This window comes from Serratia sp. JUb9 (assembly GCF_014298095.1).
Classification (GTDB): domain Bacteria; phylum Pseudomonadota; class Gammaproteobacteria; order Enterobacterales; family Enterobacteriaceae; genus Serratia_B; species Serratia_B rhizosphaerae.
The window spans coordinates 4,360,513-4,418,183 of the sequence record NZ_CP060416.1 but is presented as its reverse complement, the minus strand read 5'-3'; the positions used below and the strand labels follow the sequence as shown (position 1 = coordinate 4,418,183).

Genomic DNA, 57,671 nt, shown 5'->3' with positions numbered 1-57,671 from the left:
GGCTGTCTCGCCGAGATAAGATGAGATCAACTTATCTAACTTAACTATAAACATAGGAAGACCTAGTGTAGAGGAAAAAACCTCAGCGCTTAGTGTCTTACCACAGCCCGGAGGACCACAAAAAAGGAGCTTGGTGCGTAACGATAGCCCATTTTTTCGTATTGCTTCTGCATGTCTATACTCCTCAATTAATCCTTTAAGTATTCTGACATTTTCGAAAGATAGAACTAATTCTTTGTGGGAATTACTTGGCTCAACTCTTTCGACAAAGTCATTTTTACCTTCAAGAGTCGGGGCGAACTTTTCCAGACCTTTTAAAGAATAATTCGAACCTATAGCTTGGCTGTTTTCGAGAGTTCGTCTCAAACTATTAGCTAATACTTTATTATTCTTTTTTTCTTCTTCACTAATAATTCTTTCAGCTACCGAGCGAAATTCTGAGTCATTGCCGTAGCTAGCCAAAAGTTTTTTCATTAACTCGCCTCTGGCCATCTTTAATCCTTTTTGAAATTACTTAATTATCAATTTGTTAAACAAGCATTTCTAAGCCTGAGAAACATCATAAAGAGTATACTACCAAGTCGAAGTAAGGAACGATAGCCTACCCACATACTTACATTTTTTGCCTAAAACATAATTTGTTTTCTCTATGGCGCGCAATACTTCCCCCGCCTCGCCTGCGCGCTTCATGTGTCGCTTTTCATGCAGTTGCATGAACGGCCGCAGGCCGCGCCAGTACTGGTGCGGTAGGGGATGAAAAGTGCATTTTCTTGCATGCAAAATCATGCACCCTATGCATGCACGCGCAATTTGAGGCTGGCTAGCCAGGAAAAAGGCTGTTTTGGGCGAGGCGGAAGGGGAATGCCCCGCGATGCTGTCGAGAGCGGCGGGGCTGAGGAGGGCGCTTAGTGCAGGGTTGGATTGCTGTTGTAGCGGCGATAGCGGTTCAATGTCCGTTCCTTTGGCGGCGGCGGGGCGTTCTCGTCGGCCGGTTGCGCCTGTATCGGCTGACACAGGATTTTATCGACGCTTTCCACCGTCTTGAATGTGCAAGAACAGGTCAGGCTCTGACATTGGTAATACGCCTCTTTTGTCCTCTCCGTGATATAGCGACTGGTGCGAGTATAGGACGCATGGGTGCACAGCGGGCAGCGCATCATGATTGGGCCCCTTTCTCTTGCAGCAGACGGCGTTTTTCCGCCAGTTCTCTTGCCACTTGCGTCCGGCGAATTGGGCTGCTTTGCAGTTCCGGCAATACGCCGGTTTCTTGCGGTATCGTCAGGCCAATCTCATTCAGCACCGGGTGGTCGATATTTTGCGTAGCCATGGTAGCGCGAATGCGGCCTTGTAGCGTGCCCAGTACCTGTAGCTCAATCATTTTCATCGGATTGTCCGCATAGACGCCGTAAGCCCGTGAAGCCAGTGCGCAAGCCTTGATAACGTCGGGGCTGATAAGCGCCTTGCTCAGCGCATCCACGGCCTGATGCATCGCATGAGCCGCAAAGGTCGTGAGGGCGTCTTTGTGCGCGCTCACCACCTTCGGGGCCGTGCCGCCGCAGCTGAGGTGAAGCTGCATTTTGTCCAGCTCCATCTCCTCAATCAGGCCGTCGAACTCTTTCGCCAGCTCCCGCTTGGAAATCCGACTGTGGTGCTGCGCTTGCAGTTCCGGCGTCATTTCTCCGCGCAGTTTGCGAAACAGGGTGCGCCACTGGCTTTCTGCCTCCTGGCTCTGCACTTCGGTGTCTTTCTTCTGTTGGTGGCAGCGAGCAATGCCCGTCACGACATCGGTCAACGCCCGGTAGTTTTTGTCGTGGGCGGCGCGAGCGTCACGCAGGGCTTGCAGTTTATCGGTGATGTATTTCGGTAAGGCGGTGGTGCTCATGGTCGTGTCTCCGGTGTCAGTCAATGTGAAGCTATTCTGCTGACCGCCGTACAACATCGCCATTCATCCCGGTTGGACTGTCCCCAGGACAACAGCCCTGAGTGCTGATGACAAAACCATCAAGCCGTTTTTAGTTTTACCTAAAACTATTCACTACTGTTCACCCAAATAAAAAACATAGATAAATCAGTAGATAAGTGAGTGAACAGTTCTCGCTAAACTCTTCACCCGGTGTTCACCACTGTTCACCCGGCCCAAAACGCCCTTTTCCCTGGCTAGCGGTGGTTAGTCTGTTTTTACCTATTTATTAGCAGTGAATTCATTGTTGAAAACGATGGGGCAATGTTGAGGAAGGGTGAGGAGTAGTGAGGATTGCTGAGCTATTATAATTTTTTGTTTTTATGAACATTTCTTGACGGGCCACACAACAACGCCTTGTTGCCACCCCGGTAAATATTCACATAATAGGGCGCTACCGAAGTTCACACAGTCCCGGCCAGCGTTGGCCGGACGCAAAGAGGTAGCGTTTTATGTTGACCGTTTCCACTCCCACGCCATCCACCCCATTGCCGGTTATTCCTGGCGGTTACACCCCGCGCGAGCGCTTTATTCGCTTGCCGGAAGTGCTCTACACCACCGGCCTGTCCCGCTCCACCGTGTACGAGATGATGAGCCGTAAGCAGTTCCCGGCCCAGGTCTCCCTCGGCGGTAAAAACGTCGCCTGGCTGGCCTCCGAGGTCGAGCAGTGGATGGACGAACGTATCGCTAACCGTCACCAGGGGGCCGCCGCATGATGCAGCTAACCTTTGGTCGCCAGCATTTCACCCTTGATGAGCGCGACGCGCTGTTTGTGGCGGAAGCTATTCTGTTGCAGCGTAAAGAGCCTGGCGTCGTCTTGCCGGAGCACCGCAGTGAAAAACACGGCGTTATTCGTCTGGCGAGTCGCCAGGCCGAGCCGCGCCTGTTCCGTGCCGGGCCGGTGCCGCTGACCTGCGCGGCTGCCGATACTCGCAACGACCAGCTTACCGACTGTTGATCACTATGCGATCGATTGAACGTCCGGGGGCGTCTTACGGCTTGCCCCCACGTCCGGCCCTGCGCTATAGTCCCCTCGCTGCCGCAAAATCGGCAGCCGGGCGTAGGAACCCGTGTTTAACTATGGCGACACAACACGCGCCAGGCGTGTTTTTTTTCGTCGCAGCCTTTGTACGCTCATTTTTTGCGCGGTGGATGTTATGCTACCGCAGCAGTCAATCAATGGTGGCTCAGGCGGGGCAGCCTTCGGGCTGGCCGGTTTACATAGTTACCGGTGTAAGTACCCCGCATAATCGAACCATTCACATTTAGAGATCTTCCGGCATACTCACTCTGTCAACGAAGGAGATCGCTATGCGTAAAGCCCGTTTTACTGAGCATCAGATCATCGCCGTGATTAAGTCCGTTGAAGCCGGACGAACTGTTAAGGATGTTTGCCGCGAGGCAGGTATCTCTGAAGCGACTTACTACAATTGGAAGTCTAAATACGGTGGCATGGAAGCTTCTGATATTAAAAAAATAAAAGATCTTGAGGACGAGAACCGACGTCTCAAGCAGATGTTTGCCGACATCAGCCTTGAGAACCGGGCATTGAAAGACGTTATCGAAAAAAAACTTTGAAACCAGCCTTTAAGCGTGAGCTGGTCACACATCTGATAACGACGTTTGGACTGAGTATCCGTCAGGCCTGCCGGAGCCTAAACCTGAGCAGAACGGTTTACCATTACCGCCCGAATACTACGCGTGACGAGCCTGTTATTTCCGCCTTACAGGCTGCCGCCGAACGGTATCCACGCTATGGTTTTCCAAAGTTGTTTCAGGTCCTGCGACGGCAGGGATATCCGTGGAATCACAAAAGGGTCCACCGTATTTACTGTCTACTGAAGCTGAATTTTCGTCGCAAAGGCAAGCAGCGTCTGCCGGTACGTAATCCATCACCGCTCGCTACGCCTGAAGCGTTGAACCAGAGCTGGTCTGTTGACTTCATGCATGACGCCCTGATCTGCGGTCGTCGTTTTCGCACGTTCAATGTCGTCGATGACTTTAATCGAGAGGCACTGACGATTGAAATAGACCTGAACCTACCCGCCCAGCGAGTGGTTCGTGTTCTCGACAGGATAGCGGCAAACCGTGGCTATCCGATAATGCTTCGCATGGATAATGGCCCGGAATTTATCTCTCTGACACTGGCTGAATGGGCAGAAAGGCATGCAGTAAAGCTGGAATTTATCAAGCCAGGGAAACCAACACAGAATGCTTTTATTGAACGTTTTAACCGGACATACCGTACAGAAGTACTCGATTTTTATCTGTTCCGAACACTGAATGAAGTGCGTGAGCTCACGGAGAAATGGTTGTCAGAATATAACTGTGAACGCCCGCATGAATCGCTGAATAATATGACACCGGAGGAGTATCGCCAACAGCATTACCAGGCCGAGATCTCAAAAAGTGCATGGAACTAAAGTGGGTCTATTTACAGTTCCATTTCTGGTCGCAGCGGGCAGCGCTACCAATGTTAGTGCTGATGGCGATACTATCAGTATTAAGTACAGTGGCCGGGTGTTTTCTTTTAGTAATTCTGTGGTTTATGAGGGGAATGGGAAAACACAGATGCCGCATCTTCGGTTTGAGATAGAAAACTAAATAAGAACTATAAATATTCATATGGATGTAAAGTGAAACTATCTATATAACTAAAGATAAAATTTAAATATTCGGTTAATTATTTTGGTAATTACTATTATCAATATAACTTATGAATCGTTTTTTTAAATTGTCAACTCTGGCGGAATAATGAATTGACAGTGGATTATATAATTAATTACCGTCAATTCACTATTAGGCAGGTATAATTAAAAATTAACCCCTGATTGTATTTCTTTAACTAGTTCCCCTACAGTGAAAACTTGCCATCCTTCTACTTCTACGGCTGTTAGGTTTATTGCGATCTTTATAGACGGCCATGCAGCAGCTACAGTGGTTATAGCTTCACCCTTTGAATTATTTAGGACTAAACCTATAATGGGTTGTGGATATCCTTTATTCTGCATGATGTGAATGTCGCCATGAATAGATGGGTCGGTGATATCATAAACATCTTTCCATGATTCTGTTTTTAATAACCCTTGCTGGGAACGTAACCGTTGGATTATTTCCATATCTGATTGAGCAATAAATATCCATGCATGCATAGGTTGCTTTCGGTGGCAATCTTTACACAAAACAATTAGATTTTCTGCTGAGTTGTCATATTTGACTCCATTTTTATGATGAACATCGCACAGTTTTTTAGATGAAATTAAGTTTACGCCACAATCACTACATATGTAATTAGCATTGTCTCGAGTACTTTTTGATATTTCCTTCCAATTCTTCACATAGCCGCTATTCGACTTGTCATGAATCCCTTTCGGAATATGGCGGAAACAGGTACTATAATTTAAAAAAAACTCATCCAAAGAGAATGAGTTAAATATTGATTTTTTCTGTTGTTTATCAATACTTCCTTTATAGTTAAGTCGTTCCAGACAGTTCATACAAACTCTCAGTGTTGCATCTTGACTACGACCTAACCCATCATCAATTTCGAATAAACCATCAACACGATTTGTTGCATGGTACCGTTCAAATCGATTTTTTTGACGCATGCTATCTAATGTTTTACACCAGGCAATATGGAATCGCTTCCCTTTTTTACCATCTTCAATGGCTGCATCATAACTATTGGTGTGATCTCTAATATATAAAAGAACCTGGCGTCCCTGGTAGGATATTAGGCTACTACCAGGATCAAGATCGGAAATACTAATTTCTTTTCCTGCTGATAGTTCAATATCTATAGGATCAAAGATAATAGGTGTTTCATCTAGGAAGAAGTCAACACCTTCAGGAAGCATTTTTTTTCCTAACTGAATCAATTCAGAAATATCTATAGATAATTTCATCTCTTACTCCTGAATGATCTTTCTGATCTGTAACTCGGCATTAGTCACAACTTTAAATGTTACGCGACGAGAACGGTTGGGATCTTCCTGACCAGATTTTTTGAGGATAGGGTGTGCAGAAGAATATCCAACGGCAGCAAATTTGCTTTTCACCCATTTCTTTTCAGCCGAATTATATTTTAATCCATAGACATATTGTAACACTGCTCGTGTACGCCCCTGAGAAAGCTCCATGTTATTAAAATAGGCAACATCAGGATTGGAGGTGCCGGTCCAGTCAGTACTAGTATGCCCTTCAATACGTACCTCTGTAATATGTTCTTGATATTTATCCAGAACATTTAGGTATCGGGGGAAGAAATCATCGAGGATCTGTTTAAATTTTGGTTTAAGTTCTGTGCTACCTAAACCAAATAAAACATCGGGTGATTTAAAACGAACCTCAAGAGTCTGCTTATCAATCTCAGCATCCCAGGCTGGTAAATCCTTCGCAAATTCAATATCTAAGGCATTGTAAAGTTGTAGCTGAGCATTTTCATAGGCTACAGCAACTTCTTTTATTTTTTCTTTTTCTATGCGTACATAGTGCATATAAGCAATGGAAATGAACATAAATACCATCATCAGGCCCGCCATTAAGTCTGACATAGAAACCCAATGTTCATTATCTTGATCTTTATTTGAGGCCTGTTTACCAATGATGTTATCCATTAGTGATTACCCACGATTCGGTTTTGTCGAAATTAATGATTGTAATTGCCCCATAACGGTCTGATACTCTTTGATTAGTCGCTCGTAGTTACCGACAAAACCTTTACTGATTGCGAGAAGAGCCTTACCCAATTCCTGCATCTCACGGTTCATCTCACGTTCTGTTGCCTGTTCGAAAGCATGTAATTGTTCGTTAATTGCACTACCAAATTTCTCAATAGATTCTTTTACCTGCGATGTTAGGCCAGTACTCGCTTTATCAAATGAGGTTTGCATGGTACCCAACATATTCTCGGCATTGCTGGATAATTGTTGATTAAATCTATCACCTGTTTTACTGAACATATCAATAATACTTTTCGTATTTTGTTCCATACTATGGTGCAATTCTTTGGAATGAACCTCTAGAGATTTAAGGAACTCATCACCACTTTGTTTCATCTCAGTAATAGTATCACCCAGTGTACTGGTAAGAGTTTCTGAAGAATTACTGACATCATGCGCCATTGATGCAAAAGCTTGCTGTGTCTGTGTCACTGATTGTCTGAAACCTTCTGTACCTTCATCAAGAGCTACGCGCATAGAATCAGCATTGGTCAGTATTTGTTGACTAGTTTGTTCAAGAGAAGTGCTGACACTTGCTGCTCCCAATTTTAGCATTTCCCCTACTTCAGTCATTTTTGTCTGAATCTCAGGTAAGACATCCGTTGCTTTATCACGTATTGCGGAAAATGCTTCCAGATGACGAGAAAGTTCACTAATCTGATGCTGATTTACCTGCAGAACATCACGTAGCTCAGACATCGCAAGTGGGATTTCTTTACATTCTTCCCAAATGCCAGCAACAGATTTTCTCGTTTCCACTAAAGATTCAACGCTTTGTTGATATTGTTCTCCCATTAACGCTATTTGATTTTTATAATTCTCCTGCCAGTCAACCAACTTTTTAACAGATGCGTCAAGTGCTTTGAAATTTTCGCCAAACTGTTCAGTTAAATTGTTATTGAAATCAACAATAACCTGCTTGAGAGCTTCGATAATTTGCTCTGTTGCACCTTTTGCCATTAGATCTGCAAATTTTTGTAATTGTTCCCAGAGTTTATTGCTGAAATCTGTATGGTAAGTGAGTTGAGAGCGAGAGTTATCATTTATCTCATTGCGTAATAATTTAATTTGAGTAATTAGAGAGCCTTCTTCATTACCACTCATACTCGATATTAATTTTGAAAAATTTTTGTTTTGTTCTTTTAGTTCTTGATGAATATGTTCAGGTGTGACTGATTCTGGAGTACTTTCCTCCAGTGAATTACGCTTGTTAGCAAAAAAGAAAGCATCGAGTCCATTAAAAAGTATTGCGAAAAACATCCCAACAATACTAGTAATAAATGCTGTCTTGAGACCACCTAATAATACAGGAATACTGGTGTCTATACTTTCTGTATTGAAATTAAGCAACCCAATAATAATTCCGGTAAAAGTACCCAATATACCTAATGCACCCATTAATGTAGGGGCATATTCTCTGAATTTACTATGTATGTTTTTCTTATCGCACCACCATGCTGTAAAAAATATAACAATAACAGCCCAGATAAAAATGTTTGTGATAAGGGTGGAGTCTATCGACTGAAAAAAGTTCTCAAAAATCTGCGCTAACATTCTGATTCCTGTGATAATCACGATTTGGTTTTTGGATAACTACTTTGTTACACTGTACAATTATGTGGGCTTTGACCATCAATCCTTTGATTATAATATCAAATACAGCTAGATATAAATGGTTTATTTCACATTTATTAGCACCATCTTGATCTTGCTAATTTTGATTAGCTTATAAATAATTTACTAGATTTATTAGTTCATGGAGTGGTTGCTTGTGTGGAATCCACGAACTCACATTGATGATGGTTTAACCTGGTTTTAGTTGCCACCTGTTATTACCTCAGTTAAGGCAGAGTTGGCACCAGATTTTTACTACGTATCAGCAGCGCCATTTTCAATGGGTTTTCCAACCAGGTGAGGCAGATTATTGGCGTTTAACGTTTATACCAAGCAACTTTATTCCACTATTTTAGTTGGACGAGCCATCGCTTACGTTAAATCACCTGATCCCATCAACCCAATCTCTTAAAGCGGACAAAACGACATCAACGGGAATAAACTCTTGTTCAAGCCGGCCGCGCTGTTGTGCGATTAAATAACGATAAAACTCGGCCTCCTCGTGCAGTAATCCTTCCGGCGGTGTTTCCTGCGCCGTTATTGGTTCATAAACTGCGCTATGCTCGGCATAGTGATCAAACAGTTCGCGGTTCATCAGTAGCGGGGATACAGTTGGGCGATACTGTCTGGCCTTGGCCAGCATCAATAGCCCCCAGCTATCCATATCTCCCCAGTAGGCGATGGATTTATCGTCAAAACTTGGGGCGGATAACCATTGTAAGTCGAGGCCCGCGCCTAAAATGGCGATCGTATCCGCTAACTCGGTAAGCTGGTGCAAGCATTTTTCGTTTTCAACAACCAATACGCGTGATGCCGGTAATGGCGTCGTTGCCAACTCTGCCGTGGTGATTTTGCTTCTTTTGAAGGGTAATAACCCCGCTGATAGCGGTGTTATAAGCACCCAATGGCTGTTTTCATCGTATGCATCCAGAAAGGTGGTTAACCCTTGTTCGCTAACTTCCCCGGCAAAGCGTTCGTCTAATAGCCGGGTTAGTAATGGCGTATTTTTTTCGATAAATTTGGTATCAACCCCTTGCCCTGAAATTAACCTCAATGGCCGTCCTTTCGCGCAGCCTGGCGTCAAGCGCAGGGCCAGTTTGGCGGCGGTAATAACCTCTTGTGGATCGCGATAGTGCCACAGTGAGCGCTGCCGGATTAATAGTGGATGAAAAACTGTGTCAACGTGTTCAATGATTTCCTCAAGCAGGCGAAACTCCTGACTGACGTTTGGGTCGGCCGCTGCCTTCACCCAATCGGAAGGCCCATTCAGGATCCAGCGTAGCGGCATCTCTATCGGCGCGGCGCTGGCCCGATAGCTGATTGCTCCCCATTCAACCTGTCCATTATCCACCTGTCGCCATAGCTGAATATGTTGTTGCACGCGCTGAGGACGTTCGGCTAATGCTTTAGGTGTGGGGGAACCGATAGACAGACGCAGTGGCCAGCAATGTGGAAAAAGTAATCGCTCGGATCGGACTTTGGCGTTATACCACTGCCGGGTCAGTTTTTTACGCAGATCGCCAGGCGCGTTCACGGCGTACTCTCCTCACGCCGTTGAGAGTGCTGTTCCAGTTCTTCCCAACTGAGCGAGGCCATGTTGGAATTTGCACCGCGCCGGTGGACGACGATGGCCGAACGTGTGTGCTGGCGTAACAGACGCATTTCTTTATTGGGGGTGATAAAGATGGCGTGCAGGCCAAATTCTTTAAGCGCGGCGATGATTCTGCCGGCAACGGCGTGTGAACTGCGGGAAAATGCCTCATCAAGTACGATGGTGCCGAACAGCGGGCGGCTGCTTCCTTTTGGGCATAGTGCGTAGCTAAGTGATGCGGTCAGCACGTAGGAGGCGATAATCTCTTTCTCGCCGCCGCTACCGCCTTGTGAACCCTTTTGCGATTGAATGACTTCACCAGTCTGGCGGTCTATCACTGACACGGCGAATTCAAGCCGAAAGCGCGGGTCCAAAAGCGCTTTTGCGCTCAAGGTCCGGTGTCTTTCACAGGCGTCGCGCAGTAAAGCGACCAATGTGCGTAGGGCTTTATAGTGGCTCTCGCCATTGTCATCGATAAAACGGTCGGCGTTGAGTTGACGCTGTGCTTTTTCAAGTGTGCGTAAACTTTCATGAATGACTTTTCTGGTTTCCAGGCGTAAATAGCGGTTAGGTTGGAAATCGACCCTGAACATGGTGGCGTTTAATTCGCTCAGGCGTTCCTCAACCATTAACACTTCATGTTCGATGTGGCTGAGCAGTTGTGTGACGCCCTCATCGGACGAGCGATTCAGGTAGTCGAGAAAGCGGTTGAGTTTTTCGGGCAGGGCTTCTTCCGTTAGTGCATCCAGACGTTGTAAATAAGCGGGAATATCTTCCAGATCGGTACCGACCTCGGAGAGTGCGCCGGTATCTACCTGTCTGGCGGCAGACATGCGCCGGATGAGTTCCCCTGTTAGGGAATTTAACTCATTGTTGACCTCATCGATTTCTTGTTGGAGCTTCAGTTCCTGTTGGCGTTCTAACCGAGCGATGTCCGGCAGTTGCGCTATCTCTAAGGTAGGAAAACGCTCGGCGCTTAATGCCCGATTATCGTCTGACAAACCTTGTTGGCTAACTTGCTGAGCTTGCTGCTTTGCCAACCGTGCGGCTTCAAGTTTCTTTTCCAGCCCGCCAATATCTTTGAGTAAGCTCCGCTGTTGCGTCTCGATCTTATCACGTTTATTTTCCGCTTGGTGCAAAGCCTGTTCGGCCGCTTTAGCATCGGAGTCAGGCCGGGTCAAATAGGCCAATCGCTCCTTGAGCAAGGCTAACTGTTGCTCTGCGCCGGGAAGGTCGATACGGTCGAATTCTAGTTGCTGAATGGATTCCAACAGTGCATTTTGGGCTTGTAGTTGCCCTTTTTCTCCTTCTGCGGTTTGTAATGCTTGTTTGGCAGCATTAACTTGTACTTGAATATGTTCTATTTCCCGGGTGAGAAACTCCATACGATCCCGGTTATCAAATCCGGTTAACCAGCCGCGGTCGAGATGCTGTTGGTCCTGCTTATCATAAAAGCGTTGCTTGCCGGACATTAGCCCTTGAACGGTCATCGCATGTGGCAAAGTGCGCAGCTGTTCCGGGTTATCGACGCAGTGACGGTCGATGTTCGCTAACAGCGCTTTTACCGCGTCTCGCCAGGGATGATCTTTCCATTGCAATTTGCGTGTAAAGCCATCATCGAAAAACGTGGTTGCCGTATGCGGTAATTTAACTTCCAGCAGGCGGACATGCAGGTTGTTATGGCGCTGGTTTACCCAACGTAAGGCCTGCGGCAAGGATTCCGGTGCAACCAGAATACGTAACCGTTGGCTACCTGTGGCCCGTTCAATCGCACCGCGCCAGGCGGCCTCTTCGGGTTTCACCTGGATCAGCTCGGCGACAAAAGGGAGCTGGGCTTCGTCAACATTTAGGGCCTCCGCCAACTCGCTACGAAACGTCTGGTAGTTTGCTGGCAGGTTGGAGTCCGGACGGCGAGCTATATCAGCTTTTTCTGCTGCCAGGTCCTGTAACTGTATCGTTAAAGAGCGGTGTATTACGCCTTTTTGAAATGCATCTTCCTGTTTTTCCTCTATCTCACCGGCGATTTCTTGGCTTTTAGCCGCAGCAGCAAGCTGGTTTTCAGCGAGTCGCTGTGCGCTTAGCTCAGCGTGTAGTCCAAGTTTTTTGGTTAATTGTTGGTATTGGTGCGCCTGGGATTTACGGCTGTGGAGAGTTTGTTGCCAGTCGTCAATGCGCTCATTTAACTCATTGATGTTTGCGCCACCGACTTGGAGAAAATGCTGCATACAGTCAGCCACTACGCGTTTCTGTGTCGCAATCTGTATTTGCAGCTGTTTTTCATCGGTTTCTGCAGCATCAAGCGCGTGTTCTAACCGCTCCGCCTCCTGTTGCCACAGCGCGTGTGCTTGCTCTGCGAACCAAATGGGCAGCAGTGACTCCAAGCGTTGCCGTTTGGCTAACTGTGTTTGTTGCTGCTGATACTTATTCCAGCTCGATGAGATGGGCTGTAAGGCGTGTTGCTGCTTGCGGGCGATCTCCAGCTCCTGGTGGATTTCACTCAGGTCATCGAAACTGTTGGCGACTTCCGCTGCGCGGTCAAAGGCCGCGTGATCGTCAAGCACCAGTTCGCGGAATAGGTCATCAATACTGTTTAATTGTTTTAATCCCGCTGCTCGGTTTAGCAGGGTAAAGGCGTTTTCCCCTACCTCGAAGTAGTCACGTAGACGTGCCAGATACTGTTTTTTATTCGACCATGTCCAGATGCCGGTTGATCCTTTTTCCATTTGCTTCAGTGACCGGGTGCCGCCGTCATGGTAGACATTCAGCCAGCGCTCCAGCGTATGCTCAGGAGCATCGCTAAATAGCCAGAGCCTTTTCATATCCGTTACGCTGGAACTGGCGCTGTCGAACCAGAACAGCCCCCCCAACTGAACCTGTTTCTCTCCGTTTTTCAGCGTTGCAGAGATACCGGTGACGGTTTTGCCCGGTCTGGCAATATGTGAGAGGCCTTCTTTTCCGTCCCCTGGGCCGGAAACGCCCCGAACGTAGGATAAAAGATCGCGGTCACTCTCATGGCCTCCGGTTGAAGCCAGGTTATATCTGGGGTTCGCGCAGAGAAGGGTCATCAGCGCGTCAACCAAGGTAGTTTTTCCGCTGCCGGTGGGGCCGATGACTGCGGTACCTGCGGGGTCCAGTGTTGCGTGGTGTAACCCTTGGAATCCTCCCCAATTGAACAATGCAATATCCGTGAGGATAAAGGTGTTGTTATTCGTCAGATGAATGTCCTGGTTCATGCTTCCTCTCCTCTTTTCTATCATCCTTGTTAGATTCGCCATCAGGGGATGCTTGAGCGTTAAGCTGTTCTTGTAACCAAGCGATCAGAGCTTGCAGATTTATCGGGTCGGCAAGGTGGGCGATAATTGGACGAATAGTGAATTGTTCATGGGCGTCAGGCGAAGTGACAAGACCATGACCTTTTAGTTGATCCAACAGAGTACTCAATCGGTTACGTTCTCTAGACTCGCTGCCTGGATCGCCAAGATAGATGCGTAACTGTGGAATAATATCGTCAATGGAGATAAGCGCCTGGCTGGCGCCGGTACCACTTTCTTGCTCCCAGGCAATAAAATGCTGGCGTAGGATGGCAATGAGTAAAGATTGCTCCAGGTTCAGCCGTTGCCGCCGAACTAACGGATGTGACCATTCATCGCTTTCTGCGGTTTCGTCAAGCCTGACTTTGACATACAGTAAACCGCGAATCTCATCGATGCCGATAGTCAGATCGAGCGGCTCCAGGATGTTGCGTACCTCGTCGGAATGAGCCAGAGCAATGTGGTAAAGGTTAGGTTTGCTGGCTTCTTCCAGCAGGCCATACTTAAGCAGTTCCTGTGTTGCTTCGCGCAGTTTTTTTTGTGTGTTACGTGTTTCACCACCGTTGTTTTCTTCGACTACTTGTTCGCTGGTGTTATCGCTCTGCTGTATCAATTCGCTGTCTGAGTTTACGTCATTATTTTGGCTAACGAGTCTGTCAAAAAAACCTGCCATGGCTATAACTCCCAATCAATATCTTTTAAAGACTGAATGTCCAGCCCGGTTAAAGGCAGATTAAACCGCCAGCGGTTCACGCCATCGTTAAGTTCAACGTATTCACGTTGCTCGTCCTGGACGTTAATGCCGGCTTCTCTCGCCATGCTAATCCAGATGGCGAATGTTTCTAGATCATGGAGTGGGGGCAGCAATGTTGCCAGTTCGGCAAGGCTGACCGGCCGTTGTTCTTGCGCCAATAGATGCAGGGTTTGTTGGATCAGCGCTTGACGATCTAAGCCATTAAACGCATCCCAGAAATCATTGCCAATCTGGGTCAGGTCGGTGGCATGGTTACTTAGATCTAGCGCTTGTTCCGCATCATTATCCGCTTCTTTAAAGCGCAAACGCTCAATAGCGGGGATCCCCGTTACAGGTACGCCCACTGCGGGGAGCGGCACTTCTTTTTTACGTATCGCCTGGCGCTGCCAGTCGATTTCAGTGGCCAGACCTAGCAGCGTATTGAGCAACTGTCCAACGCGATGGTGCTCAGCGGCAAGGCCAGTTTTCATAAAGCCGCGCACGTCTCGCTCACTGCGTGAACGTGCCTGGAGAACGCTTTGCGATTCATCCACCAACCGTTTTACCAACCAGCGCAAATCATGACGCTGTATACGGCTGAGAGCGCTTTCCGCTGCGGGATGGCTGAGGATAACGCGCAGTTGCTCGCTCATTGTGGTTAACGCTCCGGGTTGACGAAGCTGTTGTTGAAAACTGTCGAAGACTCTTCCTTCGGCAGTATTCAGCAGTGCTTCCTGATCGTTTAGCAAACGTTCTACGATCTCACCGCGATGATATTGCTCGCCGATGATCGATTGACGTAGCGCACGATCGGCTTCACGCCAGGAATCTTCTACACGACGAAAATCGGCCTTCAGGCCGCTGGCCAAGTTAAATACTTCGCGAATATGTTCAACCGCCTGATGGCGATCAAGGATCTCTATGTTTCCAGCTTCTGCCTGTTGCAGCTCGCGTTCCAACTCGGCAATACGGCGGCGCAGTGTGGAAATACGGTTGGCTGGGTTAGGGTTGAGTCGGGTTTCCAGGTTTTCGATTTCGCGCTGAACAGTGGATAAGCGTGATGCGGTAGAGGTCATAAAACGGTTATCCAATGTATCAACAAAGGTGAGTGCGACCTCCAGTGCATCGGTGGCGAACAGTCGTCCATCGCGCTCAATGATTAGGCGACGTTTAATCCATTCTCTTAATTCACGACTGGCCTGTAATGGCGTGTTTTCCGGCATGATTTCATACTGGCTTTGTCCTGCATGGGCGCTAAGAATGCCAGATAACGACTGGATAGCCTCTTCCAACAGAATGCCGTCGTGCGATTTTTCAAATAGCGTTTTGAGGCAGCTTAGTACCAGCGGTGCGCGATGGGCGGCAAGTAATACCCATGCAGGGTGCTGGTTCCTTGCTGAAATATAGCGACTGGTGCGCTGGTTGCTTTTCTCTTCCATGCTGTAAAGTTATTCCATAATGTGAACGGGTAACCTCATCAGTGGATGATGATTCGCTGTTGTATGTTTATGATCCAGTAGTTTCTTTATTTTTGTGATGCCCATCACTTAATATGAGCTAATTCCCATAAAATAAAGAATGCATAACAAGAAATTTAAATTTTTTTGTATAATAAACCGCTGGTTACACGAATAGTAAGATGTTGAATTTACATGCGCTCCGTCAGAATAGTGCTCGATTTACAAGAATATAATGGCAAGCCATATTATATCCTCACCGCATTCCCAACACCGTAGGCAACGTATGCAAAACTTTTATTATCTTGACCAGCTGATCCAAGGCTACTTCAACCAAGACGCCGACCTGATCAACGAGGGTGAAGACTCAATCGAAGGGATTATCGCCCTGTTCAAGCAGACGGCGTCTGACGAAGTACTGAAGGAACTGGCAGATGAGGTTGATGCCTTCCTGAATAGTTATCAGGATCGACTAGAGGAAGCGTTTACGCAGCGTTATGGCTTTGATTTTTCGCCGCAGCTGTGGGAGACCACGGCGCATGATTTCCTGCAGACGGTGCGCTCGATGGCTCTTGGCCAAACAGCAACACACTAAGCAACAGCACGCCAGCCGCCATCCATCGCGCGGCTTTATCTCAAGCCTTAAAAATCTGCTTTCGGTGCCAGCCGACGTACTGCTCCGCAGGCCATAGCGCCTTGTCTTGGGGCAATAACAGCCGCTGTTGGTTCTTCTGCCAGAACAGCTGATCTACCACCGGGCTGCGGCTTACGCCGCCGGAGATACGGATCGTCATATATTCATCCAGCCCAAATGCGCCCATATCAAAGGCGGAGTGATGCAGCGAGCACAGCGCTATTCCGTTGCTGATCACGCACGGGCCGCCGTACACCTTCCAATGAATATGCGCAGCCTCAATGCCGACCAGAGCGCCGTCCAGTCGCAGATCGTAACCGCAGAAGGCGCAGCGGGAGTGGTAGGCGCGCAGCACGATCTCCCGAAAGCGTGGATCGCGGTTGTTGGAACGGTCGATAAAATCAAAGCCCAGCTGATTGGCCAGAATGCGCTGGACGCTTTCAGGGAAGCGATCGGTCAGGATCTGTTGCGCCAGCTTATCGATCTCCTGCGGATGTTCCTGCAGTCGCCGGTAGTGCAACTCATCAAAGCCGCCGGCAACCTGATTATCAATCAGCTCCTTTTTGGTGGGCTGAGTGTTCCCCTTGCGCGGCTTACAGCTCTCCGCATTGGCGATCTCCCAGAACCCGTCGCTCCTCAGGCGCCAGAAGGGCATATTGGGGTAGTCGGTACGGCGCTTGGGGCCGAACTCTTTCAGCAGCCGGGTCAGCGGCTCATGGATCTCCCGGCCATAGTTAAACAGGCGCGGGTGGCCGGCTTTGTACTGCGACAGCACATACAGCAGCAATAAGGGTTTATGCGGCGCGCACACGTCGCCCTGACGCCATACCGAAACGTTAGAGATGGCCGATTGTAATGCTGCAAATGTTGTCATAGGGATGAACCGCTTAACGGGCTGATGTTATTGCGATCATGCTCGCAAAAACGGGGAAGTTCAATCGCTACGGCTGCGGTAAACAGACCGGGCAGGATGCGCGACGGCCCGTGTTACGCAACCTGTTTACAGGATGCGCGTAAGACCCCACCGATTGACGGTTCGGCTGAGAAAGTGCTCTTATCTCATCTGGCTCAGGATGGCAGGATTCTTATATGGAAAATGAACAGGGCAAGTCATGAACAAATGGATATTATCAGGGGCAATACTCCTGCTAACGGGATGCCCCGGCCCGATGGATCCGGTAACGCTTACGCTGCTGGCGCAGGCTGCGGTGGTGGATAACCGGGTCTGCATCACCGTTCCGGCCGAAGAGGGGGAGAAGGTGTTCTCCGTCCAGTTTGGCAGCGATGCGGGGCAGGAGATGTATAAAACCTTTGGTGATGCGGATAAGCAGTTCAAGGCGGTAAAGGGCGCATGCCTGCCCACCTTTGGTTTTGCATTCAAGCCTGATAATACCTATGCCGTTTACTACCGTCTGGAAAAGAACCCCACGGAAAAAGGGCGGCTGTTTGCGGCACGCTTCTCGCTGACGCAAGATAGCAACGGCTGGCTGCAAATAGTGCAGTACCAACGATGATTTTTAGCGATGCTCGGCACAGATACCCCATCTGACGCCCAACACAGACTGAGCCAGGCTCTCTCCCTGACTCAGTTCATGCTGCTTCCTGAAGCTGGCGTCATGCCGCCCTCAGCCGCGTTGATCTTGATCTTACCCGCGTAAGCGGGTCAGGCAGCGGTCAAGCGCGCTCACCAGCCAGTCGATATCTTCCTCCTGGAAGCATAACGGCGGACGCAGCTTAAGGACGTTGCCGTAAGGACCGGCGACGGAGGTCAGCACAAACTCCTCGCGCAGCGCTTCGATCAGATTCAGCGCCAAAGCTTTATCCGGCTGCTTGCTTTCCCGGTCGGTGACCAGCTCAAAGCCAATAAACAGCCCTGCGCCGCGCACGTCGCCGACGCATTCATGCTTATCCTGCAAGGTGCGCAGCGCCGCCAGCAACTGCTGGCCGGTATGCAGGCTGTGGGCCTGCAGTTCTTCCTGCTGAATCACGTTCAATACCGCCTGGGCCGCCGCCATGGCAACGGGGTTGCCGCCAAAGGTATTAAAATAGGGAAGCGCATCGCTGAACGCCGCCAGCACCTCCGCCTTAGCCATCAGTCCCGAGACCGGGAAACCGTTGCCCATCGGCTTGCCGGTGGTCACGACATCCGGCACTACATCGTGGCGGGCAAATCCCCAGAATGCTTCGCCGGTACGGGCAAAGCCGGGCTGGACCTCATCGGCAATAAAAATCCCGCCGTTTTTATGGACGACGTCGATCGCCGGCTGCAGAAAGCCGCGCGGGCCAGGCAACACGCCGTCGGAAGAGAAAATCGAGTCAGCCAGGAAACCGGCAAACTTAATGCCGTGGGCCGCCATATCATCAATCTGCTTTTGTATCTCTGCCGCAAACCAGGCTCCGGGGTCGGCGGTCTGGTTGCGGTAAAAATCCGGCGCGGCCACCAGGCGGGTTTCAGGGGGCAGAGGCTGGCCGCTGCCCAGCGCCGGCGATACGCCGGAGGTGAGCGAACTGGTGCCGTGGTAGGCCTCGCGGGAGACAATAATCCCGGTGCCGCCGCTCCAGGCGTGGGCAATGCGAATCGCCAGATCGTTGGCCTCCGAGCCGGTGCACATATACATCGCCCGATTGATTTCTGCGGGCAGGGTGGCAAGCAGCGACTCGCTGTAATCAAGAATATGTTCATGCAGATAGCGGGTATGGGTATTTAACTGCATCATCTGCTGGTGAACGGCGTCGATCACCGCCGGATGGCAGTGGCCGATACTGGCGACGTTGTTGTAAACATCCAGGTATTTATTCCCCTGTTTATCCCACAGATACTGGCCTTGGCCGCGCACCAGATGCACCGGATTACGGTAAAACAGCCGGTAGGACTCGCCGAGGATTTTGCTGCGTTTATCGGTTAAGCGGCGGATCTCCGGGGCCAGACTATCGGCATGCTCGGCACGAAAGCTATTGGTGTCCATGATGGTGGATTGTACGGTCATAATGACTCCTTGATTCAGGCGCAGAGGCAGATTTATTCGTTGGTTGCGGCAGCCGGAGTGCGGGCAAGCGCGTTTCTCCGGGCATGCGTGGTCAGAAAATAGAGATAACCCGCAACCATAAACGCCAGGAATAGCACGCCAATCTGCGGGTTAAACCACAGCATGGCGGCCAGACAAACGACGGCGCAGCACAGGGCAATAGCGGGGATTAACGGGTAGCCGGGGGCCATGTAGCTGCGGAGTAAGCCGGGTTCACTGCGGCGCAGCTTAAACAGGCTCAGCATGCTCATGATGTACATCACGATGGCGCCGAACACCGCCATGGTGATCATCGCGGCGGTCAGGCTCATACCCTGCAGGCTGATGCCATCGGAGAAGATGGCCGCAATGCCAATGACGCCGCCGGCAAGTATCGCCCGGTGAGGGGTCTGAAAGCGCGACAGTTTAGCCAGCGCAGGGGGCAGATAACCGGAGCGGGCCAGCGCATAGAACTGGCGGGAATAGCCCATGATAATGCCGTGGAAGCTGGCAATCAGGCCAAACAGGCCGATCCACACCAGCATGTGCATCCAGCGGGAGTCGTTGCCGACCAGCATTTTCATCGCCTGCGGCAGCGGGTCGTTAATATCAGACAGTGTGCGCCAGTCGCCGGCCCCGCCGGCCAGCACCATCACGCCGACCGCCAGAACAACCAGCGTGATGATGCCGCTGATATAGGCTCTGGGGATGGTCCGGCGCGGGTCCTTGGCCTCTTCGGCGGCCATTGCCGCCCCCTCGATCGCGAGGAAAAACCAGATAGCGTAAGGGATCGCGGCAAAAATACCGGATACTGACGCGGCAGAGAAACTGTCGCTGCCCGCCCAGCCGTGGGCGACAAAGTTAGCCAGGCTGAAGCCCGGCGCGACAACCCCCATAAAGACAAAGAGTTCGATGACGGCCAGCAACGTAACCAGCAGTTCGAAGGTGGCGGCGATACTGACGCCGACAATATTCAGCCCCATAAAGATCAGATAGGCGCAGACCGCGACCAGTTTGGGGTTCAGTTCCGGGTACTGGACATTCAGGTAAGCGCCAATCGCCATGGCGATGGCCGGCGGGGCGAAGACAAACTCAACCAGCGTGGCGATACCGGCAATCAGGCCGCCGGTATCACCAAATGCACGGCGGCTATAGGCAAAGGGGCCGCCGGCTTGCGGGATCGCGGTGGTCAGTTCGGTAAAGCTAAAAATAAAGCAGGTATACATCAGGGCAATAAATAAGGTGGTGACCAGAAAGCCCAGCGTGCCTGCCGTTCCCCAGCCATAACTCCAGCCGAAATACTCACCGGAAATCACCAGCCCGACGGCAATTCCCCACAGCTGCAGGGTGCCGAGAGTAGGTTTAAGTGTATTTTTCATCACTGCATTCCCCGTCGGTGTCATAGAAGAAATGTGATGCCATTAACGCTGGCATGTCGATAATGGCCCGCCGAACGGGGAAAAACTTGACCGCAGAAGACAGATGGCCGCCGGCTCATGTCAATTCAGGAGGTGAACGGGGGAAATGCGGGCTGTGGTCAACTTTCTCTGTCGCCGCGTCAAGCCAGCCCAAAAGGTTCAGCGCCATTCTGAAGCCACCTTCAGAAACAACGGAGCTGGACATGAGCGCGAAACAGTACGACACCCTGAGTAACGAGATGATCCTCCGGCTGGCCCATCAGGCGCTGGCCAATTATCCGCAATACGCGGGTGCCACGGTCCGGCTGCTGTGCCGTTCGGAAAATGCCACCCTGCAGGTGACCCATGCCGGCAGCCGGTTTGCGCTGCGCATTCATCGCGGCGATTATCACGATCGCCAGGATATTGAAAGCGAGCTGCTCTGGCTGGACGCCCTGCGCGAGGCCGGTATTGCGGTGCCGCAAGCGATCAGAGATGGCCGGGGAGAGCGGATTCAGCGGTTACCCCTGGCCGACGGCGGCCAGCGCTACAGCGTATTGTTTCACTGGATCGACGGGGAAATGCCGACGACCGGCATCGATCCGGCGGCCTTCCGTCAGCTGGGAAATATCACCGCGCGGCTACACCAGCACAGCCGCAGCTGGCAAAAGCCCGCGCATTTTCGCCGCATTATCTGGGATCACCAGAGCATGGTGTCGGCGGCCAGCCACTGGGGAGATTGGCGGGATGCGCCCGGCCTCGATCCGCAGGCACATCAACCGATCGAGGAGGCTATCCGGCACGTGGGGCGGCAGATGGCGGAGTTTGGTCAGTCGCCGCAGCACTATGGCCTGATTCATGCGGATCTGCGCTTAACCAATCTGCTGTTACATCATGGAGAAACCCGGGTGATTGATTTTGATGACTGCGGTATGGGCTGGTATCTGCATGATTTAGCCGCGGCCATCAGTTTTGTGGAGCACCATGCCAGCGCGCCGCAGTGGATCGAAAACTGGTTACGCGGATATGAGCAGGTTGCGCATATCAGCGATCGGGAACTGGCGATCGTTCCGGCGATGTTGATCCAGCGGCGTATCCAGCTTACCGCCTGGGTCGCTTCACACCGGGAAACGGAAATGGCGCAAAGCCTGGGAGCTGCCTGGAGCAGCGATACCGTGCGTTTGTGTCAACGCTATCTGGCCGGCGCGGCGTTACCGGTCGGCGTATGAACGCACACTCCTGGCGCATTCGGGGTAACCATGGTGCAAATCATCAGTGGGCGCTTTCATAATTGACTGATTATAAGAAAATTATGGTTGGTATATTTTTTGCTGGATAACTGCCTATACGTAGCCTTCAGTGGAATTAATCATGACCATGATGCAATCAGACAGTGCGTTGTCTGCGCTCTCCGGCGCAGTGGGTGGGCACCGCGGTGTGTTGTCGGCGGCCGCAACGGGGCTTAGTGATTTCATCGGTTCCCAGGGAGGGGACGTTGACCGAATTTTCGGTATCAGCGGTATTGATCCCGAGAACCTCTCCTGCCCAACCCTGAGTCTGGATCTGGTGAGCTATTGCCGGGTGATGGAGGAGGCGGCCCATCTGGCCGTTTGTGATAATTTTGGGCTTTATTACGGCCAGCAGTTCCGGCCGCAGTCATTAGGGCTTATCGGCTATATCGGCCTGTGTTCGGCCACTCTCGAGCAGGCGCTGCGCAATCTGGTCAGCGCCTTTCCGTTCCATCAGCACAACACGCTGATCCAACTGACCGAACGCCATGACAGCTGGCAGCTGGACTATCAGGTGCGCCACGGGGCGATCCTCTCCCGGCGCCAAGATGCTGAGCTTACGCTGGGCATGTTTCTGAACCTTATCCGCCGCGCGGCGGGCAAGCACTGGGCGCCCAGAGAAGTGCATTTTGAACATCCCCGCCCCGAGCAGTGGCACGAGCACTGTAAGGTATTTGACGCCCCGGTTTATTTTGAGCAGCCGTTTAACTCCATGATCATTAATAAAGCCGACGTTGCGCGCAAAATGCCCGACCACGATCCGATGCTGCTGCTGGTCATGCAGGATGCGATCCGGCGTCTGAGCGCGGATCCGGTTAGCCAGTGCTGCGTTCACCTGACCCGGACCGGCATCCAGCTGCAGCTGGTCAATGGTGAACCGTCGCTTGAGGCGGTTGCTGAAAGGCAGGGGCTTTCCGCCTGGTCTCTGCAGCGGCGCCTGCGTGAGGAAAATACCAGCTTCAGCGCGCAGGTTGACCAGGTGCGTAAAGAGATGGCGATCCACTACCTGAGGCAGCCGCATCTTTCCGTTTCGGAAATGGCGCTGTTGCTGGGGTATTCCGAGGTGAGCGCCTTTTCACGGGCATTTCGCCGCTGGTTTGGCTGTAGCCCCCGCCACTACCGTCAGTCCAGGGCGGGTTAGCGGTTTTAATGCGGCGCACACGTGTAGTTTTGAGGCCGGAACGAAACGTTAGAGGTGGTGGATTATAGCGCTGAAAATGGTTGTTATTAGGGAGAACCGTTCTACGGAATGATGTTATTTCTACTATTTTCAAAAGAATTAATAAATGCAATATAGATATGGGAGTTATATTTTTACATCACTTTTGATTATTCATTACATAGGTATTTAATGCGTTTGTATAACATGTTCAGCTATTGACTGGATATGTTAAAAATAGTTTTATTCTGTCTTTTCTGGATAAGGATTTCTGGATATGGAACGACAGGATAACTTCAAAGAAGGAATTACGCGTGTTTTAACTCGTGGTGAGGTTAGCATGGCACGTGATATATTTCTTAATTCAATAGATTACTCTGCAGTGACTGTCCACTGTGATAGTTATTTCCCGTTTGGTTTGCAAAATCCTGCTTATGCAATGGCGCCAAATGGTGAGTTATGGTTCAGAAAAGAGATGTATCAGGCTGATTTTTCAAAAGCTATTTTGACTTATCAATTGACATTTATTCATGAGATGACCCATGTTTGGCAGTTCCAACAAGGAATGTGGGTAAGGTTGAAAGGGTTGTTGAGTTGGGTTGCCGACTACAAGTATAGATTTGATGGTAGAAAGAAACTTAAGGACTACTCTATGGAGCAACAAGCATCTATTATTGCTGATTATTGGTTGTTAAAAAGATATGGTCACCGAACATGGTTAGACTATACAAATAGAGGTGTGAACTTTCAGGGAGTCAGTGACAAGCATATTTATTTAAAGTATGAGTATGTACTCTCTAACTTCTTGAGGCATAGATTATGATGAAAAGGGCCCTTTGTCTCACTGTGTTGATATTTCTACTCTCCGGTTGTTTTCATCTTGGCGATCCTCGTCCTCCCTTGATGCGGGCTAAAGTGCTGACGGTAGCAAATAAGGTGTGCATGATGGTGCATCCTGAGGGGGATGAGCAAATTGTGACGGTGCGTATCGATGAGGTAGGGAACGACCATAATGGATTGGTAAAATATAACCTGACCATCCCTGCTTCAGGGGATAAGTGTATCCCTGACTTTGGCTATCAATTTGCTGTTGGGAAGGCCTACGGTTTCTCGGTGATCCTTGAGTCGCCGGCCAAACTCAAACGAGGTGTTCAGCCTGCTGCGCGTATTTACGGCGTCAGCTTCAGCCTGTGGGAAAATAACGGCCAGTTGGAGGTCAACGAGTTGTAGCTCTAGAAAGGGTAAAACAAGGCGAATACTGGGTTCATGACCTGCAATGGCCTTGCCTTGTTTGGCAGAGATGCGGGGCAGAAGATGTATAAAACGTTTTGGTGATGTGGGCAAGCAGCTCAAGGCGGTAAAGGGTGAACGCCTTCTTACTCTTGGGTTTTGGGTTCAAGCCTGATAACACGGCAGGATAAAATTTATGGCAAGGAAAGCATTTTTACTGATACTGCCATTGCTCCTTTCCGGCTGCTGGATGGGGGATAAGTTCCCGCTGTATCCGGCGCAGGCCAGCGTGGTTAACAGCCGGGTGTGCGTCTTTGTTAACCCGGATGATATTGCCGCCAAAGGGGAAGATGTACGCAGGATTGCCATTTGGCACAACGCCAGCGGCGCCTATGTGTATGAGAAAGCCTATGGCGATAAGCTGAACAAACTCAGTTTAACGCCTGGCCAGTGCCTGCCGGGAATAGCGGAGTATAATTTTGTCCCGGAACAGGGGTATAGCGTGACGGTGAATACCGCGCACAACGCCTATATCGCTAACTTTGTGGTATCTAGGCAGGGCGAAGAGATAACGCTTAAGAAGAGATAAATTCCAGCTAAATGCCTTGTGGAAATGAGTAATTCATATAAATCATGGCTGCGATAATGAAAAAATTACTGGCTGTTAGCACATGCAGCATCTTCCTGACCGGTTGTATGCACCTGAACGATCCCAGACCAAAACATTTCCGGGCATCTGTCACCACCGTTGCTAATCAGGTTTGCATGATGGTGCAGCCGCAAGGGGATGAGAAGCTGATTAGCCTGACGATTAATGAGGTCGGCAATGATAAAAACCAGCTCAGCAAGGTTTACTATGACGATGCGATGACCATCCCGGCTGATGCGTGCGTGCCCACTTTTGGTTACCCGTTTAAGGCTGGGAAAGCCTATGCTTTCTCGGTGATTCTTGAGTCGCAGGCGAAAAGAAAACGGGGCATTCAGCCCGCTGCGCGCATCTACGGCGTCAGCTTTAGCCTGTGGGAAAACAACGGCCAACTGGAGGCAAATGTGCTGCAATAGCGGGCACGGGGCCAACCGATTACGTCGAGTGCAGGAAAGGGGAAGATGGCGGTGACATACTGGTGGAAAGATCTTCTGGATCGTAACAATACCTGGCAAGGGCTGGAGCTGATGGTCCGGAGCGCAGAGGGCGCCGGGCAGGCGATGGAGATGCTCAGCGGCCACCATGGACGCATGGCGCTGCAGGTGCGGGGAGATAACCTGTTCTGGGCTTCGATGCTGAAAGATCACTCCGGCGTCTGGCTGGTCATGAACGTTGAGCATCCTGGGCAGCAAGGGCTTCTGCCGCCGGTAACCTCGCACGACGTGGAGTCGGCCAAAAACAAGGGGCAGGCGCAATGGACGGGCGAGTGGTGCCGCTATTTCGCCCGTCGGCTGCTGGATGTGTCCACGCCGTTGTTAGCCCCGGGCCGCTGGCTGCTAAGGCCAATGTTCTCATCTCAGGCGCAGGGCACGCCTTTGGCAAGCTGGCGTTTTGATGCGCCGGCCAGCAGTATGGATATGGGGTGTGACTGGTGTCTGTACGGCGAAGATTTTCCCGATCTGGCTGAACCGGTGAAGGTGCGTCTGGTTGATTGGTGGTGGGGCGGTAATTTACTGCTTGGCCGTTATCCGGTGCAGGCAGAGGCCGGGCGACTGAAATGGTGGCGCAAAAAGTGCCGCGAAGGTACGTTGCCGCCGATACTGGTCTGGTACATCGCCGGTCTGGCGTCGTTTGTGGTTCTGGACGGTCACTACCGCCTGCAGGCGGCGATAGAAGAGGGAATACCGCCGCAGTTTTTGGTGCTCAGCGAGCTGAAGGAACAGACATTGGCTCCGGATCCGGAGCATCGGGCCCGGGTTGCCGGAGCGTTGGAGCAGCAGCTGCGTAAGAATCCCAAATGCAGCATAGACAGCGTCAACCAGTCATTAATCAATCTGTACGATACCCGTTATCTGTACGCCGCTACCCACAGCCGCGCCGTTCTTGGTAATGGTGAGCGATGGGAGCAGGAGGTCAGCGCCTATCTGCGGCGTCATCAGCTTGGCGCCTGTCTGGATAATATTCTTAACCGGGTTGACGATTAGGCGGTGGCTTCAGCACGTGAAGCAATATGTTTGTCGTGGGCGAGTTCTTTTATGCGGTGGTCTTAAATCAGCCAGCGTCGCATGTGATTATCGCCGGGTTTTCTGTGTCTTCTGACAGCACACTGCTCTGACAGGCCGATCAGGCGCAGCCCGCAGGCTGCGCTTATCATGATGACGTTAGCCCTTCAGCGTTCCGCCGTGGGTTTTAATCACCTGCTGATACCACCAGAAGCTGTCCTTGCGGCTGCGGTTCAGCGTGCCGGAACCGTCCTGGTTCAGGTCGACGTGGATAAAGCCATAGCGCTTGCCGACCTCCGCCTTGGAGGCGCTGATCAAATCTATCGGCCCCCATGAGGTATAGCCCATCAGCTCCACGCCGTCGTCGATCGCCTCGCGCACCTGCACCAGATGGTCGTTCAGGTAGCTGATGCGGTAGTCATCGTGAATCTGGCCGTCGGCGTCCGGCTGGTCATTGGCGCCCAGGCCGTTCTCCACGATAAACAGCGGCTTCTGGTAGCGATCCCACAGCGTATTAAGCAGCGTGCGCAGGCCGAGCGGGTCAATCTGCCAGCCCCACTCCGAGCTGGCCAGATGCGGGTTGGGCACCATATCCAGAATATTGCCGCGCAGCTTCTCCACCAGTGCCGGGTCGGCGGTGACGCAGCCGGTCATATAATAGCTGAAGGAGATAAAGTCGACGGTGTGGCGCAGCGCCGCCAGGTCTTCCGGCAGAATCTGCAGGCTGATGTCATGCTCGCGGAAGTAACGCTGCATATAGCCGGGATAGGCGCCGCGGCACTGCACATCGCCAAAGAACTGCCAGCTGCGGTTGTCCTGCAGCGTGGCGAACACGTCCTCCGGCTTACTGGAGAGCGGATAGGTCAGGCCGCCCAACAGCATATTGCCGATGCGCGCGTCCGGGATCAGTTCGTGGCAGGCCTTCACCGCCAGGCCGCTGGCCACCAGCTGGTGGTGTATTGCCTGATACACCGCCGTGCGGCTGCTGCCCTCCGGCAGGCCGACGCCGGTCATCGGCGCGTGCAGCGACATATTAATCTCATTAAAGGTTAGCCACAGTTTTACCTTGTCGCGGTAGCGGTTGAACACCGTGCGGGCGTAACGCTCAAAGAAGGCGATGACTTTACGGTTGCCCCAGCCGCCGTAGTTCTCCACCAGCGCCCAGGGCATCTCGTAGTGCGACAGCGTCACCAGCGGCTGAATATTGTGGCGCGCCAGCTCATCGAACAGCCTGTCGTACCAGGCCAGCCCGGCTTCGTTCGGCTCCTGCTCGTCGCCATGCGGGAAAATACGCGTCCAGGCGATGGACACCCGCAGGCAGCTGAAGCCCATCTCGGCGAACAGGGCGATATCCTCCGGGTAGCGGTGATAAAAGTCGATGGCGACGTCTTTAATGCTGAAGTCGCCGGGCGTGCGCTCACGCACCTGGCCGAACACGCCGTCCGGCATCACGTCCGAGGTCGACAGCCCTTTGCCGTCCGTCAGATAGGCGCCTTCAACCTGGTTGGCCGCCAGCGCGCCGCCCCATAAAAAACCGTCCGGGAATGTCTTATTCATGGTTATCTCCTTTGTTGTTGCGCTTAACCTGCAGGAACGACGCGCCTGCATGCACATCAGGGGTGGGATAGATGCTCTCCACGCCGGCGTAATCCTCGCTGTTGCTGATAATCACCGGGGTGCTGAGGTCGTAGCCGGCGCGCAGAATCGCCTCGCGATCGAACTCCACCAGCAGGTCGCCGGGGGCGATTTTGTCGCCCTCTTTGATATGGGCGGTAAAGTGCTCACCGTTCAGTTTTACCGTGTCGATGCCGACGTGGATCAGCACCTCGATGCCGCTGTCGCTCAGCAGGCCGAGGGCGTGCCTAGTGGAAAACAGCGATGCTACCTCGCCGTGAAACGGCGCCACCACTCGTCCTTCGGCGGGAATGATCGCTGCGCCTTGGCCCATCAGGCCGCTGGCGAAGGTCGGGTCCGGCACCGCATCCAGCGCGACGGCCACGCCGGTCAGCGGCGCCAGAATATCGTCGTCGCCGGCGGCGGCCGGCGCTGTAGCGGCGTCTTCAGCCGTTGCCGGCTGTTTCGGCAGCCCGGCGATCAGAGTCAGCAGCGCGGCCAGCACCAACGCCACCACGACGCCGATAATTGCGCCCCATACCGTGGTGTCGAAGCCGCTGGCGGGGATGACCTGCGCCAGCGTAAAAATGCTGGCCAGACCAAAGGAATAAACTTTGCTTTGGGCAAGGGCGATAATTGCGCCGCCAACCGCGCCGCCGACGCAGCCGAAAATAAACGGGCGGCGGTTGGGCAGCGTGACGCCGTACACCACGGGTTCGGTAATGCCGAACACGCCGGCGACGGCGCCGGAGCCGGCCAGCGTTTTCAGGCGCGGGTCACGGGTCTTCAGGAACACGCCGATCGCGGCGCCCACCTGGCCAAATACCGCCGGCAGCAGCAGCGGGATCATCGAGTCATGGCCCAGCACCGCCATGTTGTTCATCATCAGCGGCACCAGCCCCCAGTGCAGGCCGAAGATCACGCAAACCTGCCACAGCGCGCCGAGAATGCCGCCCGCCAGCCACGGCGCGAATTGATAAACTACCTGGAAACCGGCGGCCAGCAGTTCGCCCAGCCCGGTCGCCAACGGCCCGATGAGCAGAAAAGTCAGCGGTACGGTGACCAGCAGGCAAAGCAGCGGGGTGAAGAAGTTTTTTACCGCTGACGGCATTACTTTATTGCTCTGACGCTCCAGCCAGCAGCAGAACCAGGCGGAGGCGATAATCGGGATCACCGAGGAGACGTAATTAATCAGCACCACGGGGATACCGAAAAAGGTGATGGTTTCGCCCTCGCTGCTGGCCTGGAATGCCTCCAGCATCAGCGGGTGCACCAGCGCGCCGCCGATCACCATGGTCAGGAACGGGTTGCCGCCGAATTTTTTACCGGCGGTGTAGCCCAGCACGATCGGCAGGAAGTAGAACAGCGCGTCGCTGGCGGCAAACAGCATGCGGTAAGCGCCGCTGCTCTCGCTCAGCAAGCCGCCGACCAGGCTGAGGGCAAGGAAGCCTTTTAAGATACCCGATGCCGCCATCACGCCGAGGAACGGGGTGAAAATGCCGGAAACCACATCGATAAAGCGCGCCAGCAGGCTGGATTTCTCCCCCTGCTGCGGCGCGGCTGCCGGCGACTCGTCGTTCAGCCCTGCAGCGCGGCAGACCGCCTGATACACCTCATGCACATGGTTGCCGATCACCACCTGAAACTGCCCGCCGCTTTCGACCACCATAATCACGCCGGGGTTGTTCTTCAGCCCGGCGGCGTCCGCCTGCGCCGGGTCGTTGAGTTTAAAGCGCAGCCGGGTCGCGCAGTGGACCAGGCTGATGATGTTTTCCCGCCCGCCGACACCTTGCAGAATGTCGCCGGCCAACTCCTGATATTTCATAGTTATTCCTGTTACTTGGCCCTGGGCGTAGCGTCCGGGCATTTCCGTGGTGAGTGCTGGCTGAGGCTGAATAAAATGCAAAAAAAAACCTAAGAGACCTGCGCGCAATCAATATTGGCGACAGGTCTCTTAGGTTTTGCCTGAATCAGTAACAATCCCAGAATGATAAGAAAATACCCCCGACGGCGTCAGGCGTCCAGCGTGTAAACGACTATTCTGTGATGGGGATCAAGATATCATCGTGGCCGAATGCCGATAACCTATTTATTTATAGAAATGTCCGATATTTCTCTGAGTGTCAGCGATAAGGTTAATTACTTTATTTTCTCGGCTTGATGGCGCTGATAAATAACCATTCTTCTAATGCGTTATTTTTATGCGAGCCGTTAGTCAGGCGGAAATGATATGAGAACGATCACATTTCAGCAGGTATAAAATAAAAATGGCGTGTTATTTTATTCTGCTTGGTGTTAACGTTCCGCCTGTTGGATTGTTACTGTACCTTACAGGCAAAACCTACGCCGGATAGCCGAAATACCGTTGCTGTTATGCAAACGGCTTTCGTTATCCGGCGTAGGTTTTTTTGTTTCTGCTCTGCATCAGGGAAAACTTTCATCAGGAAGGAATTAAAAAATGAAAAAATGGTTAGCAGCACTAATATTATGCACCAGTACGGCGGTTGGCGCGGCGGAAAATACGCCGCCGCAGGCCGACGAGGCAATATCCATCTATTTCGCCCGCCATGGAAAAACGCTGTTTAATACCTTTGACCGCGTACAGGGATGGGCGGACTCACCGCTGACCGAGGACGGCATCCGCGTGGCGCGCTATCTGGGCGAAGGGCTGAAAGGCATCAAATTCGACAGTTATTACTCCAGCGACGCCGGCCGTCAGCGTGAAACCATGGCGGTTATTTTACGCCAGGCAGGGGTAAAAGATTACCAGCTAACCGAGCTGCCCGGCCTGCGCGAGGCCTTCTTCGGCGGCTTTGAGGGCGGCTGGAATAAAGATATGGCGGACGCCGGCGCGCGGCAGTTGGGGATGAAAGACGGCGGCGAGTTGTTCAGCAAAATGAAGGCGGGCGAGCTGACGCAGGATAAGAGCCAGAACGCGCTGGCGGCGGCAGACCCGAAAGGGATGGCGGAAAATTATCAGCAGGTGAAGCAGAGAACGCAGGCGGCGCTGCGCACTATTGTCGATAATGCCAAAGCACGCGGTGATAAAAACGTGCTGGCGATTTCCTCCGGCACCTCGATGCAGATTATGATTTCTGATTTGACCGAGGATCCGGCTAAGAATAAACCGTTGTCGAACGCCGCAGTGGTCAAAGTGGTGTATCAGAACGGCAAATATACGGTGCCGGAAATTGGCTCCATGAAATATGTTGAAGTCGGAAAACAGGCGCTCGATAAAAATAAATAACCATAAAACCTATTAAACATTACATGGACGAATAGGCCAGGGTAAATAACCCTGGCCGGGATCGCTACGATCATTTTCTGGGGATTAATGATGAAAATTAATTTATTAACCATCGCGTTAGCGACGTGGGTTATTCCCGCCTGCGCCTGGTCATCTTCAACCGATGTGCGTATTCAGGAAAAGGATGCTATTGACCAGGTACTGGCAGACCCCTTTTTTACCCAGTCACAGATGACGCTGTCGCTGAAAAATTACTGGAAATATCTGAAGGAAGACAATACCGAACCGAAAAAAGTGCATAACGCCTGGGGGCAGGGCGTGGCCGTGGACTATCAGTCCGGCTATTTTGCCGATGTGATTGGCGTGGATGTGGTGTATTACGGCGCGGTGAAACTGGGCGCCAGCGACTATTTTAATACGCGCGGCGTGCTGTACAACAACGGCAGTGGTAATGATAAAGGCAACGCCGAAGGGTATAGCAAATTTGGCCAGCGCAACCTCAAATTCAAGTACGTGCTCGGCGACGTAGGGTTACATGCCCGCTGGGGCTGGCAGGTGATGAAAAATGTCGGCGTGATCTCTACCTCCACGCGTCTGTCGCCGACCACCTATTCAGGCTGGCTGGGGGCCGTCGACTATGGCGGCTTAACCCTGAGCGGCGCGTATATCGAAAGCTCAATGGACCGCAATTCGCCGGATAAAAAACGCTTTCAGACCAACACCGGTAAATACATTAACCATATTGCCAGCGGCGACCTGTCATGGAAAAGCAAACGATGGGACCTGAAATACGGCTACGGGGAAAGCGAAAATTATCTGCAGCGCCACATCCTGCAGGCGCATGTTATGCCAGCAGAACGCTTAAAGCTCGGCGCGCAAATCTATGACACCCATGCGCTGGAGGAATATAAAGCGATGCCGGCCGGCAAGCGTGATTTCGATAATCACGCGCGCCATTATACGCTGGAAGCCGGCTGGCGGGCGGATAATTGGAGCACCCAATGGGGGCTGGGTTATACCGACGCTAAAAAAGAGCATCAGGTGGGGTTTTATCCGCGCCACATGAGTAAAAACTCCCGCGGTACTTTCGGCTCGATGGCGTATGCCGGCGATGACTACATGCGTGACGGCGAGGTGATGCTGGCGAATATCTCGGACTATAAGCTGACGCCAGATTTTGCGGTAGGCCTGGCGGGTAATATCGGCCAGTTTAATTATAAAGGCAACCACGTGCGCACCGGGGAAATCAGCGCCTTTACCCGCTGGACGCCTTCTCAGATGCCGCTGAAGAACCTGACCGTCTGGACCATGTTCGGGCCGGGCTGGTCGTATAAAGCCAGCGGTAAAACGCCGGTGCTGAATGATGACGGCCGCTATATGCGATCCCACACCCTCTCTTCCGAGGTGATTATCGAATACAAATTTAAACTGCTCTGATCCCGGTATGGCGACGCCGTCCCGCGTCGTTTTTATTCGCGATCCCGCTCACGTTTCTCCCGTTGCAAACGCCCCCGGGCGGGGGAAAATGGTAGATTGCAGACGTGGATTGTTACTGCTAAACGCAGGCAAAACCTGATTTCCCGGCCTTCGTCGGGGTCAGGTTTTTTTGTTTCCGGGGTTCAGATGAAAATCGCCAAAATACTTAATAATAATGTGGTGGTGGTTCTGGGTGAGCATCAGCGTGAACAGGTGGTGATGGGGCGCGGGCTGGCGTTCCAGAAGCGCGTAGGCGACCCGTTGGATGCCGCTCTGATTGAAAAAGTGTTCGCGCTGCAGAGCGATGAGCTGGTCAGCCGGCTGGGCGAGCTGCTCAGCCAGATTCCGCTGGAGGTGATGACCGCCTGCGACCGTATTATCGAGCTGGCGCGCGCGCGTCTGGGGAAGCTGCAGGAAAGCCTGTATATCACCCTGACCGACCACTGCCACTACGCCATTGAACGGCAAAAGAGCGGGCTGGCGATCAAGAACGCGCTGCTGTGGGAAACCAAACGCCTCTATCCCAGGGAGTTTGAGCTGGGCCAGGAAGCGCGGGCCATCATCGCCCGGCGGCTCGGCGTGGAGCTGGACGAGGACGAGGCCGGTTTTATCGCCCTGCATCTGGTCACCGCGCAGCTAAACAGCGCCATGCCGGAGGTGATGCACGTGACCCGGGTGATGCAGGAGATCCTGCAGCTGGTGAAGTACCAGCTGCGGCTGGAGTATGATGAAGAGTCGCTCAGCTACCAGCGCTTTGTCACCCACCTGAAGTTTTTCGCCCAGCGCATGCTGACGCGCACCGTGGTGCCGGACGACGACGTCACCCTGCACGGGGCGGTGAAGGACAACTACGCCAAAGCCTGGAAGTGCGCGGAGAAAATTGCGCAGCACCTGCGCAGCGGCTATCAGCGCGATCTGACGGCGGAAGAGATTATGTTCCTGACTATCCATATCGAGCGGGTACGCAAAGAGGGCAACAAGCGAACAGGGTGATTTACCTTGCCGATGCCGTTGTAGTTGTAAAACGCATAGCGGAATCATTTTGCACCGTTAATGATTAGAACTGCTCCTCATCATCTTGCGGCTGGGCATCCCGCATCTTCTTTTTGCCGTTTTATACGGCTTGCTGGCAACCAGGCTTAACCATCGTGTTTGCCGCCGTTTCAGAAAAACTCATCCAGCAGCCGGTAATAATCCAGGCGCGCTTCATCCGGCACGATGCCATACGCGCGGAAAAACGGCGCCACCCAGACGCTGCCCAGGTTGTAGTCGATGCTGCGCGACGCCAGGGCCAGATCCTGATAGCGGTCGGCATAGCCCAGATGGCCGCAGTCGATATAGCCGCTAAAGCGATCGCCGTCCGCCATCAGGTTAGGCAGGCACGGGTCACCGTGGGTCACCACTATATCTTCCGCCTCCGGCGCGGGGCGTCCGGCTAGCAACGTTGCGAACAGCTCGGCGGCGGATTTGCCCTGTCGGCTGGGGTCGAAGTCCGACTCGTCCACCAGGCCGCTCTGCAGGCGCTGCTGCGCCTGTGGGATCAGTACGCTCAGGCGTTGATCGAACGGACAGGCGTGATAAGGCAAGTCATGCAACTGTCGCAGCGCCTGCGCCATGATGGCGACCACCCGTTCAGGCGGCAGCAACGGCTCAGATGCCAGATCCCGCCCCGGCAGGGCGCTCATCAGCAGCCAGTGATGCTCGGCGTGGCGGGTAAATTCCACCACCGCAGGTACCGCCAGCCCCTGCTGGCCCATCCAGCTCAGCTTTTCCACCTCGGCCGGCAGCCCGCTAAACGCACCGACCCGTTCCGATTTTAAAAACAGGTCCTCGCCGTGCCGCCGCCGCAGGCGGAAGACGTCCGCATCAGAGCGGCCGATATGCTGCCGCTCAAGGTAGCCCTGTTCCAGCAGCGGCTGCCAGGCCGGGGGGAGGAGCGGGGTGTTATTGTTGATGCTCATGGGGGCCTCTAGTCATACTTTATTCCCAAGTTTTTTCTTTGATAGCGATTTTTTGCATGAGTTTTTTATTTACCTCCTCCCCATCTTCTCCACTATGTATTCTTCGGTGGCAAGTTGGGCAAATTGCACCTACCCATTTGGGGTGATCAGGCCCCTCATCGGCTAAGCGTTTGGTGTGATGTGGCTCTAAGTAAGGTGTCCCATTTTTCTTTTTAAAGGGGGCTGGCTGTTCGCAAGACTCACAGATACCGGCGGCACGTTTTAGCACGTATCTTTTGACATCTTCGCTGCGTTTGTACCAGGAGCGTTTGTTGTCACTATGCTGGTGAGTGCTTGTGGTCATTGATGCTTTCAACGCTTTGCCACGTAATTGCGCGATATTTTCTTTTTCCTGACTTGGCGTTGAGGAAAAATGAGAATCCTCAATGTCTATCTCTTGTTGAGAGTGAACGGGGAATAAATTAAAGCGAATACCTTTCCGTTGATTGCCATCTACATCCGGGCAGTCAATATATTCCCAGGTGTCGCACTCAAACATACCGGCATATCTAACGCCATTTTCCTTAGCTTTATCTTCAAATAAAAAGATATCTTTACCTTTCTCTTTATGCTCAAGAATGGCTTTATTGCCTCTTGTAAAGGCCATGTCGCCTTTTTGGCCTTCACCGGTGTAGATAAAACTACCATCTTTGGTCCAGCCATCCTGATAGCCGTACTCTTGACCGCTTTCACCGGTAAAAATAAAGATTACCGGAAAGTCTTTTGGCGTCCATATGCCACCTTGATATTGCCCACCATAAAGGTCACGTAGTGCTTTGCGCTGATACAGCGTGCCGCTAACTAAGTAACCCAAGGGATGTGGTGTTTCTAGTACCTCGAAACCTAGCTTTTGCAATACGGGAACTACCGTTTTTGCCCCGCCGCTAAAATCTTTACTTTTTAGTGGTTGGCCGAACTCATAGCCGCAAGCAACGGCAACAATGGCTTTGCTGTCATAGCGTTTACCATTGTGTTGGAGGTGGTATTTTCTTGAAGGTTTAAAACCATATATTTTTAAAAATTTGTCGCGACCGATTTGGTCAGACTCCTGCATTGCTTGGAGTACAGCTTCTCTAGAAGACAACATGGTTATCTTAATTGTCAAAATAGACCTCTGGTTTTCCTTGTTCGCTGCATGCATCCGTTGATGCATTCATAAGTAAGCGGGGCCATAAGCCGATACGCCCAAGGCAGGACCCCTTCGCGGATTCGCTGTAGATTGATGGCAGCGATGTAATCGAGTAAGGCGTTAACCTATCGAGTTATAGAATGCTTTAACTATGCCAATTTCTGCGAAGAATGGCTATGTCTGTGAATATGTTTGGTATCAAACTAAACCTGAGTCTATAGGTAGGTGGATTGGCAAATGAGCCCTATTCCCCAACTCCTACTATGTGGAAATTGCGAAAATATTTGCTCGGATTATTCTTCTGTTTTGATTGGTTTTGTAGCTTGAGTCTCGAAATTTACAGACGCTAGAAATGCATTATTAACCGGTTGTTTCTTACACAAACAATCAGAAAGCCTAACCAATATTTCCATCTGCGGCGGCTTATGTCATTCTTTGCCTCCTGTTGAGTAAAAGGACCTTGCGTAATGCCTGATTTCTCCCGTTGCGCCTTTACCGAAGGCAGCGTCAAGCTGCCTGAAGGCTACCGCGATCGCAGCGTTAACGTGCTGTTGGCCGGGGATGACATCTCCCCCTCTTTAAATATTTCCCGCGATGAACTGCTGGCGGACGAGACGCTGGCGGACTATGTGACGCGTCAGCTGGCGACGCTGGCCGACGGCCTGAAAGGCTGGGTGCAGAAAAGCCGTGAACCGGCGACGCTGGGTAATGGCGTCCTGAGCGGCGAGAGCGTGCATGCCAGCTATATGCGTGACGGCAAGCGCATCTGGCAGCGTCAGGCGGTGTTTGCCCTGCCGCAAGGGCAGGTATTGGTGTTCACGCTGGCGCAGCCGCGCAAGTTGACGGCGCAGGACGAGGCGTTGCTGCAACAGGTATTGGCGAGTTATCAGCCGGCGGCGGATGCCGCCTCACGGGCGTAAAAGGAGCAGGAACATGGGTGAAGCAGCGCGCGTCGGGGACAGCATCGGCCATTCCCACGCGCTGGCAGGGATGATTGGCGGCACGCTTATCGGCGGCCTGATTGCCGCCGCCGGGGCGGTGGCGGCGGGCGCCCTGTTTGTCGCCGGGCTGGCGGCCTCCTGCGTGGGCGTCGGCGTGCTGCTGATTGGCGCCAGCCTGGCGGTGGGCTACCTCTCCGGCGAGCTGGCGACCCAGGCGCGCGACGGCATTGCCGCCGCCGGCGCTGGCAGTCTGTCGCCCAAGGGCACGATACTGACCGGTTCCGGCAACGTGTTCATCAACGGCAAACCGGCGGCCATCGCCACCGTCAGCCGCGTCGCCTGCGAGGACGACGGCCCGAGCATGCAGATGGCGCAGGGCTCGGACAAGGTGTTTATCAACGGTTATCCGGCGGTGCGCAGCGGCGACAAGACCAACTGCGACGCGCAGGTGATGGCCGGCTCGCCCGATGTGCGCATCGGCGGCGGCACCGTCACCACGCTGCCCATCAAGCCGGAAGTGCCCGACTGGCTGTATAAAATCTCCGACCTGACGCTGCTGTTTGCCGGCCTGATAGGCGGCGTCGGCGGTGCGGCCAGCAAGCTGGGGGCGCTAGGACGCATGCTCAGCAAGGCGCCGGGCATCAACAAACTGGGCCGCGTCGCCTGCCGCGCCGGCGCGCTGATGACCGCCACCGCGGCGACGGGCATTATCGCCCGGCCGCTGGACGTGGTCAGCGGCCAGAAATTTCTCGACGGCGACGACGAGCTGGACTTTGTGCTGCCGTCGCGCCTGCCGGTGGCGTGGCAACGCTACTGGCGCAGCGGCAACCCGGCGGAAGGCATGCTGGGGCGCGGCTGGAGCCTGTTCTGGGAGAGCAGCCTGCAGACCTGGCAGGAAGGGCTGGTGTGGCGCGCGCCGTCCGGCGACTACGTCGCCTTCCCGAGGGTGCCGCGCGGCCACAAGACCTACTGCGAAGCGGAAAAATGCTGGCTGATGCACAACGCCGACGGCAGCTGGCAGGTGTTCGACGTCAGTGAACAGGCGTGGCACTATCCGCGTCTGGAGGCGCAGCAGCCGAGCCGGCTGAGCATGATGACCGATGCGGTCGGCAACGCCACCTCGCTGTTCTACAACGACGCGGGGCAGCTGAGCGAGCTGGTGGACAGTGCCGGGCTGCGTCTGGCCTGCCGCTACCTGACGACGGCCGGCGGCGCGGTGCGGCTGGCGGCGGTAGCGTGGCAAAACGGCCAGGACACACAGGTGCTGGCGAGCTACGAGTACGACGACGACGGGCAACTGGTCACCGTCCGCAACCGTGCTGGTGAGATGACGCGGCGCTTTGGCTGGCAGGACGGGCTGATGGTCAGCCATCAGGACCAGAACGGCCTGCTGAACGAATACCGCTGGCAGGAGATTGACGGCCTGCCGCGGGTGGTCGCCTACCGCAACAGCGCCGGCGAGCAGCTGGATATCCATTACGATGTTGCCAGCGGGACGCGCCGTGCGGTGCGTGACGACGGCAAACAGGCGCTGTGGCAGCTGGACGATGACGACAACGTCGCGCAGTTCACCGACTATGACGGCCGCCGCTACGGGCTTATCTACGACGCGCGCGGCGAACTGTGCAGCGTGGTGCTGCCGGGCGGCGCGCAGCGCCAGAGCGAGTGGGACGCGTACGGCCGCATGCTGAGCGAGACCGACCCGCTGGGCCGTACCACCACCTATCAGTATTCCCGCAACAGCGGCCGTCTGTTCTCGGTCACCTATCCCGACGGCAGCCAGGCGTTTCAGCACTGGGATGCGCAGGGGCGGCTCGGCAAACAGACGGACGCGCAGGGCCATGTCACGCGCTACCACTATCCCGACGATGAAGAGAGTCTGCCGGACTGCATCACCGACGCGCTGGGCGGCGAGGTGCGGCTGGCCTGGAACGCGCAGGGGCAGCTGACGCGCCATACCGACTGTTCCGGCAGCATCACCGCCTACAGCTATGACGCGCTGGGTCAGCTGACGCACCGCACCGATGCGGAAGGGCTGCTGACCCGCTACCGCTGGGACGCCGCCGGCCGGCTGCAACAGCTGCTCCACCCGGACGGCAGCGAAGAGCAGTTTGGCTGGAACGCGCAGGGCCAGCTGGCCGCACACCGGGACCCGCTCGGCAGCGAGACGCGCTGGCACTACAACCCGCTGGGCCAGCCGGTCAGCATCACCGACCGCATCAGCCGCACGCGGCGCTACCACTACGGGCCGCGCGGCTGGCTGACGCGGCTGGAGAACGGCAACGACGCCGACTACCAGTTCAGCTACGACGCGACGGGCCGCCTGCAGGTGGAGCAGCGGCCGGACGGGCTGCGGCGTTACTACCATTACGGCGCCGACGGGCTGCCGACGATGCTGCTGGAGACCGGCGCGCAGGCTGCCGATGGCACACAGGCGGAGCGCCGGCAGCACTTCCGCTTCGATGAGGCGGGGCAACTGACGGCGCGCACCACCGACAGCGCCGAATGGCGCTACGGCTATGACGCCGGCGGGCGGCTGACGACGCTGACGCGCACGCCGACCGCCGCCGGCGCAGCGCTGGGCATCGAGCCGGACAGCATCCGGCTGCGTTACGACAACGCCGGCAACCTGCTGAGCGAGCAGGGCGTCAACGGCGAACTGCAGTATCAGTGGGACGCGCTGGGCAACCTGCAGGCGCTGACGCTGCCGCAGGGCGACCGGTTGCAGTGGCTCTATTACGGCTCCGGCCACGCCAGCGCCATCAGGTTCAATCAGCAACTGGTGAGCGAGTTCAGCCGCGACCGGCTGCACCGGGAGACCGGGCGCACGCAGGGCGCGCTGCAACAGCGGCGGCAGTACGACGCGCTGGGGCGGCGCAGCTGGCAGAGCAGCGGCTTCAGCCACGGGCAGCTGACGAAGCCGGAGGACGGCGTGCTGTGGCGGGTATACCACTACAGCGGGCGCGGCGAGATAGCCGGCGTTGACGATGCGCTGCGCGGAGAAATCCGCTACGGCTACGATGCGGAAGGACGCCTGCTGCAGCATCGCGAGGCGCGGCAGGGCAAGCCGGGCCACCGGCTGCGGTACGACCTGGCGGATAACCTGCTGGGCGCGCAGAGCGCCAGCCGGGCCCTGGAAGAGCAACCGCCGCCGCTGAGCGACAACCGGCTGACGCACTGGCAGCAGCTGTTCTACCGGTATGACGCCTGGGGCAACCTGATCCGCCGGCGCAACGGGCTGTATGAGCAGCACTACGTCTACGATGCGGACAACCGGCTGACGGCGGCATATGGCCACGGCCCGCAGGGCGAGTTCCGGGCGCAGTATCACTACGATGCGCTGGGGCGGCGCACGCGCAAGCAGGTGAGCTACAAGGGCAAGGCGGCGCAGAGCACGCGTTTTCTGTGGCAGGGCTACCGATTGTTGCAGGAGCAGCGGGAAGACGGCACGCGCCGCAGCTGGAGCTACGAGCCGGACAGCCCGTGGACGCCGCTGGCGGCCATCGAGCAGGCGGGCGACAGCCGACAGGCGGATATCTTCTGGCTGCACAGCGAGCAGAACGGCGCGCCGCTGGAGGTGACGGACGCCGGGGGGCAGCTGTGCTGGTCGGGCAATTACGACACCTTCGGCAAACTGCAGGGGCAGACGGCGGCGGGCATCATGCAGCGCCGGGGCGCAGTTTATGAACAACCGCTGCGCTATGCCGGGCAATACCAGGATAATGAGAGCGGGCTGCACTATAATCTGTTCCGCTACTACGAGCCGGAAGTGGGGCGCTTCACCACCCAGGATCCGATAGGGTTGCAGGGCGGGCTGAACCTGTACCAGTATGCGCCTAATCCGTTAAATTGGAGCGATCCACTTGGATTAAGCTCTTGTCCATCTAATAAAGGATTTAATCATAGAGATAGAATTACCAGTCGTTGGACTGAGCGTTTGACGGGGAAAAAACCTGCGGATATTCATGATCATTTAACGTCGAAAGGATGGTCGAAGACATATCCTCAAGCCAATAAACCGGGGGCGATACAGCATGTTCAATATGTTAAGACAACAAAATCAGGCACTACGTATAAATTAGATTACCACCCAGGTGGTTCTTCGACTCAGCCTAATGTTCATGGAAATGATTACTGGAAGGTTTATCGTGACGTCAATGGTAAAGATGTCGTTTATGGCCGGATAGGCCATGGCGAGTTTAAAAACTATGATCTTATTAAAGATTCGCCAGTTTATATTGATGGCGTATTAATGAATGGTGGTCTATAAATGATAGATATAAATGCTGATATTATTTCTAATAAGTCGATTGGAAATGTTGTTTTAGGCGAAAATGTTGATAGATATCTCAATGATATGTATTCAAATCATACTGTTAGGTTTTTTGATTATTTTTTACCTGATGATGAAAAAAGAATGGCATATGTTGTTGATGAGATTATTACGATAGCTACATTGTCTAATGGTTTAATTATATCTGTAGGCTGCAATGAGAAATATAAGGGGCGTTACATGAACTCACTGTGTACTGGAATGAGGATGTCTGACGTAATTAAGTTAACTAATGAACAACGCATATTCAATGGCTGCATTATAGTTAATGATGACTTTGGCTTTTCGATTGAGCTTCCAACGCCATATGATGAAATTGCAGATGGTATAGAGCAAGTTCCTTTAGATCTTGTTTTAAAAGAAATGAGAGTCGCTGATTATCATTCATGGAAACCAAAAAAATAAATTAATCCGGGAGTGATCTTAATGATCACTTTTGGTTTTATCATCAGTTCCAGTTTCATGCCAAAAATATCGTAACCTACTACAGTTTATTTTCATAGTGAAAATTATTTAATGCACGGTTCACTAATATGTGATTGGAGTGATGATTATTGAAAAGTAAATTATGACCTGTAGTTTATGAAGATCCTGAGGAAATTGTTAACTATACCAATATAAAAATCATGAGGGATATAAAGTTGTAGTAGTAGAACATGCGAGCGATCCGAGAAACAAGATTGGTGATGCACATTTCCATGCCGGCAGAGCAAAAACATCACCGTACACTTATGATTTTAAGACCGAAAGATATGGTAAGGTTCCGGCGGATAGTTCAGGAGAACATCACATATATTATGACCAAAAATGAAGCTCTTAAGAAAAAGATTGCCTTACAGGAAACAAAGGTTTTTTTGAGAAAAATTAATGGTATCAGTAACGTTGAAGTCATTGACGTTGATGTGCTGGATTTAGTGGCGTATCGTGCTAAACAAAAAGAGATTTTCAGTTATGATAGTGACCTTGAGCCAATAGCTGATTTTTCTTTAGATAATTCTAATAATGCCATTGTTCAATGGCAATCAGATTGTCTAAAGTGTATTGCGGGCAAGAGCTTATTTTTTGAAGTTAATGATTTTTATTTTGTAAGGTTAATAGTATCAGATGTATGTGGCTTTTTGAAAAGCCTTTATCTTGAAAATGGAAATAGGGATCTAGTGTTGTTTATTGAATCGTCATCGCAGATGTTCGCTTTCAATGAAGGTGAGTATGTGATTTATTTTTATGATGAATTAATATAAATAACCACACCTAATACTGCTTTTTCTGGCTGCACAGCGACCAGAACGGCGCGCCGCTGGAGGTGACGGACGCCGGAGGGCAGCTGTGCTGGTCGGGCAATTACGACACCTTCGGCAAACTGCAGGGGCAGACGGCGGCGGGCATCATGCAGCGGCGAGGCGCAGTTTATGAACAACCGCTGCGCTATGCAGGGCAATACCAGGATAACGAGAGCGGGCTGCACTATAATCTGTTCCGCTACTACGAGCCGGAAGTGGGGCGCTTCACCACCCAGGATCCGATGGGGTTGCAGGGCGGGCTGAACCTGTACCAGTATGCGCCGAACCCGTATGGGTGGGTGGATCCGTTAGGACTTTCTAAAAACAACTGTGGCCTAGAGAAAGGCATTGAGCATGAGAAAACGTTCAAAACGCTCAATGAGGCTCGTGATCATGCTAGAAAAGCATCAGGTATAGGTGATAACGCAGTAGATTTTATTCAGGAAATAGGCCCTCAGAAAGGGAGAGTTACTGGGCGAATGTCACCGGATGGAAAACAAGGATGGCGTTTAGATTTCGATGATAAAAAAGGCTATCACGTAAACTGGTGGGATCAGCGTGGCGGGCCAAAAAGGAAAGACTGGCTGTTTGGTGCTAATAAAATAGAAAATGGTACACTAAATGACTATTATTCGATTATAGAACATTTCCCTTGAGGTATAACAAATGAATTTTATTGATGGTGGGATTATCAATGATTGGATCTCTCAGGATAATGCGGTGATTAGTAATTCATTGTCTGATGTTTTATTTGATAAATTATCTAATCTGCCTTGGGAAGCTGGTCATATAGACTACTCGAAAATAAAGCATCGGCTTGGTAATATACAGGACATGTTGAGTTATGAAGGTGATATACAATATGTTAAGTTAAAATATTGGCTAAGGGAAAGTGCATTTGAAAATGGTTCGCACGTGTTATTTTTTTATGGGAAGAATAACCCTTGTGTAGTATGTGAAGTCAATTTTGGATTGAGTAACATTGACTCTGCATATTGGGGGGTTCCTGGTTGGAATTACATCTTTAGTTGTGGATTTGAAAACGGTGAGCTTAAAGTGGCTTATGATAATATTTTATCCTTTGATGGTATGAGTAAATTGGTCTTATTAATGATTTGATATTAAGCTAATATGTTGCCTATTTAAAAAATAACAGGCTTTATAAAAAACGAGAGCACTTGTTAAACATCTTCAAGCAAAGGCTCCCAACTGCAGTACCGTGAGGTGCGGTATAGCAGGTCAGGCCACAGTCTGAGGTATGACATAGTAGCTGACGGCGGCGCAGAGCACGCGTTTTCTGTGGCAGGGCTACCGGTTGTTGCAGGAACAGCGGGAAGACGGTACGCGCCGAAGCTGGAGATACGAGCCGGACAGCCCGTGGACGCCGCTAGCGGCCATCGAGCAGGCGGGCGACAGCCGGCAGGCGGATATCTTCTGGCTGCACAGCGACCAGAACGGCGCGCCGCTGGAGGTGACGGACGCCGGGGGGCAGCTGTGCTGGTCGGGCAATTACGACACCTTCGGCAAACTGCAGGGGCAGACGGCGGCGGGCATCATGCAGCGCCGGGGCGCAGTTTATGAACAACCGCTGCGCTATGCAGGGCAATACCAGGATAACGAGAGCGGGCTGCACTATAATCTGTTCCGGTACTACGAGCCGGAAGTGGGGCGCTTCACCACCCAGGACCCGATAGGGCTGGCGGGGGGGATGAACCTGTATGCCTATGTCACAAACCCACTGACCTATGTTGATCCTCTTGGATTAACTGCTTGTAGTATAAGTGCGGGTAAAAACTTTAAAGATCACTTTATTCGGCATAAAGATATTCTTGAAAAATACCTCGGTAAGAAATATCCAAAATGGAAAACTAGTGAAGGTGCTGAGTTCCTTAAGGATATTGAAATGCTTCGAGATAGTGGGAAGCTAACTCATGTTGGACAGGGGACGATTAAAAAAGGCCAACCAGTTATGGAGATATATAGAGGTGAAGGTATGACTTATGTATCTAAAAAACTGCCTAATGGTACGGAAGAGTTTGTAACTCTTATCGAATCAGGTAAGGGAATGGACCTCGGAATTGTTTTATTACCGTAGAGGATTAATCATGGAAAGCTTTATTAATTACCTCACTCATGAAACGCTGAATGACGTTATTGTTACCGGCTATATTGATTCTGAGGAATTACCTGTTTTTCATCCTATGTATGAAAGATTGTTTTTTGTCTTTAGTGATCTAACTTATGAAGTGTATTTAGATGACGGATTGATTAAAGTAAATAGAGTCAATGAAATAAAAGTATGGTTTGATGTTGACGAAGATGATAAGTTTTCATTAATGTCAATATACTCTCAGTTATTTAAAACTGAAAATGAAATAAGAGTGTCAAAAGTTAGTTATGAACAAACACCTCTTTCGGGTATGTCTATTACATATCATGAGGGTGATATTGAAAGAGTGCTAACATTAGATCCTAATAACTTTTTTGGCTTTACTTTCTTATAAACCAAGCCCGGAATGATCCCATAAAGGTCCTTCCGGGCTTTTATCAATGGCTACGTCAGCATATTACTCTGTTGTACTTGAATAACCACCTTGCCAGGCATCACGCTGATCGCCAGCGGTTGCCCGGTAAGGCCGCACTGCGTCAGCCAGTCCCCCGCCAGATACAGTTCGCCGTTATCCCGTATCCAGCCCACGCCGATATGAGGGTGAACGTCTGTCTCCAATAATAACCGCTCAATCTCTCCCTCATCAGAAGCTAACGTTATTAAGAGGTTAACGGCTACGGCTACGGCTACGGCTACGACGCGGAAGGACGCCTGCTGCAGCATCGCGAGGCGCAGCAGGGCAAGCCGGGACACCGGCTGCGGTACGACCTGGCGGATAACCTGCTGGGCGCGCAGAGCGCCAGCCGGGCCCTGGAAGAGCAACCGCCGCCGCTGAGCGACAACCGGCTGACGCACTGGCAGCAGCTGTTCTACCGGTATGACGCCTGGGGCAACCTGACCCGCCGGCGCAATGGGCTGTACGAGCAGCACTACGTCTACGATGCGGACAACCGGCTGACGGCGGCATATGGCCACGGCCCGCAGGGCGAGTTCCGGGCGCAGTATCACTACGATGCGCTGGGGCGGCGCACGCGCAAGCAGGTGAGCTGCAAGGGCAAGGCGGCGCAGAGCACGCGTTTTCTGTGGCAGGGCTATCGGTTGTTACAGGAGCAGCGGGAAGACGGCACGCGCCGAAGCTGGAGCTACGAGCCGGACAGCCCGTGGACGCCGCTGGCGGCCATCGAGCAGGCGGGCGACAGCCGACAGGCGGATATCTTCTGGCTGCACAGCGACCAGAACGGCGCGCCGCTGGAGGTGACGGACGCCGGAGGGCAGCTGTTCTGGTCGGGCAATTACGACACCTTCGGCAAACTGCAGGGGCAGACGGCGGCGGGCATCATGCAGCGCCGGGGCGCAGTTTATGAACGCCCGCCGCTGAGCGACAACCGATTGAAGCACCGGCAGCAGCTGTTCTACCGTTACGACATCTGGAGCGAACTTGATATTCGCTCCACTGCTGGTTGGCACCAGCGGCGTAACCGCGCTTAGAACTGCCACTGCAGGGTGAAGCCGAGGTTGACCGGGCTGGTGTCGAATCCTTTGGGTTTGGCAAGCGGCGCGCCGACAAAGGCGTCGTAGCCGATCCGGCCGATCCTTCCCCTGAGGCCGAGCACGCCGCCCGCCAGGTGCCCGCGGGAAAAATCGTTGTTGCCACCGCTCACCCGGCCGTAATCCAGCCCCATATATAGCTGCTGGTTATAGTTGGGCAAGTTCAGGTTCAGGTCGTTGCGCAGCACGTAGCCCCGATTTGCGGAAAGATTATACTCGCCGTCAAAACCACGCACCGTCCAGCGGTTGCCGATGCTGAACTGATCCTGCGTCGCCAGGCGATCGCGGCTGTGCTGCTGCTGATAGCGCGGTTGGTAGCTCATTGACTGCCCGAGCAAAATAAACGGGACTGAGGCGCTGATATCCAGATTGACGGCGCGGCTGTGCGGGCTGGCGGCGGCCTGCGGTTTGGCGCCGAACCAGGAGGTATTACGCTGGTAGCTGACCATCGCGTCGACGATGGAACGGCCGATATAGTGGCGGTGATTCAGCCTGACGATCGCTTTGGTGACCTTGCGCTCCCGGATAGTCAGCCTAATGTCATTGATAAAATAACTGGCGTCATTTTTTAACAGCTGGATGCTGGCCGTCGTTTTCTGGCTGGCGTTGCGGTACAGCAGGCGGTTGACCTTCAGGCTCAGATTGCGGCTTTTGCCCTGGTACTGCAGGTCGGCCCAGGTGCCGTTGAGCCGCTGCAGATATTCACTGTGGCTGGCGTACATATCCAGTGACCAAAAGCCGTAGGGCACCGAGTAGTACAGCGAGCTGTTTTTGGAGTTGCGCCATTTCTGCCACGCCAGATCGCGGCCAAAGGAGACATAGAACAGATCGTTCAGTGAGGTCGGGTTATCCAGATAGAGCGCCAGGCCGCCCTGATAGCGTCCGGTATAGCGGCTGCCGGCGTCGTCGAACCAGCCGCCAACCCGCCAGAATGCAGGTTGGCTGCGTGCGATCTCAATATCGGTTTCCCCTGCGCGGTCCCCGGGGCGGAGGATCACGTTGGCGTCGGCGCCGGGAATGCGCTGGATATTCTCCAGCCCCTGTTCAATCGCGCGCAAATCCAGAATATCGCCTTGATGGCCGGGGAAGGTGGTGTACAGGTTGGCGTATTTATCGCTGTTTTCGCTGAAGGAAATGTTGCCAATCACGCCGGGTAAAATGGTCAGCGTCAGCACGCCGGCGTTGAGATCTTGCCGGGGCACCACCACGCGGGTGGTGATGTAGCCGTGGCGGATTAATTTGTTCTGGATGGCGTTGGCCAGCGTACGGACCCCCTGGATGCCGAGGCATTGTCCTTCAGCCTGAGCGGTGAGTTTGCGCAGCGGCAGCCAGTGCGGAATCTTGTCGTCTTTATTGAGAATAACCTGCGACACAGCGAAACAGTTGGCTTCGCGGGGAAACGTTATTTTCGCGCTTTTTTCTGCGCCGCTGTCGGCCGCGCGGACATCTTTCCCCTGCGTTTCCAGCTGGCTGTAGCGCGCCCTTTCTTGTTCTTGCTGGTGGCTGGCCTGTTGTTCAATCAACCGCCCGCTTTCTGCGCCTTGAACGAGGGGAATAAAAAATACCAATAGCAGGGAAGCGGAAAAGTGAACGCGCATGTTGGTTAATATCCTTATCGTGCTTTTTGGCATCCGTTAGCCGTTTATCGGGCTGTAGCCGGGAAAAATAGCGGCAGTGTTGGTTGATGACGCTCCTGAGACGGCCCCCGAAGAGGCCGCCTGCGTTGGCAGGGTTACTGCTTGTTGATGGTGATGGTGCCGTTAACGGTACCGTTGTTGGTGAAGGAACCAGGCTTGCCCAGCATCAGTTCAACGCCGGCCGGGCTGTCTACCTGCGCGTTTCTCTGGTTGGCGAAGCTGCGGCTGTTAATGATGGTTTTACCGTTGGCGGACGCCAGAGTGCCGTAGTTATAAACGGCGCCTTTCTCGGCGTTAATACGGATGTCTTCTTGCGCGCTCAGCGTGCCTTGGTGGCTATAGCCGCCGGCCAGCGTCAGCGTTGCCTCACCGCCGGCGTTGATCGTGCCTTTGGTGTTGCTGACGGAGCGGGCGTCAATCACCACGTCTTCAGCCGCGTTGATCGTGCCGTTGTTGTTATTGAGGCTTGAGGTGGTCACCAGGACGCTGCCATTGCTTTCGATCAGGCCGTTGGCGTTGATGTTCAGGTGGTTGTCGGCCATGATGCGCCCGGCATGGTTATTGACGCCGAGGCTGCTGATCGACACGTCGTTACCGCCGCGAATCACGCCGGACTGGTTGGTCAGCGAACGCCGGTTGGTGTTAATGGTGACGTTCTCGGTGGATTGAATTAAGCCGGCGTTATTCGTCAGCGTACCGACATCCAGATTCAGTTCACAACAGGATTCGATGGTGCCGCGGGTATTGGTCAGCGTGTAACCGGCGGTGTGAATATCAACGCCGCCCATATCACTCTTGATAAGCCCTTCGGTATTGTTCAGACCGCGCGAGGAAATAGCCACGCCGTTGAAGCCGTGGATGACGCCGCCGGCGTTGTTTAACGTTCTGCTGAAGCCGTAATGGTAAGGGTCATTGCGCATATTGACGGCACCCTGACTGTGTATATTGCCGTATCTGTTGTCGATATCACCGCTGACGATATTGATATCACCGTCTGCCAGCAGTTCGCCGCCGCTGTTGCTCAGTTTGCTTTTGGCCAGATCGATGTTGATATTTTTGCCGGCGCTGATCACGCCGTTAGCGGTGTTGTTTAATGTACGACCGTGCGCATAGTAATAACCGCCGTTGCGGTTGCGCCCCTGCGTCGTGTCAATATTGACGTCGTGGTGTGCGGAGATGGTGCCTTTATTTTCCAGCACGCCGTCGGTGGTGATATTGACGTCGCTTGCCATGGCGCCGATGGTGCCGGCGTTACGCACCCCGACGCCGTAATCGGTGCTGACCAGGGTGATTTTATTGGCGTACATTCCGCCTAACTTGGCGACGTCGATGGCGATTGACGGCCTGCTGCCGCCCGCCGTCAGTTCGTTAATCTGCGTGTTGTCCGCATTGACGTTGTTGCGGCCGGCGGTGATCTTCAGATCTTTGGCGACGATATTGGCGTTAATCTGCACGGCGCGCGCGATGATATCGGTGTAGTCGGCATCGCCGGTATTCAGGCCGTCGCCGTTGATGATGACGCTGCCTTTCTCCACGGTATAGCCCAGCAGCGTGCCGTTGGCGACCTGTGCTTTACCGGTGGTCAGGGTGGCGCGGTCGGCGTTGATAAAGCCGCAGCCGCTGCAGCTGATGCCCGATGGGTTGGCGACAATCACCTGCGCTTTGTCGCCGGCGACTTCGATCAGGCCGTTCAGCTGGCTGGCGCGGGTGGAGTTGACTTCGTTCAGGATAATGGATGCGGAACCGCCGGCCAGATTGGCGTTACCGGCGATATTGCCGGCCAGGTGCGAGGTTGAGCCGGTGGCGCTGTTATTGAGCACTACGCCGCCCCGGTCTACGTCGAATTCCGAGTAGATGTTGTGGGAAACGCCGCCTTTGCCTGCGGTATTGATGTCGATAACGGTACTGCCGTTGGCGCCGGCGCTGACGGAAGGGCCACCGTTCATCGGTGCCGACGGGGTGATGGCCGCGTGGGCGACCGCGCCCCAGGAGAGCAGGCTCAGAAAACAAATGGGAGAGAGTTTGGCGATCAGCTGGTTTTTTTCTTTTCTGTTCATTTAAAGTATTCCTTTCCTTAATTGGGCGCTAGATATCCATATACAATCAAAATAAATTGATTGATATATTTTAATGAAATTGATTTTTGATTTATTTTGCCTGTTCGACTTAGGCATGAATATTGTATCAGCGGACACTGAGGGTGTAACTGAGCGGTAAATAAACAGGATTTTTCTGTTGTTTAATTGAGGGGGGAGGGAGTTTATTCTGGTGTGCGAAATGATTTTTATTATTAATAAATATATATAGGTAATTTATTTTTATTATTTTTTATTTTAGTTTTGGTTATTAATTGATATAGCCAAGATAAATTTTGGCAGTCGCGTGCCGGGATATTCACGATTCCCGCATGGCCATATAGGCGCGCGGCGGGCTGCCGGTCATATTCCTGAAGAAGGTGGCAAAGGCGCTGTCGCTGGTGAAGGCCAGCCGGGCGGCGACGTCGCACTGGCGATGGCCTGCGGCCAGCAGTTCGATCGCGGTAATCAGCCGCCATTGCTGCCGCCACTGCTGGTAACTCAGCCCGGTCTCCCGCCGGAAAATGCGGCTGATGGTCTTTTCCGAGGCGCCGCTGTAACGCGCCAGTTCGTGCAGCGGCGGCAGGGTTTCCAGGCCGGCCAGATGGCGCAGACGCCGGTCGGCGGGCAGCGGCAGCAGCGTCAGTTCCCGCGGCGCCTGCGCGATCTCATCCAGACAGACCGCCAGAATATTGGCGGTGGGGCCATGTCGCCAGTCGGTGTCGAAAGCGGCGAGGGCGATGCGCTCCAGTGCCGCGCGCAGCAGCGGCGTGGCCGTCAGCACCGTCAGTCCTTCCGGCAGGCCGGGATAAGGCGCAGTGTCGAGGTATACCGAGCGGTAGCCGACGACGCCGCTGACCTGTACGCGGTGCACCACCCGCGGCGGGATCCAGGCAATGCGCGCCGGCGGTAGCATACAGATGCTGTTATTCAGCGTAATGCGCATGCAGCCCTGTTGGCTGAACAGCAATTGTCCCATGGCGTGTTGGTGTGGGCCGGAATCGTGCCGTGCCAGCTCGGCGGCAATGCCCAGTACGCTATTATCGAGCTCGTCGGGATCGAAATGATCCTGGGCGCTGAGCCATGTCATCATCTTGTCCGATTTTATCAATTTTTTGTCTTTTATATTGTAATGGCCGCCGGTGCGAAGATGCTAGTTTGTCCCCCTGTTTTGAGGGAAGGGATAGAGACGATGCAACGCAAACTGACGTTGACACTGGCAACCGTGATGATGATGTTCCCCCAACTGGCGGAGACGATTTACAGCCCGGCGCTGACGCACATCGCCACCGGGTTTCAGGTGAGCGCGGAAATCGCAGCGCAAACCCTGTCGTGTTATTTCTTCGCTTTTGCATTCGGGGTGGTGGTGTGGGGGCGCCTGTGCGACCTGATCGGGCGTCGGCCCACCCTGCTGGCCGGGCTGGCGTTATACCTGTTGGCTTCGCTGGCGGCGCTGTGCAGCGGCAGTTTCAGTATGCTGCTGGCGGCGCGGATAGTGGCGGCTTTTGGCGCGGCGGTCGGGTCGGTTGGTACCCAGACCGCCATCCGCGATCGTTTCGACGGCGAGCAACTGGCGCGAGTATTTTCGCTGATGGGGATCGCAATGGCGCTCAGCCCGGCGCTCGGCGTGTTGAGCGGTTCGCTGTTGAGCCATTACTGGGGTTATCAGGGGGTGTTCGTTGGCCTGGCGCTGCTGGCGGCGCTGCTGCTGGCCTATGCCGCCTGGCGGCTGCCGGAAACCCGGTCGCAACGGCTGGCGCCGCCGGCCTTCTGCGCCACGCTGGGGCGCATGGTGCAAGACGCCGACATCTGGCGCAGCGCGCTGCTGGTGGCGCTGTTTAATATCTGCATGTTCAGCTACTACCAGCTGGCGCCGTTCCGCTTTGCGGCGCTGGGGATCCCCGCGCCGTGGTTCGGCTACAGCGGTCTGCTGCTGGCGGCTGGGGTGGGCATCGGTGCGGCGATCAACAAGCGGCTGCTTACCGCTGGCTGGCGTTTTGGCGCGCTGCTGACGCTGGCGTGCGCGCTATCGCTGGGCGGCGGCGTGCTGGTGTGGCTGCTGGAAGAGACGCGCGGGTTCGCGCTGCCGATGCTGCTGGTGGTGATGGCGTACGGTATCGCCATTCCCAATATTCTGGCGCGCGCGCTGCGCAACTATAAGGCATGTATGGGGACTGCCGGTGCGCTTCTCGGCCTGATGTACTACCTGATGCTGGGGGCGGGGCTGACGCTGGCCGGGCTGGCGCAGCGGCCGGGCGTGGTGCTGACGCTCGGCAGCCTGTGTGCGCTGGGGCTGGCGTGGCGCGTTTGTTCGGCGAACGGCAAACAGGGCGAGGGAGCGCCTCGCCCTGAACGGTGCGATTAATTCAGCTTCGCTTTGGAGAAATCACTGCCGTTGACGTCCACCACGTAGCCGCTGAGGTTGTTGCGGGTGGCGTAAAACACCTTGCCGTTCGCCAGCGGCAGCCATGGCGCCTGTTTGGCAAACACTTCCTGCGCCTGCTGGTAGAGCTTGCCGCGCTCTGCCGGGGTGTTGACCGCAATGGCCTGCTTGATCAGCGAGTCATACGACTTGTCGCACCAGCGGGCGACGTTGGCGCCGCTCTGCACGCCGTCGCAGCCCAGCAGGGTGGCGAAGTTGTCCGGGTCGCCGTTATCCGATACCCAGCCGTACAGCGCGCTGTGCTGCTCGCCTTTGCGCAGCCCGGCCAGATACTGGCCCCATTCCCAGGTGACGATTTTGGCTTTGACGCCCACCTGCGCCCAGTCGCTCTGAATCATCTCGGCGATGCGGCGCGAGTTGGGGTTATAGGGGCGGGCGACCGGCATTGACCAGATATCGGTGGTGAAACCTTTCTCCAGCCCGGCCTGCTTCAGCAGTTCGCGCGCTTTTTGCGGGTTGTATTCATAGCCCGGCAGCTTATCGTTGTAGCCCAGCATGCCCGGCGGCAACAGCGAACTGGCCGGTGAGCCGCTCTCTTTAAATACCGCAGCGACGATGGCTTTTTTATCCACCGCATAGCTCAGCGCCTGGCGCACCAGCAGGTTATCAAACGGCTTTTTGGCGGTGTTGAACGCCAGATAGCCGACGTTCAGCCCGTCGATGCTGTGCAACTGCAGGTTCTTGTCGCGTTTAATCGCGTCGAACTGCTCGGGCAGCGGCGCCGGGATAATCTGGCATTCGTTGGTTTTCAGCTTCGACAGCCGGGTTTGCGCGTCCGGGGTGATGGAGAAAATCAGGTGCTTGCTGGCTACCTCGCCCTGCCAGTAGTGCGGGTTGGCGATGTAGCGGATCAGTGAGTCCTGTTTGTACTGCTGCAGCGCGTAAGGGCCGGTGCCGATCGGCCAGTTGTCGACATTCTCCGGCGTGCCTTTCTTCATCATCGCATCGGCGTATTCCGCCGACAGGATCGAGGCGAAGTCCATCGTCCAGTCGGCGAGGAACGCCGCGTTAGGCTGAGTCAGGGTAAAGCGCACGTGATAGTCGTCCAGCGCCTCGACCTTGGCGATCAGCTTATCCAGCCCCAGATCGGTGAAGTACTCGTAGTTACCGCCAGACACCTTGTGGTATGGGTGGTTGGGGTCTTTCTGGCGCATCACCGTAAACACCACGTCTTCGGCGTTAAAGTCGCGGCTGGGGGTAAAGAATTTATTGCGGTTGAACTTCACCCCTTTGCGCAGGGTGAAGGTGTAGGTCTTGCCGTCCGGGCTGATGGTCCAGTCGGTGGCCAGCGAGGGGGCAGGCGTTTTGTCACTGCCGCGCAGCGTCACCAGGCGGTTGTACAGCATCTGCGAGGTGGCGATAAAGGTCGGCCCGGAGGTGGACAGCTGCGGGTTGAATGATTCCGGCGAGGCTACGGTGCAGTAAATCAGCGTATCAGAGGCGGCCAGCGCGTTATTGGCCGACAGCAGGCCGGCGCCCGCCAGCAACAGGCCCAGGGTTGTTCGTTTTAATGGCATACAGGTGATGATCCTCTGAGTGATGACTGCCGGTGCGCATCGGCACACGGCTGCAAAATAAGTGCGGCGCGTCAGCGCGCCACTCCATGATTAAAGTACTCAGATCGAGGATTCGTCAAAGCCTGTTTGCGGCGACGGCGGTTTTATTGCTCAGCTCAGGGCGGCAAAGCGTGCGCGGATCTCCGCTTCCGGCAGGTCGATGCCGATAAACACCAGCGTGCTCTGGCGCGGCTCATCCGGCTGCCAGTCGCGGTCCCAGTCGGCGTTGTACAGCCGCTGCACGCCCTGGAACAGCAGGCGGCGCGGCTCGTCTTTGATCGACAAAATGCCTTTGTAGCGCAGCAGGTTGTCGGCAAACTGCAGCAGCAGTTCCTCCATCACCGTGGAGATCTGCGCCAGCTCCAGCGGCGGCTGGTGGTAGAGCACGATCGAGTGAATGCTGTTCTGCGGCTCCGCGATGCGGTGGAACACCGGCGTGCTCAGGTTCAGCCTGTCATTAAGCACGAAGCCCTCAATATCAAACAGCAGCTTGAGATCGATATCGCCGTGCAGCGCCTTGTGCACCGGGGCGCGGGCGTTGATACGCTGCAGGCGCCGGATCAGCGCCTCGCTGTCGCCGGCGACGTCGGTTTTGCTCAGCAGAATACGGTCGGCATAGCCCACCTGCGACTGTGCGATGCTGTATTTATCCAGCTGCTGTTCGGCATGCACCGCATCCACCAGCGTGATGATGCCGTCCAGCAGAAAACGTTCGCAGATCGCCGGGTGGGTGAAGAAGGTCTGGGCGATCGGGCCGGGGTCCGCCATGCCGGTGCATTCGATAATCAGCCGGTCGAAGGTCAGCTCGCCGCGGTCAATGCCGTCCAGCAGGTCGAGCAGCGCGTCCTCCAGTTCATTGGCGCGGCTGCAGCAGATGCAGCCGTTGCTCAGCGTGGTGATGCGGCTGGCGCGATCGCCGATCAGCGCGTGGTCGATCGGCACTTCGCCGAATTCGTTTTCAATCACCGCGATGCGATAGCCGTGGTCGGCATGCAGGATATGGCGTAACAGGGTGGTTTTACCGGCGCCCAAAAAGCCGGTCAGAATGGTGACTGCGATGGGTTTCATTGCGGATCCTTAATGCTCGGGGCCTAGCAGCAGCGCATGCCGCCTTTACCGTCGCCGCCGTAGCGCGCTTGCTGGCGCTCGCGGAAGAATTCTTTATAGCTCATCACCGGCTTATCCGGGTGGTTGTCCTGCATATGCTGGACGTAGGTGTCGTAGTCCGGTACGCCGACCAGCATCCGCGCCGCCTGTCCCAGATATTTTCCCGCCTGACCAAGATTGCCGAACATAGGTGTACTCCCGGAAAACGTGGTTAACGGGCGCCGCACGCAGCGCCCGTGACTCACTCTATTATGCAGGCAAATTGCCGTTAATGCTGGGGTGAAACTTTGACCTCGCCCTCAGAGTTGGACGCCGTCTGTTCCGGCACCGGCACGTAAGGGGCTTCCTGGTCGCTGCGCTGCGGGTTTTTGCGCGCCGCCAGCGCGGTTTTTATCCCGTAGAAGATAATGGCGTACACCACCAGCAGGAACAGAATGCTCAGGCCGGCGTTGGTGTAGTTGTTCACCACGATATGCTGCATATTGGCGATCTGCTGCGGGCTCAGGTCGCCGCCGGCGGCAATTTTCTGTTTGTACTCGTTGGCGAGATAGAAGAAGCCTTCCAACTGCGGGTTATCGCTCAGCAGCTTCAGCCCCAGCGCATAGGTGGTGCAGATCAGCAGCCACACCGCCGGCAGCACCGTCACCCAGATGTAGCGGGTGCGCTTCATCTTGATCAGCACCACGGTGCCGAGCACCAGCGCCACCGCGGCCAGCATCTGGTTGGAGATGCCGAACAGCGGCCACAGGCTTTTCACGCCGCCGAGCGGGTCGACCACCCCCTGATACAGCAGGTAGCCCCACAGGCCGACGCAGCCGGCGGTGCCGATAATGCCGGCCACCAGCGAGTCGGTTTTTTTCAGGAACGGCACGAAGTTGCCCAGCAGATCCTGCAGCATAAAGCGGCCGGAGCGGGTGCCGGCGTCCAGCGCGGTCAGGATAAACAGCGCCTCAAACAAAATGCCGAAGTGATACCAGAAGCCCATATCCGCCGCCGGCATGATCTTGTGGAACACGTGGGCGATGCCCACCGCCAGCGTCGGTGCGCCGCCGGCGCGGTTCAGCACCGACGGTTCGCCGATGTCTTTCGCGGTTTGCAGGATCTGCTCCGGGCTGATGACAAAGCCCCATGAACTGACGGTGGCGGCGGCGTGCACCGTCACATCCTTCAGCTGCGCCATAATCAGCGGCGCGTTATCGCCCCCCAGTTCGTGCAGGTTCGGCATGGTAATGCCCAGCGCCGCCGGCGGGGTATTCATGGCGAAGTACAGGCCCGGTTCGATAATCGATGCCGCCACCAGCGCCATGATCGCCACGAAGGATTCCATCAGCATCGCGCCGTAGCCGATGAAACGCGCGTCGGTTTCACAGGCCAGCAGCTTCGGCGTGGTGCCGGAGGCGATCAGCGCGTGGAAGCCGGAGACCGCGCCGCAGGCGATGGTGATAAACAGGAACGGGAACAGCGAGCCTTTCCACACCGGGCCGGTGCCGTCGACAAACTGGGTGACCGCCGGCATTTTCAGATCCGGGTTCAGGATCACGATGCCGATCGCCAGCCCGACGATCACGCCGATTTTCAGGAAGGTCGCCAGGTAGTCGCGCGGCGCCAGAATCAGCCACACCGGCAGCAGGGCGGAGATAAACGCGTAGCCGATCAGCGTGTAAGTGATGGTGGTGTCTTTAAAGGTCAGCGCCGGGCCCCAGTACGGATCGTGGGCGATCACGCCGCCGAACCAGATGGACGCCAGCAGCAGCACGATGCCGATCACCGACACCTCGCCGACGCGGCCGGGGCGCAGGAAGCGCATATAGATCCCCATAAACAGCGCGATCGGCACGGTGGAGCAGACGGTGAACACGCCCCACGGGCTTTCCGCCAGCGCTTTCACCACGATCAGCGCCAGCACCGCCAGAATGATGATCATAATCAGGAAGCAGCCGAACAGCGCGATGGTGCCCGGCACCGGGCCCATCTCCTTCTTGATGATCTCGCCGAGCGACGCGCCGTTACGGCGTGAGGAGATAAACAGCACCATAAAGTCCTGCACCGCCCCCGCCAGCACCACGCCGCCGAGCAGCCACAGCGTGCCCGGCAGGTAGCCGACCTGCGCCGCCAGCACCGGGCCAACCAGCGGGCCGGCGCCGGCAATGGCGGCGAAGTGGTGGCCGAACAGCACGTTTCTGTTGGTCGGCACATAGTTCAGGCCGTCGTTATTCACCACCGCCGGGGTGGCGCGACCGGCGTCCAGCTTCATCACCTTGGTGGCGATATACAGGCTGTAGTAACGGTAGGCCACCAGATACACCGCGATCGAGGCGACGATGATCCACAGTGCGCTAATGTGTTCGCCGCGCCGCAGCGCCACCACGCCGAGACAGGACGCGCCGAGTACCCCCAGCAGCATCCATGGGAGATGTTTGAAAATCCCCGTTTGTTTCATGAGATATTCCTTATTCCAGTCTGCAAAAAAATGTGTAAAAGCATCCGCTTATAGATTTTTAGGGTGCGGATGTGGTCAGGTACGTCTTCCCCGGTAATAAGGGGCAGGTTTAGGAACAGCTCATCATCGCGCGTGGCGTAAAGCGATGGCAGATGAAATTGGCCGAGCGGTGCGATAGCCCGCCGAGCGGTTGAAATCGTCGGCTGAGCGGTTCCGCCGCGCAGGGCGCGCGGCGGGCGGGGGGCGTCAGCACAGCCGGCTGGCGTGCTGCGCGTCGGGAAAGATGGCGGTGCTGAAGATATGGCCGTCGACCTGATACTGATTGTCGGGCAGCGGCTCGACCTGGTAGGCGTTCGCCAGATAGTTGTGGAAATTATTGGCGTCGCCGAGGCTGCGAAAACCGATCAGATCGTAATAGAGCAGCGACTCAACCAGCTCGCGGTGCTGAGGAATGTTCTTCAGCAGCGGCGCGGCGGGAAACGGCAG

49 protein-coding genes and 4 pseudogenes (2 of these 53 only partly in view) are annotated in these 57,671 nt (G+C 54.1%); 26 read left to right on the top strand and 27 right to left on the bottom strand.

Annotation, left to right across the window (positions count from 1 at the left end):
* From HF675_RS20855 to HF675_RS20845, 3 genes are all read right to left on the bottom strand, one after another.
* On the bottom strand, positions 1-492 hold the 5' portion of the coding sequence (locus tag HF675_RS20855; RefSeq protein WP_187043713.1) for an AAA family ATPase. The gene continues 495 nt to the left of window position 1, outside the view; only the first 492 of its 987 coding nucleotides appear in the window; it begins with the start codon at positions 490-492; the stop codon falls past the left edge of the window.
* A gap of 413 nt (positions 493-905) precedes the next feature.
* Positions 906-1,160, bottom strand: a complete 255-nt coding sequence (locus tag HF675_RS20850) for an ogr/Delta-like zinc finger family protein (RefSeq protein WP_049296328.1) — start codon at positions 1,158-1,160, stop codon at positions 906-908.
* Entirely contained in the window at positions 1,157-1,882 is a 726-nt protein-coding gene (locus tag HF675_RS20845; protein ID WP_187043712.1) for an NAD-dependent aldehyde dehydrogenase, read from the bottom strand. The genes HF675_RS20850 and HF675_RS20845 overlap by 4 nt, the downstream gene beginning before the upstream one ends.
* A gap of 530 nt (positions 1,883-2,412) precedes the next feature.
* Between HF675_RS20845 and HF675_RS20840 the strand changes: the two genes are divergently transcribed.
* The 4 genes from HF675_RS20840 to HF675_RS20825 all read left to right on the top strand — a co-directional run bounded on the left by HF675_RS20840 (position 2,413) and on the right by HF675_RS20825 (position 4,383).
* Entirely contained in the window at positions 2,413-2,676 is a 264-nt protein-coding gene (locus tag HF675_RS20840) for an AlpA family transcriptional regulator (protein WP_147824186.1), read from the top strand.
* Positions 2,673-2,918 (top strand): hypothetical protein, encoded by a 246-nt coding sequence (locus tag HF675_RS20835; protein ID WP_033638862.1) that lies wholly within the window; start codon positions 2,673-2,675, stop codon positions 2,916-2,918. Before HF675_RS20840 ends, HF675_RS20835 begins: the two co-directional genes overlap by 4 nt.
* 5 nt (positions 2,919-2,923) lie before the next feature.
* Positions 2,924-3,229, top strand: a complete 306-nt coding sequence (locus tag HF675_RS20830; RefSeq protein WP_187043711.1) for an ash family protein — start codon at positions 2,924-2,926, stop codon at positions 3,227-3,229.
* A 42-nt stretch (positions 3,230-3,271) separates the two neighbouring features.
* Positions 3,272-4,383, top strand: a protein-coding gene (locus HF675_RS20825; protein ID WP_370569823.1) for an IS3 family transposase whose coding sequence is annotated in 2 segments (ribosomal slippage) — positions 3,272-3,533 and positions 3,533-4,383 — 1,113 coding nt in all. Because the reading frame shifts where the segments join, the coding sequence is not laid out codon by codon here.
* Positions 4,384-4,773: 390 nt separating this feature from the next.
* Here HF675_RS20825 and zorE read toward each other — a convergent pair.
* The 8 genes and pseudogenes from zorE to HF675_RS20790 all read right to left on the bottom strand — a co-directional run bounded on the left by zorE (position 4,774) and on the right by HF675_RS20790 (position 15,369).
* Entirely contained in the window at positions 4,774-5,865 is a 1,092-nt protein-coding gene (gene zorE, locus HF675_RS20820; RefSeq protein WP_187043709.1) for a type II Zorya anti-phage system protein ZorE, read from the bottom strand.
* Positions 5,866-5,868: 3 nt separating this feature from the next.
* Positions 5,869-6,576 carry a type II Zorya anti-phage system protein ZorB2 gene (zorB2, locus tag HF675_RS20815; protein WP_187043708.1) on the bottom strand — a complete coding sequence of 236 codons (708 nt, stop codon included), beginning with the start codon at positions 6,574-6,576 and terminating at the stop codon, positions 5,869-5,871.
* 6 nt (positions 6,577-6,582) lie between these two features.
* Complete coding sequence (zorA2, locus tag HF675_RS20810; protein WP_187043707.1) at positions 6,583-8,235, bottom strand: type II Zorya anti-phage system protein ZorA2; 1,653 nt, start codon at positions 8,233-8,235, stop codon at positions 6,583-6,585.
* A 442-nt stretch (positions 8,236-8,677) separates the two neighbouring features.
* Positions 8,678-9,829 carry a Wadjet anti-phage system protein JetD domain-containing protein gene (locus HF675_RS20805; protein WP_187043706.1) on the bottom strand — a complete coding sequence of 384 codons (1,152 nt, stop codon included), beginning with the start codon at positions 9,827-9,829 and terminating at the stop codon, positions 8,678-8,680.
* Positions 9,826-11,160, bottom strand: a complete 1,335-nt coding sequence (locus HF675_RS24010) for an SbcC/MukB-like Walker B domain-containing protein (RefSeq protein WP_370569847.1) — start codon at positions 11,158-11,160, stop codon at positions 9,826-9,828. The genes HF675_RS20805 and HF675_RS24010 overlap by 4 nt, the downstream gene beginning before the upstream one ends.
* Before the next feature lie 1,131 nt (positions 11,161-12,291).
* Positions 12,292-13,119: pseudogene (locus HF675_RS24005) on the bottom strand (ATP-binding protein); the annotation flags it as partial.
* Positions 13,091-13,870, bottom strand: coding sequence for a DUF4194 domain-containing protein (locus HF675_RS20795; RefSeq protein ID WP_187043704.1), 780 nt, complete (start codon positions 13,868-13,870; stop codon positions 13,091-13,093). The gene HF675_RS20795 and the pseudogene HF675_RS24005, both read right to left, overlap by 29 nt.
* Before the next feature lie 2 nt (positions 13,871-13,872).
* Positions 13,873-15,369 (bottom strand): DUF3375 domain-containing protein, encoded by a 1,497-nt coding sequence (locus tag HF675_RS20790; protein ID WP_187043703.1) that lies wholly within the window; start codon positions 15,367-15,369, stop codon positions 13,873-13,875.
* Positions 15,370-15,673: 304 nt separating this feature from the next.
* On the opposite strand from HF675_RS20790, the gene HF675_RS20785 reads away from it, so the two are divergent.
* On the top strand, positions 15,674-15,982 hold the full coding sequence (locus HF675_RS20785; protein WP_187043702.1) for a contact-dependent growth inhibition system immunity protein: 309 nt from the start codon (positions 15,674-15,676) through the stop codon (positions 15,980-15,982).
* 40 nt (positions 15,983-16,022) lie between these two features.
* On the opposite strand, the gene HF675_RS20780 is transcribed toward HF675_RS20785, so the two are convergent.
* Positions 16,023-16,895: a phosphorothioated DNA-binding restriction endonuclease gene (locus HF675_RS20780; protein WP_187043701.1), complete on the bottom strand. Its 873-nt coding sequence runs from the start codon at positions 16,893-16,895 to the stop codon at positions 16,023-16,025.
* Between the two features lie 238 nt (positions 16,896-17,133).
* On the opposite strand from HF675_RS20780, the gene HF675_RS20775 reads away from it, so the two are divergent.
* Positions 17,134-17,535: a putative T6SS immunity periplasmic lipoprotein gene (locus HF675_RS20775; RefSeq protein WP_187043700.1), complete on the top strand. Its 402-nt coding sequence runs from the start codon at positions 17,134-17,136 to the stop codon at positions 17,533-17,535.
* 132 nt (positions 17,536-17,667) lie between these two features.
* Here the strand turns inward: HF675_RS20775 and HF675_RS20770 are convergent, their stop codons facing one another.
* The gene (locus HF675_RS20770) at positions 17,668-19,008 is read right to left on the bottom strand and encodes an aspartate aminotransferase family protein (protein ID WP_187043699.1); all 1,341 of its coding nucleotides are present in this window, start codon (positions 19,006-19,008) and stop codon (positions 17,668-17,670) included.
* A gap of 32 nt (positions 19,009-19,040) precedes the next feature.
* On the bottom strand, positions 19,041-20,405 hold the full coding sequence (gene eat / locus HF675_RS20765; protein ID WP_187043698.1) for an ethanolamine permease: 1,365 nt from the start codon (positions 20,403-20,405) through the stop codon (positions 19,041-19,043).
* A 242-nt stretch (positions 20,406-20,647) separates the two neighbouring features.
* Here eat and HF675_RS20760 point away from each other — a divergent pair, with 242 nt between their 5' ends.
* The 7 genes from HF675_RS20760 to HF675_RS20730 all read left to right on the top strand — a co-directional run bounded on the left by HF675_RS20760 (position 20,648) and on the right by HF675_RS20730 (position 26,231).
* Positions 20,648-21,652: a phosphotransferase enzyme family protein gene (locus tag HF675_RS20760; protein ID WP_187043697.1), complete on the top strand. Its 1,005-nt coding sequence runs from the start codon at positions 20,648-20,650 to the stop codon at positions 21,650-21,652.
* Positions 21,653-21,794: 142 nt separating this feature from the next.
* On the top strand, positions 21,795-22,853 hold the full coding sequence (locus HF675_RS20755) for an AraC family transcriptional regulator (protein WP_187043696.1): 1,059 nt from the start codon (positions 21,795-21,797) through the stop codon (positions 22,851-22,853).
* A 295-nt stretch (positions 22,854-23,148) separates the two neighbouring features.
* A complete protein-coding gene (locus tag HF675_RS20750; protein ID WP_187043695.1) occupies positions 23,149-23,694 on the top strand; it encodes a type IV secretion protein Rhs in 546 nt (181 codons plus the stop codon).
* Positions 23,694-24,101, top strand: coding sequence for a putative T6SS immunity periplasmic lipoprotein (locus HF675_RS20745; RefSeq protein ID WP_187044780.1), 408 nt, complete (start codon positions 23,694-23,696; stop codon positions 24,099-24,101). Before HF675_RS20750 ends, HF675_RS20745 begins: the two co-directional genes overlap by 1 nt.
* 196 nt (positions 24,102-24,297) lie before the next feature.
* Positions 24,298-24,690, top strand: coding sequence for a putative T6SS immunity periplasmic lipoprotein (locus tag HF675_RS20740; RefSeq protein WP_187043694.1), 393 nt, complete (start codon positions 24,298-24,300; stop codon positions 24,688-24,690).
* A gap of 56 nt (positions 24,691-24,746) precedes the next feature.
* Entirely contained in the window at positions 24,747-25,163 is a 417-nt protein-coding gene (locus HF675_RS20735) for a putative T6SS immunity periplasmic lipoprotein (protein WP_187043693.1), read from the top strand.
* A 45-nt stretch (positions 25,164-25,208) separates the two neighbouring features.
* Complete coding sequence (locus HF675_RS20730; RefSeq protein ID WP_187043692.1) at positions 25,209-26,231, top strand: hypothetical protein; 1,023 nt, start codon at positions 25,209-25,211, stop codon at positions 26,229-26,231.
* 177 nt (positions 26,232-26,408) lie between these two features.
* Here HF675_RS20730 and HF675_RS20725 read toward each other — a convergent pair whose 3' ends face one another.
* Together HF675_RS20725 and bglF are read right to left on the bottom strand one after the other, a co-directional pair.
* Complete coding sequence (locus tag HF675_RS20725) at positions 26,409-27,806, bottom strand: glycoside hydrolase family 1 protein (protein ID WP_187043691.1); 1,398 nt, start codon at positions 27,804-27,806, stop codon at positions 26,409-26,411.
* Positions 27,799-29,688, bottom strand: coding sequence for a PTS beta-glucoside transporter subunit IIABC (gene bglF, locus HF675_RS20720; RefSeq protein ID WP_187043690.1), 1,890 nt, complete (start codon positions 29,686-29,688; stop codon positions 27,799-27,801). Before bglF ends, HF675_RS20725 begins: the two co-directional genes overlap by 8 nt.
* Positions 29,689-30,321: 633 nt before the next feature.
* On the opposite strand from bglF, the gene HF675_RS20715 reads away from it, so the two are divergent.
* The 3 genes from HF675_RS20715 (at position 30,322) to licT (ending at position 33,579) form a co-directional block, all read left to right on the top strand.
* The gene (locus tag HF675_RS20715) at positions 30,322-31,110 is read left to right on the top strand and encodes a histidine phosphatase family protein (RefSeq protein WP_187043689.1); all 789 of its coding nucleotides are present in this window, start codon (positions 30,322-30,324) and stop codon (positions 31,108-31,110) included.
* A 90-nt stretch (positions 31,111-31,200) separates the two neighbouring features.
* A complete protein-coding gene (locus HF675_RS20710) occupies positions 31,201-32,547 on the top strand; it encodes an OprD family outer membrane porin (protein ID WP_187044779.1) in 1,347 nt (448 codons plus the stop codon).
* Positions 32,548-32,733: 186 nt separating this feature from the next.
* Positions 32,734-33,579, top strand: coding sequence for a BglG family transcription antiterminator LicT (licT, locus tag HF675_RS20705; protein ID WP_187043688.1), 846 nt, complete (start codon positions 32,734-32,736; stop codon positions 33,577-33,579).
* Positions 33,580-33,749: 170 nt separating this feature from the next.
* On the opposite strand, the gene HF675_RS20700 is transcribed toward licT, so the two are convergent.
* Together HF675_RS20700 and HF675_RS20695 are read right to left on the bottom strand one after the other, a co-directional pair.
* Entirely contained in the window at positions 33,750-34,547 is a 798-nt protein-coding gene (locus HF675_RS20700; protein WP_187043687.1) for an APH(3') family aminoglycoside O-phosphotransferase, read from the bottom strand.
* Between the two features lie 19 nt (positions 34,548-34,566).
* On the bottom strand, positions 34,567-35,727 hold the full coding sequence (locus tag HF675_RS20695) for an HNH endonuclease signature motif containing protein (protein ID WP_238404500.1): 1,161 nt from the start codon (positions 35,725-35,727) through the stop codon (positions 34,567-34,569).
* 455 nt (positions 35,728-36,182) lie between these two features.
* Between HF675_RS20695 and HF675_RS20690 the strand changes: the two genes are divergently transcribed.
* From HF675_RS20690 to HF675_RS20655, 8 genes and pseudogenes are all read left to right on the top strand, one after another.
* Positions 36,183-36,635 carry a DcrB-related protein gene (locus HF675_RS20690; RefSeq protein ID WP_187043686.1) on the top strand — a complete coding sequence of 151 codons (453 nt, stop codon included), beginning with the start codon at positions 36,183-36,185 and terminating at the stop codon, positions 36,633-36,635.
* 13 nt (positions 36,636-36,648) lie between these two features.
* A complete protein-coding gene (locus HF675_RS20685; protein ID WP_255427308.1) occupies positions 36,649-40,926 on the top strand; it encodes an RHS repeat-associated core domain-containing protein in 4,278 nt (1,425 codons plus the stop codon).
* Complete coding sequence (locus tag HF675_RS20680) at positions 40,927-41,394, top strand: hypothetical protein (protein WP_111737788.1); 468 nt, start codon at positions 40,927-40,929, stop codon at positions 41,392-41,394.
* 281 nt (positions 41,395-41,675) lie between these two features.
* Positions 41,676-42,230: a hypothetical protein gene (locus tag HF675_RS23900; protein WP_255427307.1), complete on the top strand. Its 555-nt coding sequence runs from the start codon at positions 41,676-41,678 to the stop codon at positions 42,228-42,230.
* Positions 42,231-42,253: 23 nt separating this feature from the next.
* Positions 42,254-42,592, top strand: a pseudogene (locus tag HF675_RS24000) (RHS repeat-associated core domain-containing protein); the annotation flags it as partial.
* A 343-nt stretch (positions 42,593-42,935) separates the two neighbouring features.
* Positions 42,936-43,388 carry a hypothetical protein gene (locus tag HF675_RS20665; RefSeq protein ID WP_187043685.1) on the top strand — a complete coding sequence of 151 codons (453 nt, stop codon included), beginning with the start codon at positions 42,936-42,938 and terminating at the stop codon, positions 43,386-43,388.
* A 157-nt stretch (positions 43,389-43,545) separates the two neighbouring features.
* Positions 43,546-44,044 (top strand): annotated as a pseudogene (locus tag HF675_RS20660) (RHS repeat-associated core domain-containing protein); the annotation flags it as partial.
* A 330-nt stretch (positions 44,045-44,374) separates the two neighbouring features.
* Positions 44,375-44,773 carry a hypothetical protein gene (locus HF675_RS20655; RefSeq protein ID WP_187043684.1) on the top strand — a complete coding sequence of 133 codons (399 nt, stop codon included), beginning with the start codon at positions 44,375-44,377 and terminating at the stop codon, positions 44,771-44,773.
* 50 nt (positions 44,774-44,823) lie between these two features.
* On the opposite strand, the gene HF675_RS20650 is transcribed toward HF675_RS20655, so the two are convergent.
* Positions 44,824-45,102, bottom strand: coding sequence for a SymE family type I addiction module toxin (locus HF675_RS20650; RefSeq protein WP_187044777.1), 279 nt, complete (start codon positions 45,100-45,102; stop codon positions 44,824-44,826).
* Between HF675_RS20650 and HF675_RS20645 the strand changes: the two are divergent.
* Positions 45,067-45,750: pseudogene (locus HF675_RS20645) on the top strand (RHS repeat domain-containing protein); the annotation flags it as partial. The gene HF675_RS20650 and the pseudogene HF675_RS20645 overlap by 36 nt on opposite strands.
* 113 nt (positions 45,751-45,863) lie before the next feature.
* On the opposite strand, the gene HF675_RS20640 reads toward HF675_RS20645, so the two are convergent.
* The 3 genes from HF675_RS20640 to HF675_RS20630 form a co-directional block, all read right to left on the bottom strand.
* Positions 45,864-47,450 (bottom strand): ShlB/FhaC/HecB family hemolysin secretion/activation protein, encoded by a 1,587-nt coding sequence (locus HF675_RS20640; RefSeq protein WP_187043683.1) that lies wholly within the window; start codon positions 47,448-47,450, stop codon positions 45,864-45,866.
* Positions 47,451-47,659: 209 nt separating this feature from the next.
* Positions 47,660-49,621 carry a filamentous hemagglutinin N-terminal domain-containing protein gene (locus HF675_RS20635; RefSeq protein WP_187043682.1) on the bottom strand — a complete coding sequence of 654 codons (1,962 nt, stop codon included), beginning with the start codon at positions 49,619-49,621 and terminating at the stop codon, positions 47,660-47,662.
* A 337-nt stretch (positions 49,622-49,958) separates the two neighbouring features.
* The gene (locus HF675_RS20630; RefSeq protein WP_105233200.1) at positions 49,959-50,729 is read right to left on the bottom strand and encodes a helix-turn-helix domain-containing protein; all 771 of its coding nucleotides are present in this window, start codon (positions 50,727-50,729) and stop codon (positions 49,959-49,961) included.
* A gap of 102 nt (positions 50,730-50,831) precedes the next feature.
* Between HF675_RS20630 and HF675_RS20625 the strand changes: the two genes are divergently transcribed.
* The gene (locus tag HF675_RS20625; protein WP_187043681.1) at positions 50,832-52,004 is read left to right on the top strand and encodes an MFS transporter; all 1,173 of its coding nucleotides are present in this window, start codon (positions 50,832-50,834) and stop codon (positions 52,002-52,004) included.
* Here HF675_RS20625 and HF675_RS20620 read toward each other — a convergent pair.
* The 5 genes from HF675_RS20620 to HF675_RS20600 form a co-directional block, all read right to left on the bottom strand.
* A complete protein-coding gene (locus HF675_RS20620) occupies positions 52,001-53,599 on the bottom strand; it encodes an ABC transporter substrate-binding protein (protein WP_105229620.1) in 1,599 nt (532 codons plus the stop codon). The genes HF675_RS20625 and HF675_RS20620 overlap by 4 nt on opposite strands.
* A gap of 150 nt (positions 53,600-53,749) precedes the next feature.
* Positions 53,750-54,706 carry a GTPase gene (gene yjiA, locus HF675_RS20615; RefSeq protein ID WP_187043680.1) on the bottom strand — a complete coding sequence of 319 codons (957 nt, stop codon included), beginning with the start codon at positions 54,704-54,706 and terminating at the stop codon, positions 53,750-53,752.
* Between the two features lie 23 nt (positions 54,707-54,729).
* Positions 54,730-54,933, bottom strand: a complete 204-nt coding sequence (locus HF675_RS20610; RefSeq protein ID WP_015670749.1) for a YbdD/YjiX family protein — start codon at positions 54,931-54,933, stop codon at positions 54,730-54,732.
* 80 nt (positions 54,934-55,013) lie between these two features.
* Positions 55,014-57,185 (bottom strand): carbon starvation CstA family protein, encoded by a 2,172-nt coding sequence (locus HF675_RS20605; RefSeq protein WP_105229622.1) that lies wholly within the window; start codon positions 57,183-57,185, stop codon positions 55,014-55,016.
* Positions 57,186-57,431: 246 nt separating this feature from the next.
* On the bottom strand, positions 57,432-57,671 hold the final stretch of the coding sequence (locus HF675_RS20600; protein WP_111737783.1) for a trehalose-6-phosphate synthase. 471 nt of this gene lie beyond the right edge of the window; only the last 240 of its 711 coding nucleotides appear in the window; its start codon lies beyond the right edge, outside the window; the stop codon is at positions 57,432-57,434.

What these genes read in the sequence shown, in the direction of transcription:
- HF675_RS20710 (WP_187044779.1), top strand. Translation starts at nt 31,201, where the DNA reads ATGAAAATTAATTTATTAACCATCGCGTTAGCGACGTGGGTTATTCCC.
- HF675_RS20625 (WP_187043681.1), top strand. Translation starts at nt 50,832, where the DNA reads ATGCAACGCAAACTGACGTTGACACTGGCAACCGTGATGATGATGTTC.
- zorB2 (WP_187043708.1), bottom strand. Translation starts at nt 6,576, where the DNA reads ATGGATAACATCATTGGTAAACAGGCCTCAAATAAAGATCAAGATAAT.
- bglF (WP_187043690.1), bottom strand. Translation starts at nt 29,688, where the DNA reads ATGAAATATCAGGAGTTGGCCGGCGACATTCTGCAAGGTGTCGGCGGG.
- yjiA (WP_187043680.1), bottom strand. Translation starts at nt 54,706, where the DNA reads ATGAAACCCATCGCAGTCACCATTCTGACCGGCTTTTTGGGCGCCGGT.
- licT (WP_187043688.1), top strand. Translation starts at nt 32,734, where the DNA reads ATGAAAATCGCCAAAATACTTAATAATAATGTGGTGGTGGTTCTGGGT.
- HF675_RS20750 (WP_187043695.1), top strand. Translation starts at nt 23,149, where the DNA reads ATGGAACGACAGGATAACTTCAAAGAAGGAATTACGCGTGTTTTAACT.
- HF675_RS20760 (WP_187043697.1), top strand. Translation starts at nt 20,648, where the DNA reads ATGAGCGCGAAACAGTACGACACCCTGAGTAACGAGATGATCCTCCGG.
- HF675_RS20780 (WP_187043701.1), bottom strand. Translation starts at nt 16,895, where the DNA reads ATGACAACATTTGCAGCATTACAATCGGCCATCTCTAACGTTTCGGTA.
- HF675_RS20740 (WP_187043694.1), top strand. Translation starts at nt 24,298, where the DNA reads ATGGCAAGGAAAGCATTTTTACTGATACTGCCATTGCTCCTTTCCGGC.
- HF675_RS20680 (WP_111737788.1), top strand. Translation starts at nt 40,927, where the DNA reads ATGATAGATATAAATGCTGATATTATTTCTAATAAGTCGATTGGAAAT.
- zorE (WP_187043709.1), bottom strand. Translation starts at nt 5,865, where the DNA reads ATGAAATTATCTATAGATATTTCTGAATTGATTCAGTTAGGAAAAAAA.
- HF675_RS20735 (WP_187043693.1), top strand. Translation starts at nt 24,747, where the DNA reads ATGAAAAAATTACTGGCTGTTAGCACATGCAGCATCTTCCTGACCGGT.
- HF675_RS20620 (WP_105229620.1), bottom strand. Translation starts at nt 53,599, where the DNA reads ATGCCATTAAAACGAACAACCCTGGGCCTGTTGCTGGCGGGCGCCGGC.
- HF675_RS20745 (WP_187044780.1), top strand. Translation starts at nt 23,694, where the DNA reads ATGAAAAGGGCCCTTTGTCTCACTGTGTTGATATTTCTACTCTCCGGT.
- HF675_RS20845 (WP_187043712.1), bottom strand. Translation starts at nt 1,882, where the DNA reads ATGAGCACCACCGCCTTACCGAAATACATCACCGATAAACTGCAAGCC.
- HF675_RS23900 (WP_255427307.1), top strand. Translation starts at nt 41,676, where the DNA reads ATGCACATTTCCATGCCGGCAGAGCAAAAACATCACCGTACACTTATG.
- HF675_RS20690 (WP_187043686.1), top strand. Translation starts at nt 36,183, where the DNA reads ATGCCTGATTTCTCCCGTTGCGCCTTTACCGAAGGCAGCGTCAAGCTG.
- HF675_RS20725 (WP_187043691.1), bottom strand. Translation starts at nt 27,806, where the DNA reads ATGAATAAGACATTCCCGGACGGTTTTTTATGGGGCGGCGCGCTGGCG.
- zorA2 (WP_187043707.1), bottom strand. Translation starts at nt 8,235, where the DNA reads ATGTTAGCGCAGATTTTTGAGAACTTTTTTCAGTCGATAGACTCCACC.
- HF675_RS20835 (WP_033638862.1), top strand. Translation starts at nt 2,673, where the DNA reads ATGATGCAGCTAACCTTTGGTCGCCAGCATTTCACCCTTGATGAGCGC.
- HF675_RS20665 (WP_187043685.1), top strand. Translation starts at nt 42,936, where the DNA reads ATGAATTTTATTGATGGTGGGATTATCAATGATTGGATCTCTCAGGAT.
- HF675_RS20655 (WP_187043684.1), top strand. Translation starts at nt 44,375, where the DNA reads ATGGAAAGCTTTATTAATTACCTCACTCATGAAACGCTGAATGACGTT.
- HF675_RS20695 (WP_238404500.1), bottom strand. Translation starts at nt 35,727, where the DNA reads ATGCATGCAGCGAACAAGGAAAACCAGAGGTCTATTTTGACAATTAAG.
- HF675_RS20715 (WP_187043689.1), top strand. Translation starts at nt 30,322, where the DNA reads ATGAAAAAATGGTTAGCAGCACTAATATTATGCACCAGTACGGCGGTT.
- HF675_RS20830 (WP_187043711.1), top strand. Translation starts at nt 2,924, where the DNA reads ATGCGATCGATTGAACGTCCGGGGGCGTCTTACGGCTTGCCCCCACGT.
- HF675_RS20630 (WP_105233200.1), bottom strand. Translation starts at nt 50,729, where the DNA reads ATGACATGGCTCAGCGCCCAGGATCATTTCGATCCCGACGAGCTCGAT.
- HF675_RS20605 (WP_105229622.1), bottom strand. Translation starts at nt 57,185, where the DNA reads ATGAAACAAACGGGGATTTTCAAACATCTCCCATGGATGCTGCTGGGG.
- eat (WP_187043698.1), bottom strand. Translation starts at nt 20,405, where the DNA reads ATGAAAAATACACTTAAACCTACTCTCGGCACCCTGCAGCTGTGGGGA.
- HF675_RS20850 (WP_049296328.1), bottom strand. Translation starts at nt 1,160, where the DNA reads ATGATGCGCTGCCCGCTGTGCACCCATGCGTCCTATACTCGCACCAGT.
- HF675_RS20785 (WP_187043702.1), top strand. Translation starts at nt 15,674, where the DNA reads ATGCAAAACTTTTATTATCTTGACCAGCTGATCCAAGGCTACTTCAAC.
- HF675_RS20795 (WP_187043704.1), bottom strand. Translation starts at nt 13,870, where the DNA reads ATGGCAGGTTTTTTTGACAGACTCGTTAGCCAAAATAATGACGTAAAC.
- HF675_RS20790 (WP_187043703.1), bottom strand. Translation starts at nt 15,369, where the DNA reads ATGGAAGAGAAAAGCAACCAGCGCACCAGTCGCTATATTTCAGCAAGG.
- HF675_RS20770 (WP_187043699.1), bottom strand. Translation starts at nt 19,008, where the DNA reads ATGACCGTACAATCCACCATCATGGACACCAATAGCTTTCGTGCCGAG.
- HF675_RS20775 (WP_187043700.1), top strand. Translation starts at nt 17,134, where the DNA reads ATGAACAAATGGATATTATCAGGGGCAATACTCCTGCTAACGGGATGC.
- HF675_RS20700 (WP_187043687.1), bottom strand. Translation starts at nt 34,547, where the DNA reads ATGAGCATCAACAATAACACCCCGCTCCTCCCCCCGGCCTGGCAGCCG.
- HF675_RS20685 (WP_255427308.1), top strand. Translation starts at nt 36,649, where the DNA reads ATGGGTGAAGCAGCGCGCGTCGGGGACAGCATCGGCCATTCCCACGCG.
- HF675_RS20635 (WP_187043682.1), bottom strand. Translation starts at nt 49,621, where the DNA reads ATGAACAGAAAAGAAAAAAACCAGCTGATCGCCAAACTCTCTCCCATT.
- HF675_RS20840 (WP_147824186.1), top strand. Translation starts at nt 2,413, where the DNA reads ATGTTGACCGTTTCCACTCCCACGCCATCCACCCCATTGCCGGTTATT.
- HF675_RS20610 (WP_015670749.1), bottom strand. Translation starts at nt 54,933, where the DNA reads ATGTTCGGCAATCTTGGTCAGGCGGGAAAATATCTGGGACAGGCGGCG.
- HF675_RS20755 (WP_187043696.1), top strand. Translation starts at nt 21,795, where the DNA reads ATGACCATGATGCAATCAGACAGTGCGTTGTCTGCGCTCTCCGGCGCA.
- HF675_RS20650 (WP_187044777.1), bottom strand. Translation starts at nt 45,102, where the DNA reads ATGCTGCAGCAGGCGTCCTTCCGCGTCGTAGCCGTAGCCGTAGCCGTA.
- HF675_RS20730 (WP_187043692.1), top strand. Translation starts at nt 25,209, where the DNA reads ATGGCGGTGACATACTGGTGGAAAGATCTTCTGGATCGTAACAATACC.